This is a genomic window from Flavobacterium sp. HSC-61S13, from assembly GCF_024171535.1.
Classification (GTDB): Bacteria; Bacteroidota; Bacteroidia; order Flavobacteriales; family Flavobacteriaceae; genus Flavobacterium.
Genome location: NZ_JALJZV010000008.1, coordinates 57,672 through 115,342, shown reverse-complemented (window position 1 = coordinate 115,342; position 57,671 = coordinate 57,672). Strand labels below are relative to the sequence as shown.

Below are 57,671 nucleotides of genomic sequence, written 5' to 3'. Positions count from 1 at the left end.
GCTACATTACTAGCCTTTATGCTGATACCGCTCTCGGGCTTGGTCACCGATATCTATCTTCCCTCTTTTCCCGCTATGGCAAGAGATCTTGGTCTGTTAGAAAAGAACATCCAATTAACCCTTTCTTGTTTTTTATTGAGTTATGGTATTGGACAATTGTTTATCGGTAGTCTTTTAGACAGTATCGGACGGTATAAACCAAGTTTGATTGCGTTAATAATCTTAGTTATTTCGAGTGTTTTGATCGGAATTTCCAACGATTTATTTGTAATTTGCCTATTGCGGGTCATTCAAGGCTTTTCCATTGCTGCCATAGTTGTTTCAAAAAGGGCATTTTTTGTCGATTTATACAGTGGTGATCAACTAAAATACTATTTGAGTTACTTTACTATTGCTTGGTCTTGTGGCCCCATAGTTGCTCCTTTTTTGGGAGGTTATCTCGAGAAAGCCTTCGGATGGCAGTCCAATTTTTATTTCTTAGCCCTTTACGCTTTATTGATGTTTGTACTGGAATTGATCTACAGTGGAGAAACCCTAGCCGTTAAAAAACCATTTAAAGGTTTAGAAGTACTTCAAGTTTATAAGATGATGCTGAGTTCTGGAAATTTTGTTTTGGGCATCTTGATATTGGGATTGAGTTATTCCGTAGTTATGGTTTTTAGTATGGCGGGTCCATTTATCATCGAACACACCTTTAATTTCAATGCAGTCACCATCGGGTACTGTGCTCTAACCTTAGGTGTATCTTGGATGATTGGTGGATTACTGGGAAAACGATCCATACATTGGAATTTTAAAGCTAAAGTGATCGGTTTTGCCCTTTTTCAACTGCTTCTGATCGCTGTAATGATTGGTATTGGCCAATACTATCAAAACTTACCCGTATTGATGTTCTTTGCCTTTATCATTCATATTTGTTCTGGATTTATTTTTAATGTATACTTTACCCGAAGTATGATCGCTTTTCCAAATAATGCCGGAATAGCCGGCGGTCTTTTGGGTGGATTGATCTATGTTTTAACTTCAATTTTAAGTTATGTCGTTTCCTCTACCGGATCATTAAAAACGCAAAACGATATAGCTTGGCGTTATTTATGTATGTCTGGGTTACTATTTGTTGTTATCCTATTGTGGATGCGAATTCGAAATAAAAAAGTAGTCGATTAAAACCTTGTCCCCTTTTTTGCACTAATTTATACAAACACAGCTCCTTATTTTTAGGGAGCTGTGCTTTTATAAATGACTTTCAATCTCTTTTGCTTTATCGAAGTTGTTGATTGATCAATTTTTTTTAATTAGTAGAAGAACCTAAATCAAAACACCATCAATCTACTTAGTTCCAACCACTAAATATCACTAAAAAATTGTAATACAAATAATTTTCAAACACAATACATCAATCAGATACCTAAACGAGAAAACAAACCAATTTGTGCCCGAATCCAACTTTGAAGGCCTTAGATCTGCCTGATAAATTCATCAAAATATTGTAGTAGAATTTTAAAAGACAAGAGTTGGTGTATAAACGCTTTAAAGTAGATTTTTATTGATTAACTTTGCTCTTTAAACAGGTTTATGGAAGAAGAAATAAAAAATCCCTTACACGGAAAAACGCTGGTTTTTATACTCGAATACTTGGTGAATTATTACGAAGGGTTCGAGGGATTGAGCAAGGAAGTCAACATCAATTGTTTTAAAAAAGATGCCAGTATCAATTCTTCTTTAAAATTTTTGCGCAAAATGCCCTGGGCACGCACAGAAGTTGAAAATTTGTTTGTCAAAATATATACTTACGAACTCAAAAAGGCTCAAAAGAACCTTTTAAAATAACATGATAAAAAAAACCGACTTAAAGTCGGTTTTTTTGTATGTAAGCTATTTATCTCGTTTTTAACCAACCGGTTATACTGTAGCGTTGTTGTTTGACTTTTTTCACTTCGTGTTCGATTGTTTTGCTGTCAAACAATGCCATACGCCCGGCCAAGGGTTGAATTTTTAATTCAGATTGCTGGCCGTTTTCACCCTCTAAAAACAAAGCGAGTTCACCACCATAATCTGCTTGCCAATTCTCATCGTTTAGGTAAAAAACCAGGGACAAGGTCCTCCTATTATCATTTTGAAAAACGTCTAAATGCCGTTGATAAAAAGTGCCCTCTGGATAAATGGCATAGTGAAATTCACTTTCGCAAATTCCCAAATAACAGGTGCGGTTTAAATAAGCAATTAAGTCGTTTATTTTTGCAAAAAACATGTGCTCCACCTCATCGGCTTTTTCTTCCTCCATCCACAATATAAAATCACCCCGAACTTCCTTGATCACTTGTTCGTTGAAAAGCTTACCTATAGCTGCTTTTTTAAAATTTTCTTGTTCTTGTTTTAAAAGGAGGTGGTTGCGAAGTATTCGTACTTCTTCATCCGAAAAAAAGTGATCGGATATCGCGTATTTACAATTGACTAAATCGTCAATTATTAACTCGTAAACTGGATTTAACTCAAATCCTACCATATATATGTATAAAAAACCTATACAAATATACTTTTTAGTAAAAAAAAACAATACGCCAAAAGGCTTTTTTTTTAATCGGAAATGTTAAATTTTTCGCCTTTGGCTACTAGTGTTAAATCGCTGTTCGATTGTTGCTTTTTAAGGTTTATTTCTTACATATTCATTAAAAAAAGCATAAAAAAAATATCTCAAAACCCCAAGCGTTCACCAACAACTTTTTGTTGGTGTTGACAAAGGTCCGGTTTTGAACAAGTTTGACCTTAAAAAGTGCTTAATTCATTGAAAATATCTATTTCCAAGGTCGTATTATGCTCTTTTTTTATAAGTCGAACGATAGGAAAGATAAACCAAACATAAAGCAATACAGCTCCACAACAACATCTGCCATGTAGCCATATCCCAATTTCCTATTTTCCAACTCCACAATCCGAAAAAAGTACCCACTGCCGCACCTATAAAATAAGTTGTCATATAAATGGTATTAAGTCGACTATGTGCCTGCTCATCAAGTGCATATATACGTGTAAAATTAATGATTTGGGTCGCTTGAACACCGATATCCAAAAAGAAAATACTTAGGATCAAAACTAAAATAGAATAAGGAAATATTTTAATCAACATGATACTTCCTACCAATAGGGATACCGTGATAAACAGGCCTTTAAAAACCTTGCCGTTATCGGCGATTCTGCCAAAAACAGGAGCTACTAATGCTCCCCCAATAGCAATTAATCCAAACAAACCTATGGTAGCTGTCGAATAACTTAAAGGTTCACTACTGAGATGAAAAGTCAAAGTAGTCCAAAAAGAACAAAACACTCCAAAGGTGAAAGATCCCAATAAGGCAGCTTGTCGCAAGGTTTTATACTGTTTGACCAATCTTAAGGTGGATTGTAACAACCTCAAATAACTGCCCTGAAACTTACTCGGTATTTCTGGTAAGTATTTATATAATAATACCATTACAAACAGAACCATCAATGCAGAAATAACAAAGACATAGCGCCATCCCAAATAGGTAGTAACCAAACCACTGAGTACCCGAGCTCCCAAAATGCCAATCAGTATACCACTAAACACCTTCCCGACATTTTTACCGCGATTCTCTTTCCCCAAAGTCGCAGCCATCGGAAGTATGATCTGAGCTGGTGTCGAAAACAAACCAACAAAAAAACTTAAAAACAGAATCTGAGTCGCATTCTGCGAACAGGCTGCTAATCCTAAAGTTACTACCAAGGCTGCTGTCAACATTAATATTAACTTTTTACGGTTGACCTTATCACCTAGTGGCAACAAAAAAAACATACCCAAACCATACCCCAGTTGAGCCAACATCGAAATTTTCCCAATAACACTTTCCGAGCTGTTTAAAGATCTTCCTATTTCACCTAAAATAGGTTGATTATAATAGACATTAGCAACGATTACGCCAGCTGCAACAGCCATGATCGGTATAATGGCTTTGTGATAGTGCTGAATATTTTGGGTTTCCATGAAAAATAATTTGATGCAAAACTACTTCCATGCAAATAGATAAAATGGTATTTTTACACCATTAAATTGTAAAAAACACTCATGAAACGTTTTATTCAATTCACGCCCATATTTATTCGTCATTTCAGTACCATGGAATGGCCGTTTCCCCTGCACAACCACAACCATCTTGAATTGATGTTTATACATCGAGGACACGGCATACATCATTTTAATAATCAGGATACCGTTTACCAAAACAAGTGTTTGTTTTTTTTAGCACCCAATGACGCCCATCTCTTTGATATAAAAAGTGAAACCGAATTTAGCGTACTTAAATTCTCCTATGAATATTTATATGCGTCAGATAAGAATCCAAGCAAGTGGAATAAAATTATTGATGAATTAGGTATAGCTAAAGAAAAGCACAATCCGATTTTGCTCAGTGAAAGTGCCCTCTTAAAATTGGAAATTTTATTTAAATTGATTGTTGAGGAGTGGGAAGAGAATGAAGCAAAACCTACTGAAACTATGCTCCCATTATTGCATTCGATCTTGATATTACTACAAAAAAACTGCAGTGTCATTCCCAATGCGCTACCACATTATAATGATCCCCTTTTTATACGAGTGGTTCGTCATATACACGATAATATACAGCAACCAGACAAAATTAGCCTAGGTTATTTGGCATTGCATTTTAAAATTTCCATTTCTCAATTAAGTCGGATATTTAAAACTGAAATGGGCCTTTCAATCAAACACTATATTGATACTTACCGATTTCGAATTTTGGAGAATCGCTTACAATACAGTAGCGATTTAATAAAAGAAATCAGCGCAGAATTTGGATTTACCGATGTCAGTCATTTTAATAAATTTATAAAAATACAATCCCAAGGCTTAACCCCAAAGGAATTGCGCAGTAGAAAAGAAACATTGCACAAAATTACAACTCCTTCCACAGCGTAATGCTTTAAAATTATACATCAACAGCATACCGACAATGAGTAACGATCCTTTTCAGTTTTTATAGTAAAAAAAGTATAGCTTTAATTGGAATCAATAGGACGATTTACCCGCATAGCTCAAATCAAATCGACCTCTGGTAACTTTGTAAACTTTACCGTCATCTGTGGCTACGTTAAACCAGAAAAAACCCGAAATAATTTTATTAGTTTTATCCAATTTGGTGATGGTCCACTCGCCCGTTTGATCACCGCCTGTAGTATATCCATTTCTAGAGTAGTCAAATCTTATTTCGGCATAGGCCTGACCCGATTTCGGTTCATCTAGTCGGTAGGTTTTTCCCTCTTCCAGATCGATGTTTTTTGCCGTAAGAGAAATATTGATTTCAGTTTTTAAAAATCCTTCTATATAACTATTTCCAGAAACTCTAGTTGAGTCAGCACTATAATAACTACTCACCTCATCACCGTTATCATATATGCCACATTTAAACAGCTCGCCATCGACAACGCACCCAAAAGTATTGTATCCCAATGAGGTTGCCGGAGGTAATATATTTTCATTCTCACATCCTAGATAGGTAAAGGATAAAATGACCAGACAAAACCAAAACCAATTTTTCATAATACAGTACTTATTTTTAAATTCATTTTACTTGATAATTATTCAAATTTAAACGCGTTTTCACTAATCAAATCTATAATATATCGACTAATTCTCATAAGGTCTGTGCCACCCCATCCCTATAACCATTCCCACTCCTACATAATTCTGCTGTGAAATAGACCCGTGGAATTTGAATCCAAAACTAGTCCCAAATGCTGTGGGTTTACTCATTGACAATAACCTAGCTGGCAGCAAAGGCCTTTTAACGCTTTTAAACCACTTGATATTGAGCTCATAGGGAATTCCCCAATAGTTATCATTTTTGATATAAGGAGCGTCATGTGCATAGTTTTCAGTAATCTTTCGAATAATATTCGAATAAGAAACACCTGCCGAAAAACTTAGAGATAGTGTTCCAAAAATAAAGCGTTGTCCATACAGAATATTATGATCGTGAATAGTCATACTTTCAAGCGGAATATATGCATAAGCCTGATCTTTTACGGAGCTTGCAATATATTGAATTGAAAAAAGGTGAGATTTCACTTGATAATTCAGTCCTCCACCCAAACTCTCCTTTTCAAAATCCTTGCCCATTACTGATCCAAATATTTCTCCATAAAATACCGGATTCACTTCCCATTTTGCTACATTGTCATTACTGACTACCTGGTCTATTGTTAAATTTTGTGCAATTTCTTGAGAAAACCCAATTCCTAAATGCAAGAAAAAGCAAAACATTACTAGTGTATTCTTCATAAAACTTACTTCTTTTAAACCAATTAAAAAATATATTAACTTGATTCACAAAGAATTAACCCACCAAAAAAGCATTAACACATTTGCGAATCCATTTTTCATTACAAACAAACAATATTTTTACAAAAAAAACAACTCCACAGCGTCAAAAACAATTAAATTATCAAAATATAAGGCTTAATTAAAAGAAATAATTATATTTAAACCGTTTTTGATAATCTAAAAAATAAAATTTGAGCATCAAAGCTTACAAATACTATTAATTAACATTTAAAATCAGAAAACATGAAAACAAACATTGATTTAGGTCTTTTATTAATCCGAATGGTCATTGGTTTTACCATGCTATTACACGGAATTAACAAAATTGTACACGGTCTTGATTATATTAAAAGCGTGGTGAGTGACCATGGATTACCAACCTTTCTTGGTTATGGTATTTACATTGGTGAAATTATAGCCCCATTACTGATCATTATCGGATTTAGAACCCGTTTGGCCAGCTTGGCATTGGCTGTAACTTGCATCTTAATTGTTTTATTTGCTCATGTGAATGAGGTCTTTTCTCTTAATTCCAACGGGGGCTTGGCTATTGAACTCGTATGTATATACTTGTTTGTTAGTCTTGGTTTATTTTTTACCGGTGGTGGAAAGATGTCGGTCTGTACAAAAAACAAATGGGATTAAACGAAACCGGTATAAAAAGGCTGGGAAATGTTATCCGACATTTCCCAGCCTTTTTCATTTCCATCGAATCACATACTGTTTGCGCCCCTCTTCCATACTGACCAAAGCATAATTAGAAGCAGGTGGCTGATATATGGTTAAGTCGTACCATCCTAAAGTTCCGTGTCTGTATAAGTCTAATTGGTCTTTTTTAAAGCTTACTTTCAGTTCATTTAAAGTCATTTCACAATAAGCTGTACCAGTCCAATGTTCCGGTTTTTGACCGTTTACCGCAAAACTGATATTCCAGAAGCTATTTCCATACCAATACTCTTTATCAAAATAGTTCAGAACTACCGCTTGTTGTTGGTCGATTAACCCAAAATCGATAGTTTCTGGTGAAATAAATACTTGCGGATCGGCGTAACTCGGCAAGAAATCACGATAAGTAGTTTTTACCGTATACCATTGTCTGTCTTTAAAAACGACTACAGTTCGCAGCGATTTATTTACATCAGCCGGATCAGAGGTATAGCGATCTGTTGCGTAGGTAGCCCCCTCTAATAATTCCCTCGTAGCTGCTTCATTCAAAACGGCTCCTTCACCAATAGAAACAAAAGGTTGACGAATGGTATCGCCCGTTGATAACCAAGTTAAATAATAACCCGCGTCTATATTGTACAGATAGGAATCAAAAGTTTGCATCAATTGATCTTGGATCACTAAAGAATCTACAGCACGCCCCAAACTATCAATTTTAAACCACTTTGATATAGACCCAGCTGAAGAGTCTTCGGACAAATGATTGGTACTGATCACTAAAGAACCGGTATCCGTCATAAAAGCATATTGCGGAACATTACTTTCAAAATGCTGTATATCATAATGCGAATTGGATTTGAGATCATCAAAAAATGGAACTGCTTTATACTTCTCAGGCAATCGCTCACCTAACATTTTCATTTGTTGATAGTATGAACCTATATCCGGAACTACAATTACCGCAGCCAAAACAGCCATTACTCCTCCTATAATCTTATTTTTTTTATTCAATATATTGTATTAAAATATTTTTATACTACAACTAATCTCGACAAGCTAGAAACGGAGCTTAAACGATCCTCTTTGGCAAATTTGTGCGGAGTCTATACTGTTGCTACCTTTTTGAGTATCACCACAAACTCACTCCCGACACCATATTCACTCTGAACCCGTATCGTTCCTCCTTGTGCCTCGATAAACTCTTTGCTTATAGCCAAGCCCAGTCCTGTTCCCTCACGATGTGTACCCGGAACTCTAAAATATCGATCAAAAACTTTGGATAGATATTCGGGTGGAATACCGATACCAAAGTCTTTAACACTAAAAACAACCGTATCACCTTGTTGATAAACATGTATTTCAATCACGGATTGTTCATGCGAATAGTTAATGGCATTGGTTAGTAGATTAGTCATTACCCAAGCTGTTTTTTCGGCATCGGCCTGCACCAATGTAGCGGAAAGTTCAATCATACTTTTAAGGGTAATTTCTTTTGTATCTGCCTGATTTTGATTGGCCATAATGGCGTAATCAACAATTTTTTCCACAGGAGTATTTAAGATATTGAGCTGGATGTTTCCACTTTCCACCTGAGTCATATTGAGCAATTCTGAGGTAATTCTCAACAGCCGATCCGCATCGTCTTTAAGCCCAGCAACCAAATTTTGTTGTTCCAAATTTAAGTCTCCGATACGTTTGTTTTCCAGTAATTGCAAACTCAATTTCATCGATGCAATAGGTGTCTTAAATTCGTGTGATACCGTTGCGATAAAACGAGTTTTAGCAAAATCCAATTCTTTGTATTCCGTGATGTTTCTCAAAATTAAAACATGCCCTACCAATTCCTTAAGTTGTTCTCCCGTCGGTATTACTTCAATGTGAATCACCTCCTGCGAATAATAACCCTCTTTGCCGTTAGCCATGATTTTCAGGGTATCTTCTGGTCTGATCTCCTCCGAATCAAGATTCAATAACAACAGTCTAATTAAATCGTTATCCAAAGCCAAATCCTTACTACTATAACCAATCATTTGCTGGGATTCCATCCCGGTAACCTTACAAGCTTCCTCGTTGACAAAAATCACTTTCCAATTTTCATCCAAACCAATTACCGGATCTTTCATATTATTGATCAACGCTTCAATTCTGGTCTTTTGTCGCATCAATTGTGCCAGATTGCTGCTGTTGTACTCCTCTAATTTTTGCGCCATCGTATTGAACGATTTTGCCAAATCTCCAAATTCATTGTTGTCTTCAAAATGTACCCGTTCATCATATTTATTAGCGGCAATTTTTTGAATGCTGTCCGTTAACTCACTAATCGGATTCGAGATATTTGACGGTAAATTGATCAACAAGGTAAAGGCTATGATAAAACAAGCCGTACCGGTTACGGCAATCCACACCGTAGCCCGATTGGCCGTATCTTGTGCCAACTGACTCTTTTGCTCGATCGCCTGCATATTCATCGTCATCAACTCCAAGAGCGACTCTCTGATATGACTTAAATCAGCTGGTGATTGACCGTTATTTCTATACGCTTCGAAATGCTCGCGCAATTCCCTATTGATTTTCTGCTCTCCCGCTTCGGTAGCATTGAGCTCCTGCAGTCTTAATTCTTCTTCAAAATGGGCGAAATTTGTGTGACTTTCAGTTTCCTGTAACATCTGCTTGGAATAAATGACAGAATTGTAATTGTCTAACAATATATTTTCGGTGTCATTTTTTAGGAAATGGATGTAAACCGCCCCTACCATACCCAATAAAACGATCAAAATAAACAACAATCCCACTCCTAGGGTTAACTTGGTTTTAATTCTCATATATCTTTTACTAAGGTGTTTTTCTACTGCCCCAATTCTTTTTACCGCCAATGAGATTCGCAAAACCACGGTCTTACTAACTCATTTGTACTAAGACATAATCATAACATCTACAGCCGATGAAGATAACTTTTTTAACAACTGATTGAACACATTGGTAGCTAAAATAATTTGATACAAGTGCAACCTCGGTTTCCCTATACAAATAGTGGTGATTTTACGCTCTTCGACTTGTTGTAAAATAGCCTGAGCGACACTGTTGTTTTCAACTTTAATAATTTCTGCTCCCAATTCCGTGGCCAATTTTAGGTTGTTAATCAAATGCCTTTGTTTGGATAGCGATATTTTATTAGGACTTTCCTTAGCTGTTTGTACATACAACACATACCATCTCGAATGAAAATAGTTGGCCAATCGAGCTGATTTTCTAATTACCGCCTTGGCTGTCTTCTCATTACTACTGATACAAGCCAAAAAACGCGTCGGACGCGCGTGTATGGATGAACTTATTTCAGTCTCCACCTTTTTCTCTACATGTGAAGCGACTTCCTTTAAAGCCAACTCTCGAAGTTGTAAGATATTTGACGTGGTAAAGAAATTCTTTAGAGCCGCAGCAATTTTATCATTTTTATAAATTTTTCCTTGAATTAAGCGTTCCATCAAATCGGAAACCGTCAAATCGATATTGACTATCTCATCTGCCTGAGCCAAGACCTGATCGGGAATGCGCTCCTGTATATCAATTCCTGTAATCTCCTTTACCTCGGCGTTTAAACTTTCAATATGTTGAATATTAACCGCCGAAATCACACTGATTCCGGCGTCTAATATATCCATAACATCTTGCCATCGCTTGTCGTTTTTACTTCCAGCAATATTGGAATGAGCCAACTCATCAACGATCACCACCTCCGGTCTTATTGCTAATATGGCATCCAAATCCATATCTTCCACTTGTTTCCCCTTATAAAAAAACTGCTTTCTCGGAATCACGATCAAACCCTCAATCAAAGCTTCGGTTTCCTCGCGTTGATGCGTCTCTACAAAGCCAACTTTTACCTTGACCCCACTTTTCATCAAACCGTGCGCCTCTTGCAACATGCGGTAAGTTTTTCCCACTCCAGCACTCATTCCGATATAAACCTTGAATTTACCGCGTTTAGAACGGCGAATTAATTTTAAAAACTCCTCGGCAGATTGGCGTTCTTCTTGCATAGTGTTGTTTTAAAATTTTATGGACAAACTGGTACTCGCAAACGCATTGCTCGACACAGCACGTTCGTTTCTAGTAAAAATAGCGTCTTTACTGTCAAAATTACGCAGTTCAATGCGCCACAATACTTCATTTGTTATCCTATAATCCAAATTGGCCGAGTATCCCCAAGTTTGAAATCCGTTTTCAGTATCTGTTACTAGGATGACTTGCTTTTTATCTGCATAGTATTCTGCGCGAGCGCTAATACTCCATTTGTCGTTAAAGGTATATTTCCCGATTAAACTCGGGCTGTACCATACATTATACGATTTACTGTGTTTGTACTGCTGTTGAACACCGATGTCAAATCCCGCAATCATCCGCATTTTAGGACTAAGCTTTATTTCGGCATACAAATCGTGAAAATACCGCATTTGTCTCAAGCTATCGGGTGTATCACTACCGATAAAGGAACTGCTGTTAATCAAGAATTTTTCATTGGGTTGATAGGTCAATTGATGTCCAAAAGCCAACGTACGATTGCCATCGACGCGTTGCATACGTTGCCATCCATTTAAGACTAAACCGCTTAAAAACCACTTTTGATTCGGTGATTTGTAGGAAATCTTAACTCCCGACGAAAAATAAGGCGAGTTTTCAGCTGGTATACTTCGAGTCAACGTCCAAACATCCGCTCCGATAGCACTTTCATAACCGATATGTGAACTAAAAATACCCGCATCCAACCACAAATTCTTGGTTTCTGATAGTTTTAATCCCACATTGGCCTCATAGATATTTTTTAATCCATCGGGTTCTGCCACTAAGTTAGACGTGACATAACTGCCGGCCATCAAAGCTATTTTTCCTCGAACTCGATTTTTTTCATAAGTCGCTCGGATCATTCCGAAATTAAGACTAACCTCATTATGTCGATTAAACGAATACAAATACCCGGGTAGTTGGTTGTTCTTGGGCTGATTAAAGCTATAACTATAATACAATTCGGCATAACCGTCAATAGTCAATGCCGGTTTGGATATCGTATCGTGTTGTGCCACAGCAATAGCTACTCCACCGAGGAGTAGCACTGTACTAAATAAGTTTTTCATACTTGTTATTTGATTTGGTCTAAGGCAATATTCAAACGCAATACATTAACTTTCTCTGGGCCAAAAATCCCCAGTAAGGGACTTTCGATTTGGTTGTGAATTAATTGCGTAATCACACTCTCCGAAAGATTTCTACTTGCGGCAATTCGAGCCACTTGAACCACAGCTGCTTGTACGGAATAGTTAGGATCCAACCCGCTACCGCTTGCCGTAACTAAATCAACGGGAATATCTTCTTTTTTAACCGTTGGGTTCTTGGTCATAAATTCGTCGATACGCTGTGATACCTCCGCTAAATATTCGGGATTCGTAACGGCTTTATTACTGGCACCAGAACCCGCAGCATTATAGTCTACAGCTGAGGGTCGCGATGAAAAATACTTATCGGAAACAAAGTCCTGTCCGATGTTTACATAATAGGCCTTGCCGTTGTGTCTCACCAATTCGCCCTTACCGGAGTTCGGTGAAAACTGTGCAAAACCCCAGACGATTAGTGGATATACCACAACTAATAACAACATGGTTCCGCCTGTAAGCAATATGGCAGAAAGTATATTTTTTTTCATTTTTTTTATATTTTAATTGCTGTTTTATAAATTATTAAAACACATTACTTAAAGTTTAAATTTAATACTAAAACTAAACAAACAGTGCAACAAACAAATCGATTAGCTTGATACCGACGAAGGGAACCAAGATACCGCCCAGACCGTAAATCAATAAATTCCGTCTCAATAAAGCACTGGCACCAATTGGTTTATACGCAACGCCTTTTAGCGCTAATGGAATTAAAATCGGGATGATGATGGCATTGAATATGACCGCCGATAGTATCGCGCTTTCCGGACTGTGCAGTTGCATGATATTCAAACTGCTTAATGCGGGTATGGCCGTGATAAAAAGTGCTGGAATCAGTGCGAAATACTTGGCAACATCGTTGGCAATACTGAAGGTAGTCAAGGTACCACGGGTCATTAGCAACTGTTTACCAATCTCAACGATTTCGATCAGTTTGGTCGGATCGTTATCCAAGTCGACCATATTACCCGCTTCTTTAGCTGCTTGAGTCCCGCTGTTCATCGCTACCCCAACATTGGCCTGAGCCAAAGCCGGTGCGTCATTGGTACCATCACCCATCATCGCAACTAGTCGACCTTCGCTTTGTTCCTTTTTGATATAGTTCATCTTATCTTCGGGTTTGGCTTCCGCGATATAATCGTCTACCCCTGCTTTTTCAGCTATAAAGCGCGCCGTTAAAGGATTATCTCCCGTAACCATAACCGTTTTAATACCCATCATTCTCAGTCGCTCAAAACGCTCCTGAATGCCCGGTTTCACGATATCCTGCAATTCTACCACGCCGATGATTTTTTCGTTTTCCGAAACCACCAGTGGTGTTCCTCCATTATTGGCGATTCTCTCGACGATCTCCTGAATTTCCATTGGATAGCTATTACCTTTTTCCTCACACAGTTTTCGAATAGCATCAGCGGCACCTTTGCGGATGCGCAGCCCATCAAAATCAATTCCAGAACTCCGTGTTTCAGCGGTAAAAGGAATAAAAATAGGATTGCTAATCCCGTAGCACTTCGGGTCTTTACCCGCTAATTCTATAATGGATTTCCCCTCTGGAGTTTCATCACTCATCGAACTCAAGACCACCGATTTCTGAAAGTGCTGCGGTTCAACGCCTTCAGCCGTATAAAATTCAGTCGCCTTTCGATTTCCAATCGTGATGGTTCCCGTTTTATCCAATAGTAAAACGTCAATATCACCTGCTACTTCCACTGCTCTCCCACTTTTGGTAATCACATTAGCACGCAAGGCTCTATCCATACCCGCTATTCCAATTGCAGACAATAAACCTCCTATAGTCGTTGGAATCAAACATACAAATAGTGAAATAAAGGCGGCTATAGTAATCGAAACACCCGCATAATCCGCAAAGGGTTTTAAAGTCACCGTAACAATAATAAAAATCATCGTAAAACCAGCTAACAGTATCGTCAGCGCAATTTCATTGGGTGTTTTTTGTCTGCTAGCACCTTCTACCAAAGCGATCATTTTATCCAAAAAACTGTCGCCCGGTTGCGTAGTTACCACTACTTTAATCTGGTCGGACAGTACTTTAGTGCCGCCGGTAACCGAACTTTTATCACCGCCTGATTCCCGAATAACCGGGGCACTCTCACCGGTAATAGCACTTTCATCTATAGTCGCTAATCCTTCTATAATCTCACCATCTGCGGGAATAATATCACCTGCCTTACAGATAAATACACTGCCTTTGACTAGAGATGCTGACGAAACTACACTTCCATCTTCCAGGGTCGCAGGGGTTTCTTCACGGGTTTTACGCAAACTATCGGCCTGTGCCTTGCCACGCGCTTCAGCAATAGCTTCGGCAAAATTGGCGAACAGTAGAGTGAATAAAAGCAAAATAAAAACCGTCAGGTTGTATCCAAAACTACCCTGATCTTTCTCACCCATTAAAATCCAAATACAGACTAAAAACAGTACAAAAGCACCTATTTCCACCGTAAACATGACAGGATTTTTGTATAACGTTCTTGGATCTAATTTTACAAACGATTGTTTGACAGCATCAGAGAGTACTCTTTTATCAAAAAGAGTCGTGTTATTTGTGTTCATATATAATTATTTTTAAAATAAAGCTTAGCGCTAATCGCAATGAATAATTCGAATTCTGATTTAAACCCGATATGGATTGCGATCACTCCAACAGCTTATTGATGTAGTGTAAAATATTCCGCGATAGGTCCAAGGGTTAATGCCGGAAAAAAGGCCAAAGCGGCAATGATCAAAATAATGGTCAATATCAAAACCCCAAAAGTCGCTGTGTCGGTTTTTAAAGTACCAGAACCTTCGGGTATATAAGCCTTTTGTGCCAATAAACCCGCAATAGCCACCGGTCCAATAATCGGTATAAATCGCGCTAATAGCAGCACGATACCCGTACTGATATTCCACCACGGTGTATTGTCTCCCAAACCTTCAAAGCCACTTCCGTTATTAGCAGAAGCCGAGGTATATTCATAAAGTATTTCTGAAAAACCGTGGAAAGAAGGATTGTTTAAAGTACTCTCGGTCAATCCAGGCATAGAAACGGCTAAGGCGGTTCCCACTAAAATTAAAAATGGATGAACCAAGGCGATTATCAGTGCTATTTTAATCTCTCGAGCTTCGATTTTCTTTCCAAAAAATTCAGGTGTACGTCCAACCATTAACCCGCTGATAAACACCGCTAATATCACAAATATGAAAAAGTTTAAAATACCGACTCCGACACCACCATAAAAACTGTTGATCATCATGGCTAACAATTCATTCATACCCGAAAGCGGCATCGAACTATCGTGCATCGAATTGACCGATCCCGTAGAAATCACCGTAGTGGCAATACTCCAAAAGCCCGAAGCCGCCGCTCCAATACGGCTTTCCTTACCTTCCATTGCTCCGGCATCCATATTGATTCCCATACGCTCAATTGCAGGATTACCAGCACTTTCCATCACAACATTTGGAATTACCAGACATAAAAACCCGACTGTCATAACTCCAAAAATCATATAGGAGAAACGTTTTCTGTTGATGTATATACCAAAGGCAAAAATCATCGCAAAAGGAATGATTAATTGCGCAATCATTTCGACCATATTGGTCGTGTAATTGGGATTTTCAAAAGGATGGGCACCATTGGTTCCAAAAAAACCACCCCCGTTGGTCCCCAAGTGTTTTATCGCTACAAAAGCCGCCACCGGTCCACGAGAAACTTCTACGTTTTGTCCTTCCATAGCACTCATTGTATCTTTACCTTCAAAGGTCATCGGTGTCCCGTTAAAAACCAAAATAAGCGCTACAAGCACGCTTAGCGGTAATAAGATACGAGTAATCGATTTGACAAAAAACACATAAAAATTGCCCAGATGTTGTGCTGTTTTATGTTTAAAAGCCTCAAAAACCACTACAGCCGCCGCCATACCACTTGCCGCACTGACAAATTGCAAAAACATCAATACCATTTGAGAGAGATAACTCACTCCGGTCTCACCGGAATAATGCTGTAAATTGCAATTAACTACAAAAGAAATGACCGTATTAAAAGCAAGGTCCGCAGACATATTGGGGTTATTATCTGGATTTAACGGTAAGTACTGCTGGGTCATCAGCAACACAAATACCATCACAAACCACACGAGATTAATAGTTAATAAGGCCTGAAGATGTTGCTTCCAATTCATCGGCGCTGTTTCGTCTATGCAACTGATTTTGTATAAACGTATTTCTATCGGATTAAACAGCATATCCAAAAATGTACGCTCACCTGCATACACCTTCGCTATATATTTACCCAGCGGAATTGCTATTGCGATCGCCAACACAAACATCGCAATAACTCCTAGTATTTCTGTATTCATTTTAATTGTATTAAGTATTTATATAACAACACATAAATTGCTATATAAAAGTTATTTATAAAAAAATAGTTTATTAAAATTTCTCTGGATTGATCAATACATAACACATATATCCAAAGACGGCCACAGCCAACAACAGTAGAAAAATCATAGTAAAAAGGTTTAAGATTTAAAGGGTATCAAAATATTCAATGGCTTTGTAACACAGTACAAAACCAAGCAGTCCTATAACGAATAACAAAAGGGCTACCATCGGTTACCTGTTTTTAAACTGTTATTAAAATCACCACTTTGGATCAAATGGTCCTTAAGCGGTACTAAAATTTTAATTGTCGACCATAAGAGGTTGTCGTGATCCGATTTCTTTTGTATCATCAAGTTTGATGAAAAAACGGTGAGCGGTACCGTAAGTAGGTTGTGCATGTTCCTTGTTTTTTAAGTTTGATAGGAAGCATATAGCCAATTCCCATACCATTAAAACAAATACACATACAATCGACTGATAATCCAACTGTTGATTAAAATACCAGAATGCTCTAAAACAAAAAACCCTTTCATTTTGAAAGGGTTTTTAATAGCGTTATGATAGGGTATTTTACACCAAATGGTATTCTTCTATTTTTCTGTAAAGCGTAGTCAACGCAATTCCGAGCAATTCAGCGGTTTTTGTTTTATTTCCATTGGTGTATTTCAACACCATTTGTATGTGATTTTTCTCGGCAAATGCCAGTTCAAACGAAGTCATTTCTTTAAACTGTTGACCGCTTTTTCTCTGAAATTCAATCGGCAGATCCATCAATTCCAACACTGTAGAATTACTCATGATTAAACCGCGCTCTAAGGCGTTTTTCATTTCACGGATATTACCAGGCCACGAATGTGTTTTTAAGGCCTCTAAGGCCTCCTTAGATGGCTTTAGAGCCTTTTTTCCGCTCTGCGGAGCCATTACCGTTAAAAAATGGTTGATTAAATCGGGGATATCGGCAGTGCGGTTGCGCAAGGCTGGCAATTCGATTGGAAAAACCGACAAACGGTAATACAAATCTTCCCTGAAAGTTCCCTGTTCTATTTCCTTCGACAAATCGCGATTGGTTGCGGCAATGATTCGAATATCTACCGTAGTCGGTTTGGAGTCTCCAATTTTTAAAAAGGTGCCCGTTTCCAAAACCCTCAACAATTTGGCTTGCAAGTCTAAAGGCAATTCTCCTATTTCGTCTAAAAAGAAAGTTCCCAAATGTGCCTCTTCAAACAAACCTTTTTGATCTTTAATCGCATTGGTAAAAGCGCCTGCTTTATGACCAAACATCTCACTTTCCAATAAATCCTTGCTAAAAGCCGCGCAGTTAATGGCTACAAATGCCTGTTTTTTGCGAGAGCTCTCCTGATGAATAGCCTGTGCAAAGACCTCTTTGCCCGTTCCGGTTTCTCCAGTCAACAAAACGGTAGTTCCCGTGGTTGCCACGCGTCTGGCTAATTGTATTGCTTGTACGATAGCGGTAGATTTACCGACAATTTTTTCAAAGGAATATTTTTGATCCAGTCGACGCTCTAATTTTTCAACGCGCTGATTGAGTTGCACTTTCTCTAACGCTTTATAGATTAGCGGTATAATTTTATTGTTATCCTCTCCTTTAGTGATGTAGTCGTATGCTCCATTTTTAATCGCTTGTACGCCATCGGGAATATTTCCATAAGCCGTCATTAAAATCAATTCTAACATCGGAAAATGCTCTTTTACTTTAGCTGTAAAATCCACACCACTGCCATCGGGTAATTTCACATCGCACAACACCAAGTCAAAGGCTTGCTGTTCCAACTTTTTAAATCCCGACTTTAAATCCGAAGCTTGAATCACTTCAAATCCTTCTAATTCGATAATTCGTGCCAATAAGTTTCGGAGTTTTACCTCGTCATCAATAATTAAAATGGAGTTCATGTTTTTAGTTTAAAATCGAATGCTAAACTTTAGTGAATTTCGGGGTTATACAACCCAAAGTTATTGTACTTCGGCGAATTATTTCTTCCAACTGATTTTTACGTAATCACGTTGGTATTCGCTTTGTTTGTCCGTTTCTTCGTCAAAGCCCGTAGAAACCAATACTAAATACAAGGGTGTTTTGGCTTTAGAAACCGAAACTAATTTGTCTTTATAAACGTAATTAAAATTATCGATAGTACGGGTACACACCCATATATCATTTTTTTGAACACAATCGTCAAAACGATGTTCTTCCGTATTGTCAAAAAACCAATAACTCGGCGCACTGTCTTCCACGATCACGCTTTCAGAGGGGTTATACAGCTCTTCCGCCATACCCGTTTCCATTCCTTTAATTTCAAAAAATGGCGTTCCTCCAGCAATTTCTTTATAGACCTGATCTTTAAAAGAAGCATGGACTAGAACCCCCATCGGATCGTCAAATAAAAATTTTATCTGAAAAGTAGTTCGTTCCAATTCCACGGCATGGTTCTTTACAACAACCTCTCTTCCGTTTTGATAAATCTTAAATCTAAATTTATTTTCCCCAATTTTTGGCACAGCCATCATCGAGAAAGATGTAGCAAGCACACTTAATACAATAATTAGCACGCCAAAAAAATGTCCTTTGTTTTTCATCGCTTTTTTATTCAAAAGTAAATCAAAAAACGATGACTTTTCAAAATAAAACGAGCATAATCGCGATTTTATAACAACTTTCGGTTAAGAAAAACTAACCTATTCAGACTCAATTAAGAATCGTTGAAAATTTTGATCATTAGAAGTTCTGTACCGAAGACAGACTTAAAAAAAAGGTTTCGCTTAGTTACAATAGGGTTATTCTGGGCTAATGAATTACTATTTATTTTACACCAGCTGTTTTTAAATGGATGTTATATACCGTATAGGGATAAATTTTGGAGGAGATCCATTTGGTCAGCGGTGCTAAGATTAATAAAGGCATCCACAAAGCATAATCTCCAAACAGTCCACAAACCAAAAACACAGCTGTAAATGGTGCGTGCAGACTGGCACTTAGAACCAAAGCAATCCCCAAAACCATAAAATTGATTGGAATCAATGAAGCTCCCGCAAAGGTGTTGGCTAGATTCGCTATCAATAAACCGAGAAATGCTCCGGCAAAAATACTCGGCGCAAAAACACCACCATCTCCACCTCCTCTAAGGGTAATTGCCGCCATAATTGGTTTTAGAAATAGCAATAACACCAAGTTTAGCAACATCCATCCGTTTGTATGAATGCTAAAATTCATATGATTTTTAATAGCGTGATAACCGTCGCCATACAATTCTGGGAAAAGCCAAATAAACAGACTAAGAAATGCCGCGCAGCACACTACATTTAAGTAGGCATGTTTTTTAAGCAAGAAACGCGTTTTAATCAACAATACTGAACGGGTCAAATACACCCCATAAACCGATGCTACAAGAGATAATATAAGGAAATACGGAATCGCCTCATATTTCCATTCCTGTAATTGGGTCTGAAACAAAGGGGGTTCATCGGCAATTATCAACATGGCCCATGCTACGGTTACCGAAATCAAATGCGTAGCAATTATAATTTTGGAGCGTCTTTTTAAAATATTTTCATACGAAAAGAACAGTCCCGCCAACGGGCTGTGAAAAAGCACCGTTATTCCAGCTGCAATCGCGGCACCCATCCATTCGTTTTTATACTTTTTAAGAAAATGCCTTTTCCTTGCAACCACCCCTCCTATAGCCGCCGTACTGACCACAGTAGATACTTCTATTCCCGTTGATCCACCAAAAATAACCGTTATAAACCCGTTGATAAAATGAGATGGAATTTTATATAAGGGCAATTTTTTAGCCGAAGAAGTAGCGTCGAGTACTTCGCGAATCCCCTTGTTCTCTTTGTTTTTAAACAAAAACTTTCGCAGTATAAAAATAACGCTTAACCCCAAAATTGGAAAAAGGGCGATTAGATAATTATTATCTTGTGTTTTTAGAAAAAACCGATCTTCGAAATTCTCTGTCAAATGTTTTAAAATCAACCCGGTAAAACCGGATAGAAAACCAACTAAGGCCGATGTGAATAAAATAGTTGCCCATTTGGACGAGTAATATTTGTTTTTAGAGGTCATTGGAACTAAAACTAAGGAGATTTATCGCGATACTTCGCGTTAGGGATTGAAACGGCATCTTTTCTTGAGCGTTTTTTTGCTCAAGAAAAATAAAGTGGAAAGCCCGCCCGATAGGGAACGCCCAAATAATACGCCTATTGCTTTTTCTTTTTTCGATATTCAAAAATCTTCATATACAGTATGGTCTGCATTTTGCGAGATTTATCTTTGAGTATTTCGGCATTGGGACCTTCAAAATGCGTATTAATTGTTTGCAACCAATAGAACAACCAAGTACCGAAATGATGAGGGGTAATGCTCTCCTGCTGTTGCTGATCTACCAGTTGATGAGCTAATACGGGATTTCCAGTATAAGCCTTTGTACCAAATAGATGCATGGCCCAAAAATCGGTGATTTTCTCCAAATGCTCGTCCCATTCTGTGATAATATCATTAAATATAGGGCCGAGTTCGGCATCCTGACGTACAGCATCATAAAAAGTACTGACGATAAAGAACAATTGATTTCGGTCAGTTACGTCGGGTAACTGTTTTTCTATAGGAGTCATTTTAATTACATTTTCAACAAAGGTAGTGCTTAATACAAGCTTGATTTTATGATTGTAATCATAAAACTACCTATATATTTTTCGTTGAATGATCTGAAGTTTACCCTCCTTTTCCAATTGCTTGATCGTTCTAATCACGGTTTCGACGCGTAATCCAGTGAGGTCAGCCAATTGCTGTCGGGTCATCGGTATTAAAAAAGGCGTGTCGTCCAATGGATTTTCACTGTGATTTTTGATATAATCCATCAGTGCCAGAAGTTTTTTCTCGGGTTCTTTAGCGGATATTTCAGGTGCCATAACCGCTTTAAAAAACAAACGTCGCGCTAAACTCCTATTCACGGCTATAGATACTTCCGGATGTTGATACAACATCACAAAAAATTGTTCCTTGGGTATCTGAAACAAGGTAATCGCCGTTAGGGCAATTGCATTAGCAGGATAGGGTTCATCGATAAATAACGGTGGTTCCCCAAAACTTTGTCCAGCTGTAAAAATATTCTGTATAAACTCTTTGCCACTTTCCGAATAATTATTCATTTTGACTTTCCCTACAACGATCTGATAGTAAAACTTTGGATAGGTTTTGGCTTCAAAAATCACAGCCCCCTTAGGATAGTTTTTTTGTTCAGCCCCCGACTGGATTAGCGTTGCAACATCAATCATTGTTTTGGATGAATTTTATACTGAAAATAATTCTGACAACTATACTTCTACTGTTGGTTTCAAGCGAGTATTTTGACCCGCTAGAAAGATTTTGATTTTAACGCGATACCTCCAATACAGCAATACAGAGGAAGTTAATAAACCAAGACTAAGTCCATACCAGATACCGATAACGCCCCATTTGAATACAATTCCCATCACATAAGCCGCTGGCATACCAACGATCCAATACGCGAAGAAAGTAATAAATGTCGGAACATTAACATCACCAATCCCTCTTAATACACCAAGTCCCACCACCTGTACACCGTCAAACAATTGAAATAGACCAGCAATGATCAACAATTGTGCAGCTATGGTAACTACGGCTATATCTTGAGTGAATATATAGGGTAAATACTGATTAAATACCGCAAATAGCGTTGCCGTACAACACATAAACAAAATCACGAGATGGTAAGACGAAATCGCATAGCGTTGCAAACGCACAAAGTTTCCATTTCCAAAACTGTTTCCGGTTTTTATCGTCGCTGCAGTAGCTATACCACTTGCCATCATATAGGTTAGAGACGCCAATTGAATACCTACTTGATGAGAGGCTTGCTCTGTGGCTCCGATGGTTCCTGCGATTAATGCCGCTCCAGCAAAGGCGCCTATTTCAAAAACGTATTGCATGGCAACCGGTGCTCCAATTTTTAATATTCGAACGCACTTATCCCATTCTACTTTAAACAATTGAAAATATTGTATATAGACACTAAACACTTTTCCTCTAAAAACGTAGATTCCCATGGCGATCATCATCATAACACGGTCGATTAAAGTACTGTAACCAACCCCGCTAATTCCCATGGATTCAATACCAAACATTCCTTTAACAAATACAATTGCCAAAATGATGTTCAATACATTTCCCCATATCGAAATATTCATAGCTTGTTTGGTGAAGCCCAAACCTTCTGCAAACTGCTTGAATGCATTAAAAATCATCAACGGAATAATGGATAAACTCAAAATAAACAAATAGGGTTTTGCTACCTCTACTACTTGAGGATCTTGATCGAGATGCTCAACAGCAAATACCGATCCGTAGTATACGAGCAAAAAAAGTAAAATACTCGTAATAAGATTTAGCCAAAGGCTATTTGCTAATAGGGTTGCGCATTCTTGTTTATCCCCTCTACCGTTAGCTTGAGCTATTAATGGGGTAATTCCATAAGCGATTCCCAATCCAATGACCAATACCACCATAAAAACGGAATGGACTAAAGATACAGCAGCCAAGGGTATGGTGCCTAAAAAATGTCCAACCACCACACTATCTGCCATGTGCACTAAGGTATATCCCAATTGAGATATGATTACTGGACCAGCCAATAAAAAGGTGCTTTTATAATAAGGTTTTAGCCTTTTGAATTTAGATAATATCATCAGATAAGGATTCTATAGTGAAAAAAGACTGCAAATTTACGCTTAATAAATTGCTTAATCGATTTTATTCCTTGAAAGCATTTTTTAATAGGTAATTGATGACTACGGCGATTGTGCAACCAGCAAAAAATCCACCGATTGACAAAGCTACTAGAAGCCCTGCAACTTGTGCTTATAGTACCGTTGAATTACAGATTTTGAGCTATAGTCCACAACACTCCACTCGGATCAAATACGTGAAATTCTTTCATCCCCCACGGTTTTTCTTCTATTGGAGTCATTCGAACAGAAAAGACCTCCGCCAATTTGATGTGATTAAGATGGGAATACCAAGCGTCAATATCCTCTACTAAGAGGTGCTGTACCAAATTCTCCGCCAGATCTTTTTCATAAAAATTCTGCAATAAGAACGATACTTGATCTCCATAAGCGAAATAAGCAATTTGTTCATCTTCATACCTTTTCTCAAATCCGAAAACCTGATAAAAACCCAAAGAAGTTTTAAAATCCTTAGCGGGTATTAGCGTTTTTAATTCAATTGCTTTTAAATTCATAAATCATAACTTAACTATCGGTTAATTCCTTTATAGTTCCTCAAATTTATAAAAAAAATGCCTTAATCACACTTATTTAATCGTATTTATAATACAATAATCACAAATCGATACTTATCTGATAAAATCTTATAATATCAGATCCTCTTTAGAACAAATTCCAAACAAAAAAGCCTTAAAATCAGACTTTTAAGGCTTTTATCATTTTAAAAAAATTTTAAGGATATGCTAAATCATTAAACTTCGCAAAGCGGTAAACACTATTAATCAGCGTATCAGCCGGAACAACACCCTGTTCCTGTTTCCAAAACTGTTTAATCGCTAAATTGCCCGCTTGTTTTTCAAACTCAATTCTACCTATAAATTCGCTACCGAAAATTACAGGCAATACATAATGTCCATAAGTCCGCTTTTCCTTGGGTGTATAAATTTCCCATTTATAATCAAAATCAAAGAGTGCCGCAATGAACTTCCTATCCCAAAGCAAGGGATCTAAGGGTGCGATAAATTCTAGTCGCCCGGAATCCACTATGTTTTTTGCCTTGTAAAGCGCAGTGATATCTTCGGTTTTTATATAAAAATCTTTATGGATTCCGTCAATTTTTACCTTTTGAATACGGTCACTGTCCAAAAGACGTTTAAAAGAGGCTATTCTACTTTTTGCGTTAAAGTTGGCAATACCGAGAAAGGCATCCGAATTTTGATTCCACAACAGTCCTACTGCAGCGATTCGCCTTAATACATGCCAATCCATTTGCTGATCGTCGGAGTCGAAGACCTGTTGATCGGGTTCTAAAAACCGAGAACGCGGCGCATAAAAACGACGCGACCGCTCTTTGTGATGAACTACAATTTTACCTTGGTAAAAAAGCAAATCCAAAACAGCACGCGATTTTTTTGCGGAGCCATAACCCCATAAGATATGCTCATCCGATTCGATTTCGATAGAGGATACAAACGGTTGCGTTTCCATATAATTCAAAGCTTCTTCTGCAAGTGAGGAAAGTTCTTTAAATCGAACGTCCTCTCGATTGAGATACCCCGAGCGGATCGCCTGTAAATGATGCCAATCAGAAATATTGTAAATCGACATCATTTTATCATGCCCATCCACCAACAAACGATCTTGATACAACAATTCATACAAATCGTTTTTATCATAGTTTTCTATGCGCGATTGTAAAGTAAGATCGGCATTTCGTCCGACCACATCTACTGGGTCAAATTGTATACAACCACTTTGTGCTATAAAATCTAAAATGCCCTGTTTGCCTTGATACTGATAGTCACCAAAGAGACCGTGTTTATACAATACATATTTTTTTGCTTCCTCTTTAGTGATCACCAGATCAGTCATTCGCGTCATTTTTTGATTTACTTGATATTTCCTACGCAAATATATTTTAATTCAACATAATCATCAATACCATAATGCGATCCTTCTCTACCCGATCCAGAGTATTTAACCCCACCAAAAGGTACGCTTTCAGACGAAATGATTCCTTCATTGATGCCTACAATTCCATATTCTAACGCCTCACTCACTTTCCAACTGCGCGTTAAATCATTGGTATAAAAATAGGATGCTAAACCGTAAATGGTGTCGTTTGCCATTTGAATCGCTTCTTCATCGGTTTTAAATTTAAACAAGGGCGCAATAGGTCCAAATATCTCTTCTTTAGCAAATTCCATATCAGCTGTTGCATCACCGATTACAGTGGGTAGAAAAAAATACTCATTTTGTTTTTTCCCTCCCAACAAAACCTTTCCGCCTTTTGACAGTGCATCAGCGACGAATTTCTCATTGCGTTCAATGGCTTTTTTATTGATTAGCGGACCAAAGTTAACTCCGACATCGAGTCCATTTCCGACTTTTAATTCAGACACAGCCTGAACAAATCGTTCGACAAAAGTATCGTAGATCTTCTCGTGTATCAGTATTCGATTTACACACACACAGGTTTGCCCAGAAAATCTAAATTTTCCTGCAACAGCCCCTTTAACGGCTGCATCGATATCGGCATCCTCAAAAACGATAAATGGGGCATTACCACCTAATTCCAAACTCAATTTCTTTAAAGTCGATACGCTTTGATTAGTCAAGATTTGCCCGACGCGTGTAGATCCCGTAAACGAAATCTTTGAAACCAGTGGGCTTTCACATAGAATTTTACCGGTTTCTGCGGCATGAGTTCCCACAACCACATTGATTACTCCCGCTGGAAACCCAGCTTGATCAGCTAAAGCAACCATGGCCAATGCGGAAAGTGGTGTTTCTTCACTCGGTCTAACAACCACAGTACATCCCACCGCTAAAGCCGGTCCTAATTTACGCGTAATCATCGCCAATGGGAAATTCCAAGGCGTTATCACTCCGACTACGCCGATAGGTTGTTTGATAACCATAACCCGACGATCTGCTGTAAATCCGGGTATAATATCTCCATCGGCGCGTTTCGCTTCCTCGGCAAACCACTGTATAAAAGAAGCGCCATATTCAACCTCTCCACGACTTTCACTCAGTGGCTTACCACATTCCAAAGTCATTAAAATAGCCAAAGGTTCCTTGTTTTTTATCAGCAATTCGTACCAGCGATACATAATGGTGGAGCGCTCTTTTGCCGACAAGGCTTTCCATGCGCCCAAAGCTTGATGGGCACTATCAATAGCATCGTTGACCAAAAGGGTATCCCCATCATAAACCGTAGACACCAAAGTTCCGTCGGCAGGATTCATTACTTTAAATTTGTCAGTTCCCCCAGCAACCCATTGTCCGTTGATGTAAGATTGATCAAATATTAATTCTTTAAAATTTTTCATCGTTTCCTATTGTATTTTCAGGTGAGCAATGACTCCCCTTTTTTATCCGTTTCCGTTTATATGAAAATCCGTATTCAAATCTGGAATCTCGTGGTATTAGTCAAAAACAATTACTTGACGAATGCCTTCACCCTTGGCTAAACGCTCAAAACCTTCATTGATGTTTTCCAATTTTATTCTATGTGTAATCAGCTTATCTACAGCCAATCGTCCTGTTTTATACAATTCGAGATAGGCTGGAATATCCCTCAAGGGAACACAGCTACCGAGATAACATCCCTTTAAACTCTTTTCCTGTCCGACTAAAGTCAGCGGATTTAAACTCAATCTAGCATCGGGATGTGGCAATGCTCCGGTTACGGTAGTTCCTCCTCTTTTGGTCGCATTAAAGGCATAATCCAAGGCTGGCATGGCTCCGGCAAATTCCACCGATATATCAACACCACCAGCTGTTAGTTTTTGCAATTGTTCTAAAGCATCTGAATCGGCGGAATTAATTACCTCTTGTGCTCCAAATTCTTTAGCCATCTCCAATTTATACGGACTGATGTCTGCCGCAATTACTTGTGAAGCACCGGCCGCTTTAGCTCCCAAAATTGCAGATAAGCCTACACCACCTAATCCGACTACCAAAACCGAATCACCCATTTTTAACTGAGCCGTATTGACAACCGCTCCAACGCCCGTCATCACAGCACATCCAAAAAGTGCTGCTATCTCAAATGGAATAGTCGGGTCGATTTTAACCAACGAATGTATCGATGCAACGGCATATTCTGCAAATCCTGAAACACCTAAGTGATGATATAGGTCTTGACCGTTTTGATGCAAGCGGTGATGTCCACCCAAAAGCGTACCATCGCCATTTGCCTTTGCTCCCGGTTCACAAAGCGCTGTTCGTCCCGTTTGACAATAGATACAATGTCCACAGGATGGCAAAAATGCAAACACCACATGATCACCGACTTTAAAGTTCTTTACCTTAGGTCCTACTTCAACGATAACTCCTGCAGCCTCATGCCCTAAAGCCATCGGTAACGGACGCGGTCGATTTCCATCAATAACCGATAAATCGGAATGACACAATCCCGCCGCTTTTATTTGTACACACACCTCTTCTTCTCCAGGTGCGTCTAATTCTACTTCTTCTATCGTTAGGGGCTTGGATTGCGTATACGGTCTTTCCGCACCCATTTTTCTCAGTACTGCTGCTTTTATTTTCATTTATTTGGCGTCTTAATTATAAAATTCGGGTGCGTGTTTAAAAGTTCCCCATTTCACTGGATCATGTCCTGTAACGACCATAGCATCGTTTTGATCGGCTATGAATCGCATTTTCGCGACAGAACGCACCGAATCAACAGCTGAGGCTAAGAAACCTGGCAACACCTTATCATCCCAATGTTCCGTTGTATAAGCGGCATCAATAGCTAATAAAATTGAACCCGAATTAGGCAAAGTCACTAGAAAACTCGAATGTCCTGGCGAATGTCCCGGGGTGAATATAATCTTAAGCGTACCATCTCCATAAAAATCGTAAATATCGGTTTTCTGTCCGTCGAGAAACTGCCATTTTAGATTGGGCTTATTAAAGTCTTTCTTAATATACCCTCCCGCGGCAAACCAATCTGCCGTAAAAGCATATTCATATTCAACGCGCTGAACAACATGAGTTGCGTTTGGAAAACGCCCAATCGCCCCCGTGTGATCCAAATGCAAATGGCTTTGAATCACATATTTTATACTTGCCGGATCAACTCCGAGCTTTTTAATCGCATTATAACAACCTTCCTCTTCCGTCATAACAGGCCAGTACACCTGTGTGATACCGCCCCAATGTCCAACAGGATCCGTTGCGCACTCTACTGCATTTCCTCCATCGATGATGATATTCCCTTTTGGATGTATGATTAAATACCAAGGCACGGGAATTTCATAAGGGTCGTTGGACGCATTCATTTTAATGTTGTTTTCCTTACATTTCAAAACTCCGGTCTGAAACATATACAAGCGAATTTCATCAGTCATAATTGTGGTTTTTTTGTGGTTTTTCAAAAATTAAAAACAGACGATTAACAAGTTAAAAAGCCGTCTTTAATCGAATAACAATTTAATGAGAAAAAACTAAAAAAACTAAAAAATCGCATTTCAAAAATGTTAATCCTTTCATAATTAAGAACTTTCAATGCGTCATTGATATTCATAAACGGTATTTGAACACCATTCATTAATTGACTGTTGCAAATTTTCAGCACCACTTAATATATATTCGACTGTGTTTTGAATTGACCTCGGTCCACTTGACTTACAATCCTTTTCATCTGCACTGAGGCTAGGTATCAAACAAAAATCCCGACTTGAATTCAAATCGGGATTTTTGCCTTAGTTATACTTTTAGTAATAAGATGTTATTTTCTTTTAGAAACCGGAGGTAATTCCATGTTTTTATAAGCTACGAATTTGGTTTTTTTAGTCCATTTATAACCAAACCAAATAATCAAAAAGATCGGTAATCCGACATAAGTTGCCACAACCCCAACCCAATCGATTTTATCGTTTAAAAAAGCTTGATAGTTTTGACCTAAAGTAATGACCAAACACACAAAAAAGGCAAAGAATGGTCCGAATGGAAACAGTTTCGCTCTATAGGGTAAGTCTGCAATATCTCGTCCTTGAGACACATATCCCCTTCTAAATCGGTAATGGCTAATCGCTATGCCCAACCAAGCGATAAATCCGGTCATACCTGAGGTATTTAACAACCACAAATAGATTTGTTGATTGGGAAATAACGAGGTCAAGAAACACAGTGCCGCCATTAAAGTCGTTGCGATTAAAGCATTTCTAGGCACCCCTCCAGCGGTGATTTTTGAAAATATTTTTGGCGCTTTTCCTTCCCTAGCCAGCGAGAAAAGCATTCTAGTAGACGCATACATACCCGAATTTCCTGCAGAAAGCACCGATGTTAAAATCACGGCGTTCATCACTGAGGCCACAGCCAGTAATCCGGCATTTTCGAAGATCAGTGTAAACGGACTAATACTGATGTTTCTGATGTCTTCGTTTAACAAACGCACATCGGTATAAGGAATAATACTTCCTATTATAATGATTGAGAAAACATAAAAAAGTAGAATTCTCCAAAAGATTTGCTTGGTAGCCTTAGGTATATTTTTCTCTGGGTTTTCAGATTCTCCTGCGGCTATCCCGATAAGCTCCGTTCCCTGAAACGAGAAGCCAACGATCATGGCAACACCGATCAGTGAAGCAAATCCACCGGAAAAAGGCGCGCCATTAGACGTCCAATTTTCTTTTACATGCCCAGCTCCTTCGAGTATGCCGACAATCATCAGCAACCCTATTCCTATAAATAAAACAACCGTAACGACTTTGATCAATGAAAACCAAAATTCCATCTCTCCAAAATTTTTCGTAGAGATCACGTTAATTGCAAAGAGTAAGGCAAGGAAAATGGCACTCCATATCCACGGGTCAATATCGGGTAACCAATAACTCATAACCAATTGAGCGGCTACCAAGTCTACCGCAATGGTGATTGCCCAGTTATACCAATAATTCCATCCCAAGGCAAAACCAAATCCCTCTTCGACATATTTCGCTCCATAGGTTGAAAACGACCCTGACGTTGGCATATAAGCCGCCAATTCACCCAAACTCGTCATCAGAAAATATACCATGACTCCGATAAAAAGGTAGGACAATAACGCCCCACCAGGTCCTGCCTGGGCAATAGTAGCACCGGAAGCGACAAACAGCCCCGTACCTATCGAGCCCCCAATCGCTATCATCGACAGGTGTCTTGCTTTTAAAACTCTTTTTAATCCTTGTGAATTTTCGTCTTGAACCATGTTTATTTTGTTGTATTTAATGGTATTTGTCTTTTAAAACCATCCAATTAATCGATATTCTTAATTTATAGTTCGCTCAAAAACAAACCCAATGCAAGCAGTAGTGCGGGAACACTAATCCATAAAAAGGATTGAGTCGTTTTGGTTTGCCTCGCCTTAGACTTTAAATATAAAGTAGCTATCGCTAAAAACAAATTAAAAAAGACTAAAAATAGAATTACCGCCATTAGATAATACAAATAAGCTAAATCATACCCTCCTCCACCGATTGAGGAATTCGAGGTATTCCATTGATCGCTAAAGAAAATTATAAAAATAAAAAGGTTGGATCCCAAAAAAAGCAACAATAATTTTATAAAAGATTTCATATTCTATTTTTAATTATATCTTAAAATCAATGCCGATAAAAGTAAGTTAATAATCTCAAACTGCCCGTAGATTGGAGGTTTTTTCTTTATTTAAAATTAAAAAAACCAAAAAATAATGCGATTTGTATGGTATGTCCGATACTTTATAGTAGTTTTAAAACTTTTAATACAAAAACATCTGTATGGATTTTACCAACCCCTTAGTATATGGTACACCTTGTTTTTTAGCATTGATTTTACTGGAGCTCAGTTATAGCAAACACACCGAAAAGAAAGATTTATACCACTGGAAAGATTTGTTTTCCAGTTTATCCATAGGATTGGGATCTGCAATTCTAGCAGCCTTACTCAAAACAGTAACCGCCATATTGGTCTTCACAACTGTTTACGAGCTTTTTAATCCAATAGTCGATGGTGTACGCACCAATATCATGGGATGGCAATCATTTAGTTATGCTTGGTATGTTTGGATACTATGTCAGCTCGCAGACGATTTTAGCTATTATTGGTTTCACCGCCAAAATCATATGGTGCGCTTTTTTTGGGCAGCACATATAGTACATCATTCTTCGGACAACTTTAACCTGGGTACTGCTGTGCGTAACGGTTGGTTTACGCTGTTTTACAAACCCCTGTTTTATTTATGGATACCGGCCATAGGTTTTCCACCAGAAATGCTGATGGTTTGCCTGGGAATTGAATCCCTTTGGCAATTTCAATTGCACACCAAATACGTACCAAAACTCGGTTTTTTAGAAAAAATCTTTAATACCCACACCATGCACCAAGTTCATCACTCCAAAAACTTGGAATATATGGACAAAAATCACGGTGGTTTTTTAAACTGTTTTGATAAGATGTTTGGAACTTGGAAGGAATTGGATGAAGATATCGAGATAGAGTTCGGTGTAACCACTCCTCCGGATTCTTACAACGTATGGAATATTCTAATGCACGAATACGTCAATATATGGGAAGACACTAAAAAGTCGCCAAAATTTAAGGATAAATTTATGTATGTCTTTGGTCCTCCGGGATGGAGTCACGACGGCAGTAGCAAAACAGTCAAACAGATTCGCAAAGAAATGCGAGAGCAAGCGATAGTTGTTACCGATAAAAGAGAAGAATAAAAAAATGCGATTCGAACAAACCGAATCGCATTTTTTTATTGGTTTTCTAGCGCGATTTTTAATTGAACAACGAGCTACTAAATCAAAGGTATGTCCTCTTTATTTTCAGGTAATAACAACTTCCCCCATTCGTTTAATTCCCACAATACTTTGACCAAACCCTGACCCAATTCGGTCAAACTGTATTCAACTCTTGGAGGCAATTCATTAAAGCTCTCTTTGGTAATTAAACCCGCTTCCATCATCTCTTTGAGTTGCTGGTTCAGGACACGGCGATCTACTTTAGCAATTCCACGCAGAAATTCACTCGGTCTTTTCTCGCCCAAATGCATTTGCCAGATGATTGGAATTTTCCACTTTCCACTGATTGCCTTTACCGCAAATTCCAACGGACATTGTTTTTCTATAAGCTCGTAATCCTTAGTCTTCATAATAGTGACTTTTTTATCCCTTAGGGTTGTAATTATGCGGTATTGTGAGGAATTAATTAAGCGATTAAGTTTGCCAAAAATAACCTTTATTAATACTGCAAAAAGATGTCAAATTTAGCGAAACAAATAGAAATTCTAAACAAAGAATTATCCAAACAATTGCCTGAGGAAATCAACGAGCTGTTTGCGCAATCCATCAAAGATTTAAAAGATCAAAAAATAGAAGAAAAAGCGATAACGGTCGGAATGAGTTTACCGTCATTTTCATTGGTGAACAGTCAAAATCAACTGCTCGATTCACAGCAATTACTCGGGCAATACGATCGTGTGGTCTTATTTTTCTTTCGCGGATCTTGGTGTCCTTATTGCAACTTGGAATTGCGAGCCATTCAGGATTTTATAACACAAAATCAACTCGACCGCGTACGAATACTGGCGATCAGCCCACAAATCACTACATACAGCAAACAATTAATCGCCGAAAACAACTTGGAGTTTGATCTGCTGTACGATCAAAACAATGAACTGGCAAAAAAACTCGGAATTGCTTTTACCTTACAAGACTATGCTCAGGTCGCATACAGCGGATTGGGTATTGATCTCACCTCGTTTAACGGGAATGACAGTTATGAACTCCCTATACCAGCGGTTTTTGTTGTTGATAACAACTCGATCATCACCTATTCCTATGTTGACAGCAACTATACCAACAGAATAGACCTCGGAAATTTAGTGTCGATATTAAAAGCATAATTACTAGATATAAACCCTACTCTTTTCTCAGTAGGGTTTATAATCTAATCTCTAAATAAATTCTGCATCGATCAAACTTGCATTGACCATCGAACCCGCTAAGGATCCGGTAAAAACTGCCGAGGCAACAGATCGGTGTGACGAATTGTCTCCGCAAGCATACAAATTAGGCACGGTGGTCAAACGCGATTCAGCAACCTTTAAAAGGCCCTGAGCTGTGAATTCCGCACCTAAACGCAAGGGAATATCCGAATGTTGTTCGACCGGAGGTCGCATATACACTGCCCGACAATCTTTAGAACTGCCATCACTTAGAAGTACCCGACTAATCATACCATTTTGATGTTCCAATGCCTGAATTTTAGTTTCGACGATTTCAATTCGTTTCCGTTGTAACAATACCATTTCATCTGCAGTTAACGTACTCGGCCCGTCGGTAAACAAAGTGATTTGTTTAGACCAATTAGAAATCAACTTAACCAATCCGACTCCAGTAGAACCGTTAGCGATAATACTCGTCGCTTGGTCATTAAACTCATAGCCGTGACAATACGGACAATGTATGACGGAAATACCCCAACTCTCCTTTAATCCCGGTATCGCAGGTAAAAGATCTCGCAATCCCGTTGCCATAATTAATTTTTTGGTATAAAAGATTTTACCTGTTTGGGTTTTCACTTCGAAACCATAATCAGTGACCGTAGCCGAATCAGCAACATCATCTTTAAATTGAACCGTGTCGTATTTTTCCAATTGAGTCTTTGCTATTGACGCAATTTCTGCAGGTTTTGTTCCATCCTGTGTTAAAAAATTATGCGAATATGGAGTTTGACGATTACAAGGCTGATTGCTGTCGATGATTAAAACCTTGCGCCTAGCTCTCGCAAGAGCTAAACCAGCGGATAGTCCTGAATAACTACCACCGATAATAAGTACCTCGAATAAATCCTTTTCTTTCATATTTAAATCTTTTGTTAGGGAGAACAAGAAGTTTGGAATAGCCAGCACCGACAGTGCCGCGCTACTTTTGACAATAAATTGTTTTCTTGTAAACATCGTTTTTGATTTTTGATAAATGTATGATTTTTTCACTAATGCAACAATATTGCATTAATATTTTTTTGTTATAAAAAACACAAGCCACATTATGTCCAATAACATGAAGTTGCCTAAACGAAATCAAAATATATTCTACGCTGAAATAATAGGGAAAATCCAATATAAATTAAAAAAATCTATTGGTATCACGGAAAAAAATCTCTTTTTTTAGGAGTGTATTGCAGCTTTTCAAAAGCTGTAAAAGAAGATCGTTTTAATCAATATCCAATCGGACGATCGCAGTATTCGGTAAGTAAATCGAAACTAAAATCGTATGATGCAGTATATTGATTGCAGTATCATCGACTAAATTAAAGGATACAATTGTTTTAGCAATTCGGATTTATATGCCGCAGAAATGGAATTTGCTGTCGGTATGGCTTTACCGACAGTACTATACTAAACTCTAAGTAAATTTAAGGAATTGGAGCATCCAGCACTTTCATGTGCAACCCAATTCTATTGCCTTCCAAATCTTGAAATTCAGCGACATAACCCCAAATTCCATTGGAGGTTTTGGGATATAAAATTTTAGCTCCTTGCTCCACAACCAGTTGAAGGGTGGCCTCGATATCGTCTGTATTAAAATAAATCAAGGTCCCATTTAAAGACGGGATATAGATTTCTCCTTTTACTAAGGCTCCTGAAATACCTCTTAATTTATCACAAAATGGAAAAATAGCCATTTCATTATGATCGATATAATCAATTTCAAAGTCAAAGTCAAAAACCGCTTTGTAAAAAGTAATAGCTCGTTTGAGGTCCGTTACGGGAATTTCAAAATACACTACCGCGTTGGAATTGAAATTCATAAGTGTGAGTTTAGCATTTATTTGATGAACTAACTGTTTTATTTTGACTGTAATTTTTTATAAAATTACTAAAAATCAAGCATTCCCAAGCCAACTGTTTGCATTGACCGTATTCATTGGTTTTTAAAGAAATAACGTTTCCTGACAAATCCCCGTCTACGATATAATCAAAACTCGCATAATACGGATTGTCATATTGCCCATCGGGATATAGAGCTATTCTCGCTAGTTTTAAGTTTTGAGCCAGTTGTTGTTTGGTAGCAGTTTCAGAAATTAAAAATTTGTTTCTAATAGCCAAGTCACAGTCAGCCGATTGACTCAAACTAAAATCGATATAAGATTGCACCGCTCCACCGTTGATAAAATCATTGAATAAAACTTCCTTGGTATTGCTTTCAAATTGATCGAGATTATCTACAAAATCTTTTAAAATACTGCGCTTGCACGCTTCAATACTACTATTTTGAAAGTTCAATTCCAATTGAAAATGTTGGCCTTCTGACTCCATCAGTACCCGATAATAATCGTCTACCTCATTTCCTTTAACCACTCCAACGTTAAGAAGTTTGAACTCTTTCATACTGCGCGTTTTACCTAACTATTTTTAAATAATACAGTGCATTCCTGTTAATTATCTTATTAAAAAAATAACTTTTTTAACTAAGATAAACTGTTTTTTAAATTTCAATGCTTTATCAAAAGTAACAATTTTGTTAAACATTATATATGATTTGAAATAATATTTAACAAATATGTAAAATAAATTACTTATATAATTACACAAAACACAAAGAAAAACCTGTAAGTATTAAATTATTTACATATTTTAGATAAAAATTTTGAATTATAAACATCTTCATTAGGAAGCCAATTTCTGATTTACTTAAGGAATCGGAACAAGAGGGTACAGGAAATTTAAAAAAAACACTATCCGCATGGAGTTTGATTGCTTTGGGAGTAGGTGTAATCATTGGTGCTGGGCTTTTTTCTATAACTGGTATAGCCGCTGCTAACTATGCAGGCCCCGGGGTGACCTTATCCTTTGTTATCGCCGGCGTCGGTTGTCTATTCGCAGGTTTATGTTATGCCGAGTTTGCTTCGATGATTCCGATTGCAGGAAGTGCTTATACGTATTCCTATGCTACTATGGGTGAATACATCGCTTGGATTATCGGATGGGATTTGGTTTTAGAGTACGCAGTTGGAGCGGCAACAGTTGCTTCGAGTTGGTCGGGCTATTTGGAACAGTTATTATCAACTATGGGCTTATCGTTTCCGCGAAAGTTGATGATGACTCCTTTTGATTCGGCTGTACTAGAAAATGGAGAGGTTATTCACGGAATTATGAATCTTCCGGCTGTCTTTATCATCACATTGATGTCCTTATTATTAATTAAGGGTACTAAGGAATCATCCTTTCTCAATGCCATTTTAGTGGTTCTAAAATTGGGTATCGTACTAGCTTTTATTATTTTGGGATATAAATATATACAACCGCAGAATCACATTCCCTTTATCCCACAAAACACAGGCACATTTGGCGAATTTGGATTTTCTGGTATCATTCGAGCCGCCGCTGTTGTTTTCTTTGCTTATATCGGTTTTGATGCCGTTAGTACAGCTGCCCAAGAAACCAAGAACCCAAAAAGAGCAATGCCTATTGGAATTCTAGGTTCCTTAATTATTTGTACGCTTTTATATATCGCTTTTGCCTATGTCATGACTGGATTAGTCAATTATAAGGAATTTGCAAATGACGCAGCCAGTAGCCATTTGGCTCCTGTAGCTATCGCGATTCAAAATATCGGTGAAATGGGCGCAGATGGACATGTCGTTCCCGCCTACCCTTGGTTAAATAGCTCGATTATCTTGGCTATTTTATTTGGATATTCTTCGGTTATCCTAGTATTATTATGGGGACAAAGTCGCGTTTTCTACTCGATGAGCAAAGACGGATTAATACCTAAGAGCTTTTCAAATATTCATAAAAAATTTCAAACTCCTTATAAATCAAACCTCTTCTTTTTATTGGTAGTCAGTCTATTTGCCGCTTTTATACCGGGTAGAATCGTTGGTGAAATGACGAGTATCGGAACCCTATTTGCATTTATATTGGTTTGTGTGGGTGTATTAGTCATGCGAAAAAAGATGCCCGATGCTCCAAGAGCATTCCGAACACCGTTAGTGCCCCTAGTGCCTATTTTAGGAATACTAACCTGCTTTTTTATGATGGTATTTTTACCTTTAGATACTTGGATCCGACTCGTTGTGTGGATGTTAATCGGTTTGGATGTATACCTATTCTATAGTATTATAAACAGTGTACTCGAAGAAAACAACAATACAAATAAATCAGCCAATAAAATTGTAGCTCTTTCCGCCTTGGCTTTAATCGTAGTTTTATTCGTCATCGCCCAATTGCATCATCAAATCTCCGAAGAAAAAGATTTTATATTATATTATTTTTCACTGGTATTTGCTGTTGCGCATTTGATTATCTATAGCTATCGTTACTATAAATATGTAATAACTGCAAAATAAACCATAGGGTTCTTCACAGATCAATACTGTTAAAAAATCAGTTAGCCTTTATACTAATTATAAAAAAACATAAATTACAGCTTTAAATAAGAAACTATGAAGTTTATTTATATCGGTATATTTACCCTGCTTATCGTTAGTTGTCAACCATCTAAACCCACGGAGCCCACAGTAAAAATGGTCGCGTATGAGGAATTGGAAAAAGTGTTTAAACAACAAGACGATATATTGTATGTTGTCAATTTCTGGGCTACCTGGTGCAAACCTTGTATAGAAGAATTACCGGACTTTATGGCTGTCAATAAAAAGTATCAAGACCAAAAAAACTTTAAGATGGTATTGGTCAGTTTAGACCGAGCCAAAGATTTTGAAACGGTTATGAAACCCTTCTTACAAAAGAATCAAATCACTACGGATGTATATTTACTAGATGACAATAAGAGAATGAATACTTGGATTCCAGCCTTTGACACGAACTGGTCTGGAGCCATACCAGCAACATTTCTTTATAAAAACGGTAAAAAACTGGAGTTTAAAGAGCAATCTTTATCCAAAGACGATTTGGAACAACTGATTAAAACGCATTTATAATATTTGTCGTTAAAACCAATCATCCTAAACTATTCAAAAACATTTTTAATCTAAATCAATAAAATACGTAAATATGAAACAAATTGCCCTATTAGCATTCGCCCTACTTGGTTTAACCGCTTGTAAAAAAGAGGCCACAACTACAGAAACTCCTATTGCTACAACAACGACAGAAACTACAAGTCCCGCAACAGACGAAACAGCGGTTAGCGGATACACCATCGGCTCGGAAGCTATGGATTTTTCCTTAAAGAATATCGACAACAAAATGGTATCCTTAGCCGATTATCCCGAAGCAAAAGGTTTTATAGTGATTTTCACTTGTAACCATTGCCCTTATGCGAAAGCCTATGAAAGCCGAATTATCGCCTTAAATAACAAGTACGCCTCCAAAGGTTATCCTGTTATTGCCATTAATCCTAATGATCCTTCGGTACAACCTGAGGACAGTTTTGAGAAAATGCAGGAACGCGCTAAGGAAAAAGGCTTTAATTTCCCATATCTCCTAGACGAAGGTCAAAAAATTTATCCGGTTTACGGGGCAACCAAAACGCCGCATGTTTATATCTTAAACAAAGAAAACGGTAAAAACATCGTCAAATACATCGGAGCAATTGACAACAATTACGAAAATGAAAAAGATGTTAGCGAACGCTATGTCGAAGATGCGGTAAATGCATTATTGGCTGGGACGCCAATTAAAACCACAACAACCGTTGCAATTGGATGTACCATCAAAGTTAAATAGATTTCAAAATACCCTGATAACTGGAGCTAAAGGCTCCAGTTATTTTTTTATATAAACTAGCATCCCTCCCCAAAAATAAAACAGCCATAAAAATCCCGTAGGGTTGGCACAATTATAAAATAAAATGAAACAAAAACAAAACATCACGATTTCAAACAATCCCGTAGGGATGGAACAATTATAAAAAATCATACGGACATTTACATAACAAAAACAATCCCGTAGGGATGGCACAATTATAGAATGAAATAATTATCGAATGAAATGGTTATAAAATGAAAAAAAAACAAAACATCACGATTTCAAACAATCCCGTAGGGATGGAACAATTATAAAAAATCATACGGACATTTACATAACAAAAACAATCCCGTAGGGATGGCACAATTATAGAATGAAATGGTTTTCGAATGAAATGGTTATAAAATGAAAAAAAAACAAAACATCACGATTTCAAACAATCCCGTAGGGATGGAACAATTATAAAAAATCATACGGACATTTACATAACAAAAACAATCCCGTAGGGATGGCACAATTATAGAATGAAATGGTTTTCGAATGAAATGATTATAAAATGAAACAAAAACAAAACATCACGATTTCAAACAATCCCGTAGGGATGGAACAATTATAAAAAATCATACAAAAATTTACATAACAAAAACAATCCCGTAGGGATGAAACAATTATATCTAAAAACATAAAACAATGGCAAACACCTATTCCCGAATTTATATTCAGTACGTCTTTGCAGTAAAAAGAAGACAAAAGCTTTTAAACAAGTTGTGGCGCGAAGAAGTTTTCAAATACATCGCAGGTATCATTAGCTCCAAAGGTCAAAAACCAATCATCATAAACGGTACTGAAGATCATGTTCACATTTTTGTAGGAATAAAACCTTCCATGTGTATTTCAGATTTGGTGCGAGATATTAAAAACAACTCTTCTAAATTCATCAATGAACAAGGGTGGATGAATCAAAAATTTTATTGGCAAGAAGGCTATGGTGCTTTCTCGTACGCTCATTCGCAAATTGACAGCGTATACCAATATATATTAAATCAAGAAAAACATCATCGCAAAAAAACATTTGAAGAAGAATATATCGAATTTTTACAAAAATTCCAGGTTGAACATAACGACACCTATTTATTTGATGAAAAAACCTAATCGTGATGGTAATGATGACGTTGGTCATGGCGTTGGTCGTGGCGTTGATTATGATGTTGTTAATCGCGATATTAATCTATAATTATGTCAGCCCTACGGGCTTGTGTTTTGATAAATATGGAACGATTATACCTAAACAATCATGATGATAATGATGACGTTGATTATGATGTTGTTAATCGCGATGTTAATCTATAATTATGTCAGCCCTACGGGCTTGTGTTTTGAAAAATGATAAATATGGAATGATTATACCTAAACAATCGTGATGTTTATATTGACGTTAATCATGCGGTTAATCATGGCGTTAATCCCGGGTTATAATTATGTCAGCCCTACGGGCTTGTGTTTTGATAAATTTGGAATGATTATACCTAAACAATCGTGATGGTAATGATGACGTTAATAATAGCGTTGATTATGATGTTGTTAATCACCATGTTAATCTATAATTATGTCAGCCCTACGGGCTTGTGTTTTGATAAATGTGGAATGATTATACCTAATCAATTGCAATTGCTTCTACACAATAAATCCTTATAATCGTTAAATCCTTATAATGGTTCGCTTGTAAATCCGTAATCTTACGCAAGTTTTCCATATCTAATTTCCTTAGGCTTTCTTAGATTTGTACTTTTAAATAAAAATAATATTTATTATAATTTCCTTTTGTAATTCTTGGTATATCGATTTTTTTAAATAATAATTTTGCCAAATTATATAAAATACTTATTTTTACTATAAAAATTATGAGATTACTTAGCTTATTTTTATGCTTATTCAGCTTAGTTAACCTGAGCTATGGGCAAGAGGTGGTTTATGAATTACAGCATAAAACCGAGAAAGCACGCATTAATCAATCGGCTTTTAAAAAATTGAAATCGGGTCTATTGCAGACGCAATACGATGTTATCGATACCTTTACCAAACCGACAAAAGGGAAATCTGACGTATACTGCTTTATCGCAACCTATGAAGGAAATTCATTTGACGGAACCACAAAAACCTTTCACGATTACTTGGTTCTTGAAGTAGATCCAAAGACGCAACTGATCAAAGACGGTTATCAATACACTTTAGAATGGGCCGATTCACCCTATGTTGATTTGTACCGCATCAATAACAAATCAACCGTATTGCAAGATGGTTTGAATATCAACACCCTCGATTTTCGTTGTTTTTCTATAGAACCTACCGATTCTCGCTATTTGCTTAAAGAAAACGGTCGACTAAAATCGCAATAATTCACTACAACTTCTTCAACTCCCCGAAGAATTTTTGCTGTTAGATACAGCTCATCGAAAAATCAATATTCTTACTCTTACATACGCACTTAAACAACAAATTGACGATTTTAAAACAGTAGACCGTATAAAACGATTATTGCACAGCAAAATCCGACAACTGCAAAAGGACTACTACACTCTTCAATAAAACCAAAAAATCACTTAAGGTTGTTTTTTGAATTTTTTACCCTTGTAAACGCGTTTACCAGAAAGTGCATTTCCATCTTCTCTTTTGAGGTTTAGGAATATCAACGACGATATGATCGTCATGATTCCCATCACCAAAAAGGTATATCGAAATACAGTGATATCTTGACTGTGATCCACCCATTCACTGTTTTTAAACAATACCAGTATCATCGCCGCAATCGATATCCCCAAACTCAACGACAATTGCTGAGTAACCGACAGCAAACTATTCCCCTCACTTGAAGTTTCCTTGTCCAAATCAGCTAATGAAATGGTATTTAAGGATGTAAACTGAATCGCACTGACACAGCCGTGCGCCATTAACATCGGTATTAAGATATATAAAGGGGTATCTTGCTGTAAAAAGAAAAAAACCGCAATAAGCACTCCCAAAATAGCGGTATTACACATTAAAGTAGTTTTATAACCATACTTTCTGACAATGGGTACTACAAAAGATCGGGCCGTTAGATTTGATAAGGCGGATGGAATCATCATAATACCCGCATAAAACGCAGAATACCCATACCCCACTTGCAGCATTAAAGGAATCATCAGCGGCATACCCCCAATCCCAAATCGGGTAACCAGATTACCAATTAATCCAACCCTTAAAGTTCTAATCTTAAAGAGGTTTAAATTGATTAATGGATTGTCAACCCTTTTCGCATGGTAGATATATAAACTGATCAAAACAACAGAAATCACAAACAGTACACCTAAGTGCCACAACTTTACGGCGTCCGAATTCCAGCGTTCAATAATTAAGGTCAAGGTCGTCAAACCACCACTAAAGCAAATCCATCCCCAAATATCAAATCGCTTGACCGTATTTTTAAAATCAGGTATGGCAAAACTCGCCATCCATATCGCAAAAATTCCAAATGGAATATTGACGAGAAAAATCCAATGCCATGACAGTGTTTGCACCAGAAATCCACCAACCGTAGGCCCTAACATCGGACCAATCAGAGCGGGAATCGTAATGAAATTAATCACTTTTAACAACTGATCTTTAGGATAGGCATAAATCAACGTCAATCGCGCGACAGGTACCATCATCGATCCCCCTACCGCTTGAACCACACGTGACATCACCAATTGATCTAAGGTGATGGACAAACTACAACACAAGGACCCCAAGGCAAAAATCCCCACTGCGGTCATAAATATTTTTTTTGTTCCATATTTATCGGCCAACCAACCGCTCAATGGAATCAATAAAGCTACGGTCAAGGTATAAGCGACGATAACCGATTGCAATTTTAATGGAGATTCGTTTAGGTTTTTCGCAATCGATGGTAAGGCGGTATTTAAAATAGTCGCATCTAAAGCTTGCATAAAAATAGCCATGGCTCCAAGCCATGGCAAATATTTTTGGGTCGTTGCATTTACCAATGATTCTGAACTCATTTTATCTGTTTGTCGTGTTAATTAACTGGAGAAAGAAAATCTGACTTTCACAAATTTACAATTTTAAACACGCTTATCCGTTGAAATTCCCCTTAAAAATTCCCCAAAATAAGTTTATATACCCAGTCTATTAAAGGCTATAACCGTGGACTGCTGGGAGTATCCGTTGCTGATAAGTCCTAAAAGTACTACAATTGGTCTTTTAATTTTTTTTCTCAGGGTAGGATATTATTCTTATTTGGTTTAAATTAGCGCATTATAATTTCTATCTTTTCTCCCATTGAAAAAAGGTATAGAAACAGTGAAGTTTATTAATAAATACACATATTATGAGTAATAATCATGGTAATCCAGCAGAATTAGACCACAGCAAAGTACAACCGAAAGCACCTAAAGTTCAAGAGTTGATCGAAAGTTCAAAATCGTTGATTTTAGCAACCATCGACACAGATGGTATTCCAAACTCTAGTTATGCTCCGTTTGTAAATTTAGACGGAAGTTTTCAAATTTTAGTTTCTTATATGGCACGCCATACCAAAAACCTAAGAGACGGTAAAAAAGTTTCCTTTATGTTTATTGATGATGAGTCGGCATCTCGTCAAATCTATGCGCGTAATCGTCTAACTATTGATAGCGAAGCGGTTTTGGTAGAAAAAGGCGGTGATTTGTGGAACAGAGCTTTAGAAGCTTTGAAAACAAGACACGGAAAAGTGGTTGATGTTATTTCTGAAATGGACGACTTTATCATGTTTGATTTAAAACCGATCAAAGGCGCTTATGTAAACGGATTTGGAAGTGCTTATTTCGTAAATGCAGACTTAGAAGTACAAGACCATAGAACGGGTAACCACGGTGCTCATAATGTAGATTCTGAGCAAAACTAAGTACCTTAGTTCCTTATAAAAAAGGCGAAACAGCAGCAGCTTGTTTCGCCTTTTTTATTGCGTTTATGCAAAACTCCTCCTATGATTCCTATGCGGTTTGTACGCCAAAAATATAACCTACCAAAGCAGATACGATCATGGCTACCGTTCCCCAAAGGCAGATGCGCAGGATTGATTTCCCCTTGTTGAACCCACCGGCTTTTGCTGCCAAACTACCCGACAGTGCCAAAAACACTATAGCAAAAGCATATTGGTAATACAGCATATAGGGCATGGGCGCCACTATAGCCACCACTAAAGGCAATATACCTCCCGCGATAAACGCCACCGCAGATGATATAGCCGCCTGAAAGGGTTTCGCCTGAGTGAGCTCGCTTATACCCAATTCATCGTGTGCATGTGCTTTTAAGGCATTGTACTCGGTTAATTGCACCGCTACCTCCCGAGCCAAGTCCGACGACAGTCCCTTTGCTTTATAGATTTGCGTCAACTCCTCCAACTCCGCCTCTGGCCATTCATTCAATTCTAACTGCTCTCTTATTAAATCGGCTTTTTCAATATCACTCTGAGAACTGACCGATACATATTCACCTGCGGCCATCGAAAGCGCACCGGCAACTATACCTGCAACTGCGGCCAGTACCACCGGATCTCTCGAATCACTTGCAGCAGCTATACCAATCACTAAACTCGTGGTCGATATAATGCCGTCGTTAGCTCCCAACACAGCCGCTCGGAGCCATCCACTTCTCGTTATATAATGCATTTCCCGATTCGCTTCCATAATTAAAAGGATTTAAAAATACTGTACTAAAGTTAAAGAATAATTTGGAGCAGCAGTGCATTAATATGCTTTTCGATTCCACTCAACAGCTAAACCTTAGAATAGCTACCCTATTTATCGAATAAGTAAAACATCACAAAATGCTATTATACAGCTATTTAACATAAAACACACTCAAATAAAAATAAATATTTAAAATACCAATCCGACGTATTAAAAATTAATGTACTTTTGCCTAACGTTGTTAGATAATTTAATATGGCAAGTAAAGATCGAATATTGAGACAAAAGGAAGAGACTAGAAATAGTATTCTCGATGCCGCTTATGCGATTGTTAAGGAAGAGGGTTGGGAAGGTTTAAACATGCGTAAGATAGCCGATCGCATCGAATACACCGCTCCCATTATCTATGAATACTTCTCTAACAAACAAGCCATACTCGAAGAGTTAACCTGCAAAGGTTTTCTAAGATTGATGAAAAACATCAAAGAGGCCCAACTTTCCCAAACCGATCCAGCCCTACAGTTGGAGGCCATGTGGATTGCCTTTTGGAATTTTGCCTTTGAAAACAAAGAGTTGTATCAAGTGATGTACGGCGTGGAAATGAAGTGTTGCACACAACCCATAGTTCCCGATACCGAAACCACCTATCAACTGTTTTTCAATACCATTGCCGCAGTGATGGAAAACCAACATCCTTCAGACGCCGATGTCAAATTAAAATATTTTACATTTTTTTCTGTGATTCACGGCTTGATCTCTGTCAATATGATTGGAAACGGTTTGGCTGCCACTACCAACGACCAGATTTTTAAAGATGCTGTTAGTGCCATTATCAAATCGTTGTATCAAGTAGAAATTCCTTCATAAAACAAGGTTATATAAATAAATCATTTTTAAGCCCTTGTACTTAACAGTGTTAAACAACTTAACATCATTAAATACAGATTAATTAAAATTACCTCAATAAAAAAACTATGTACTACGCTATTAAATTAGTCCTGATTCACCTCTTTTTTCTTCCGTTTACTTAACGCCGTTAGTGAATTTAACACGATTAATTATTGGCGATTTCTAACTATTACTGTTAGTTTATTGAGTAGTGTATACCATCAAAACCCACCTCCTCTTTAATCTAAATCATCCAATTTTGCCCTTTTTTTATATTCATTTGGCACTAAACTTAACGATGTTAAATAAAATAACCTGATTAAAAATAATTATATCTAATTCAAAACTACCCTATTCAAAAATGAAAAAAATACTATTTACTAGTGTCCTTTTAGCTTTTTTCTTGCAGTCTTGTTCAGAAAAAGCTGCTACACAGGAAGCTGTTATACCACAATTGCCCGTTTACACCTTGCAAAATACAGAAACCACCACAATTTCTGAATATCCTGCAGCGATACGCGGTATTGTAGACATCGAAATACGCCCTCAGGTTGGCGGAGTACTCGACAAAATATACATAGACGAAGGTGCTTATGTCACTCAAGGTCAATTGTTGTTTAAAATAAACGAACGCCCGTTTAGAGAACAACTCAACATGGCCACGGGAAACCTCAACGCAGCCAAAGCAGCCTTGATCAACACCCAATTGGAAATAGACAAATTGACGCCATTAGTACAAAACAAAGTGGTTTCAGACTACCAATTAAAAACGGCTCAAGCCGCTCATAAAATAGCGCTTTCAACCTTAGAACAGGCCAAAGCCATGGTGGAAAACGCCAAAATTGATCTCAACTATACCAGCATACACGCACCGGTAAACGGATACATCGGCAGATTGCCCAAACGTCAGGGTAGCTTACTCGCTCCAACCGACGTGGAAGCTTTGACGAGTTTGTCCAATATACAACAGGTTTACGCCTACTTCTCCTTGGGAGAAATGGATTTCATTCAGTTTAAAAACCAATACGAAGGCAGTACTTTGGGTGATAAAGTCAAAAATCTCGCACCGGTTTCCTTGCTCTTAGCAGATAAAACAGCTTATAAAGAACTCGGTAAAATCGATGTCATCGACGGACAATTTGACAAAAACACCGGAGCTATTATGTTGCGCGCTACATTTCCAAATCCCGATGGGGCTTTGCGTTCGGGCAATACCGGAAAAATTCAATTAAAAATGCAGCACAGCCAAGCGCTATTGATTCCGCAAGAGGCCACCGTAGAAATCCAAGACAAAGTTTTTGTATTTGCTGTGGATGCTTCCAACAAAGTATTTAAAACACCGGTACAAATCATCGGCCGCAGTGGTAATGACTACCTGATTGATCAGCAGTTAAAATCAGGCGATCGCATCGTACTCAAAGGTTTTGAAAGACTACAAGACGGCATGACCATACAACCGGAAACCCCTAGCCCAGCCACCGCTGCCCTCACTAATTCTAAAATATAAGTAAACCTCCATGTTTAAAAAATTCATAAACAGACCCGTACTGGCTACTGTAATCTCTATTATCCTCGTTATTTTGGGGGTATTGGGATTGTACAAACTGCCTTTACAGCAATTCCCAGATATTGCTCCTCCCTCTGTACTCGTAACCGCCTTATATCCCGGTGCCAATGCAGAAACCGTTTTGCGGGCCGTGGCCCCTTCTTTGGAAGAATCGATTAACGGTGTGGAGAACATGACCTATATGACTTCTACGGCCAGTAACGACGGTTCGCTTTCGATTATGGTGTACTTTAAGTTGGGAACAGATCCCGATCAAGCAGCGGTAAACGTTCAAAACCGCGTGGCACAGGCCACGAATCAAATGCCGGCAGAGGTTATCAGAGCCGGAATCACCACCAACAAACAACAAAACAGTTTGTTGATGGTAGTATCTCTATACGCCGAAGACGATAAAGCTTTTGACGAAACCTTTTTAGCCAATTACGCTCAAATCAACATCATACCCGAAATAAAAAGGATTTCTGGTGTCGGTCAATCCACCATATTTGGAGGTAATAAAGACTACGCCATGCGCGTTTGGTTAAATCCAACCCAAATGGCCACCTACAACCTGACTCCCGCCGAAGTTACCGCAGCCATCCAAGACAAAAACTTGGAAGCAGCTCCGGGTAAATTTGGTGAGAGCAGCACGGAATCTTTTGAATACGTCATCAAATACAAGGGAAAACTCAACGAAGCATCTCAATACGAAAACATCATCATCCGCTCCAATGCAGACGGCTCTGTTTTGCGTTTAAAAGATGTAGCCAAAGTAGAATTGGGTTCCTATACCTACGGAAGTTCCACCAAAGTAAACGCCAAACCCGGAATCAACATCGGTACCATGCAGTTAGCGGGTTCCAATGCCAGCGAAATTCAAGTAGCCATAGATGAATTGATGCAACGGGTTTCAAAAGATTTTCCAAAAGGGGTTAAATACCTGATTTTGTACAATACCAAAGACGCCTTAGACCAATCGATCAATCAGGTAATTACCACCTTGATTGAAGCTTTTATCTTGGTGTTTTTAGTGGTGTTTATCTTTTTACAAGACATCCGTTCCACCTTAATTCCGGCCATAGCGGTTCCAGTTGCCATCTTGGGAACCTTCTTCTTTATGATGTTGTTTGGTTTTTCCATCAACTTATTGACGCTGTTTGCCTTGATTCTGGCCATTGGTATCGTCGTCGATGACGCGATTGTCGTCGTCGAGGCAGTACACTCCAAGATGGAGTTGTCCCATTTATCCCCTAAAGCAGCGACCAAATCGGCTATGAGTGAGATTACTGGTGCCATTATCTCGATTACCTTAGTGATGGCTGCCGTGTTTTTACCGGTGGGCTTTATGGAAGGCTCTACCGGGGTTTTCTACCGACAATTTGCCCTTACCCTAGCCATTGCCATCATCATATCGGCTGTGAACGCCCTAACCTTGAGTCCGGCTTTAGCTGCCTTATTCCTCAAGAGTACCCACCACGGTACGGAAACAGAACCCGAACGTAAAAAGACCTTTAAGGAAAAATTCTTTATCGGATTCAATCGCGGCTTCGACAACCTTGCCAATAAGTATTTGGGCAGTATTCGTACCATGATACGCTACAAATGGTTGAGCTTGGGTGGTTTGGCCTTGGTGATGTTGGCCACTGTACTACTAGTAAACAAAACCAAAACCGGGTTTATCCCTTCAGAAGATCAAGGTTTTATGGCTATTTCCGTATCCCTTCCGGGTGGAACATCTTTGGAGCGCACTAAAAAAGTCATGGATGAGGCAGAGGCTATTATATCCCAATTGCCTTCGGCAAAGATTGTCAATGCCATGTCGGGCTTTAACATCATGACCCAATCGACCAACCCGTCTACCGGTGTTATCTTTTTACTGTTGAAACCGAACAAAGAACGCGGAGCTGTCAGCGACATCAATCAAATTATGGGCGAAGTAAATCAGAAGTTATCGGTAGTTAAAGGCGCTAATTTCTTTGTGTTTACCTTTCCAACAGTACCGGGATTCAGCAATGTCGACGGATTGGATATGGTTTTACAAGACAAAACTGGCGGTAGTTTAAACCAGTTTAGCGAAATTGGAAATCAATTTATCGGCGCACTGATGCAACGTCCGGAAATTGCCGTGGCCTTTACCACTTTTAAAGCAGATTATCCGCAGTACGACCTCGAAGTAGACGAGATCAAAGCGGCGCAATTGCAAGTAGATGTCAAAGAAATTTTACAAACGATGCAGGCGTATTTCGGTTCGTCTCAGGCGTCGGATTTCAACCGTTTTGGAAAGTATTACCGCGTGATGATTCAAGCGCAAAAAGACGACCGTTCCAACCTCAATGCCATGGAAGGAGTGTTTGTTAAAAACAAACGCAACGAAGCGGTTCCTATCAATACCTTGGTTACTTTGAAACGCGTTTACGGACCGGAAACGGCCTCGAGATACAACTTGTTCAATTCCATCAGCATCAACGCCATTGCCAATCCGGGCTTTAGTTCGGGAGATGCGATTAAAGCTGTAGAAGAAGTAGCTGCACAGCAATTGCCTACGGGATACAGTTATCAGTTTTCTGGTATGACCAAGGAGGAGTTATCCTCTGGCGGACAATCGTTAATCATCTTTACGCTGTCGCTGTTGTTTATCTATTTCTTATTGGCCGCTCAATACGAGAGTTATATCTTGCCTTTTGCGGTGATTTTATCAATACCAACGGGTATCATCGGAGTATTTGTTGCCATTGGACTGGCGGGAATTGAAAACAACATCTACGTACAAGTAGCATTGGTGATGCTGATCGGTTTGCTGGCCAAAAACGCCATCTTGATTATCGAATTCGCCTTACAGCGCCGTCGCGCAGGAAAGAGTTTGGTTTTCTCTGTAATGGAAGCGTCAAAATTGCGTTTAAGACCGATTATCATGACCTCCGTTGCTTTTATTGCCGGATTGATTCCGATGATGAATGTCAAAGGACCTTCTGCTATGGGTAACCACTCCATCAGTATCGGAGCTGCCGGAGGAATGCTGTCGGGAGTGGTATTGGGATTGTTTATAATTCCGGTATTATTCATCGTATTCCAAATCTTACACGAAAAAATTTCCGGTCCCATCTCCGCTGAAGAGGAGGATGAAATTTAATTATATCCCTGATGAAATATCCTATGAAAAAAAATAATATATATACTGTTGCGGCCTTGATTTTGGTCGCAACACTTCACTCCTGTGGCGTATCCAAAGACGTGACATATCCGGCTGCAGCCCTACCCGAAAGCTTTCGAGGCGCTGAAGTTCTCGCCGACGACAGCAGTATCGCCAGCCTGCCGTGGAGTGACTTCTTTGTCGAAGAAGCATTACGACCATTAATCGAAAACGCTTTACAGAAAAACAATCAGATGCAATTGGCGTTAAAAAACATTGAAATCGCGCAATTGCAATGGACCAAATCCAAATGGGGAAATATACCCGAATTGCAACTGGGTATTCAAGCCAACAGCAGCAGGCCTTCTGAAAACAGTCTGACTGGAACGAATTTGAACATGGCTTTATCGCGCAATCACATCGAAGATTATTCCGTCAATCTCGGTTTGTCTTGGGAAGCGGATATCTGGGGCAAAATCAAGAATCAGAAAAAAGGAGCTTTGGCGCAATTCCTGCAAACGGAAGAGGCACAAAAGACCATCCAAACCACACTGATTGCTGAAGTAGCCAAAGGATATTACAATTTGCTGATGCTCGACTACCAATTGGAAACCGCTAAGAAAAACGCGGCGCTTAACGACAGTACGCGCTCGATTATTCAATGGCAGTTTGAAGCCGGTCAAGTGACCTCGTTGGCCGTGGCGCAAATCGAATCGCAAAAATTAAATGCTGAAAAATTGATTCCGCTTTTTGAACAACAAATCGCGATACAGGAAAATGCTTTAAGCCTTTTAACGGGGACTTTTCCAACAGCCATTGAAAGAAGTGCCGGTTTACCCCTGTTGCCTTACAACTCCCAATTAAAAACGGGTTTACCGACGGCTTTGGTATCTAACAGACCCGACGTAAAACAAGCAGAGTTGGCCTTAAGCCTTAGCAATGCTCAGGTGGGCATGGCCAAAGCAGATTTTTATCCGAGCTTAAAAATCGGAGCCAGCACGGGATTAAACAGTTTTGAAACCAGCAATTGGTTTACCATACCCGCTTCCCTATTCGGTACTATAGCCGGCGGTATTACCCAACCCTTATTGCAAGGCAAAACCATTAAAACCAAGTACAAAATAGCCTTGGTCGAACGCGAAAAGGCCGTGATTAACTTTAGAGAGTCGGTATTAATTGCCGTGTCGGAAGTGTCCAACGCCCTAGTATCCATAGAAAAATTAAACGAACAACAACAACTGCTGCAAAATCAGGTTCAAACGCTCGAAAAAGCCATTGGAAAAGCCAATTTGTTATACCAAAGCGGCCTGGTTAATTATCTGGAAGTAATCACTTCACAAGCGCAACTTTTGAACAGTGAATTGGAATTGGCTACCAGCAAAAGAGATTTACTCGCAGCTCGTGTAGAACTATACCGCTCCTTAGGTGGAGGCTGGCAATAATACTTTTTTTATTTATTTAGTTAATTATTTTTTCTTTAGTTTTTTTACTCTTGTAACCCGATGTTTAGGCATCGGGTTTTTAAATATACCTATCTAAATTGCTCTTAAAAAAGCTTTCTTACTCCTAATTACTAGCTATACACTTTTAAATTCTCACAAAACTTTCGGATATTTGTAATCAAACCTTACTATCTCAATTACAGTATCATGACGGACAAGGCAGCACAATTAATCAGCGATTTTAAAACAAGCGGTTGGCAAACAACAAACCTTTATGAGCGACTGTTTAACTTGGCATCAAACTCGAATGATGCCTTTGCATTTGCATCGAAATTCCTAAATACCTTCGACAAAAACGCCACGATTTTCAATGATATTCTGAGCTATATAGACCAACCTCAATTTGATGAACTCATCACTATTGCCGTGGAAATTCTTACAAAACACAAGAATGAGAATGCCGAAAGCGTCATTGAATATGCCAGCTTGCAGTTCCCTGAATTATTGCATCAACACCTCAGGCTAATCTTTGAACTAAAACCCAATGAATATACCTATTTTGAAGCATACCCCTGGAGGAATTTAGCCATGGATGTTATTCCCATTTTTAAAAACCTATTTATCAGCGCTGAAACCAGTAATACAGATAAACAAGCGCTTTTTGAGCGTTTATTGGAGACTAGAAATTTGGAGGTTATCATTTTTGCGCATGATTATGCCCTAACGAACAAGCTTTTTGACGAGGATGATTTAGAATATTATCTACTCGCGTATTTAGAGCTCGTTGGATTTACAAAACGACACGGCCGCATAGAACCTTATTGCCCCAATGTACTTAGGCATTTTAGTTTTCCCAAAAATTATTTCGTCAATGATAGACCCAGTCACCTTAACAAACAACAGCATCCGACTTGGAATTTAAAAGCGGACGAAAAGAGCTATAAATTTGGGGGTGTGATTGACCATCATACAAATAATCCATTCATGCACCTGATTACATTTGATCAAATTCCCGATGGACTCCAGATATCGGATTTATCTACTCTAACCTTAGGTATGCATATTCGAGAACTCAATGAATATGGCGCGGTGTTTTACCAACACGACGAAAATGGGCAACCTTCAAAAATAGGAGAACTCAAAAACATAGAAATTTATTCCGATCTACCGATACAAGAAACCTTTGTTTCGTTTTCAGCATCGCCCGATAGATGGTTTTATCAAAGTTGGGGAAGTGCAAACAGTAGAGAAAACTTATTTAGGCTCGGTGGTGAGCCTAGCTGGATTCAAAGTGCAGAAGTCCTGATTTGTCCAATTAGCGGAGAAAAAATGGACTTTTTAATGCAACTGGACGCAGACTTACCTGATATAGAAAATGGCGAAGTCTATTTTGGAAGCGGCGGCATTTGTTATGTGTTTTGGTGCGATAAAACAAAAGTAAGCGGCTATATTATGCAATGTACCTAAACCGCATTGCCACAAAATACGTTTACTTTATAAAAATTCGCTTTGGCGAAATACCGACTTAAGGAGAAATCTAAAATTTCTCCTTTTTTTTATTGCAAAATCCGTATAAATTTTCTTTTTTTATGTTTTACAAAACAATAAGACACTGTTGTTTAGACTAGTGCGAAATTAATCGTTTCGTATTCCCAATCCCCCACTATAGCCAATACGAAACCAGTTAACTGTAATTGTTAAACAGCATGATTTAAAAAAAATAGACTTAATTGCATTTATAATAAAAATATATGGCTTTATTTCAATTTTCTTGGTTTCCTGATTTCACAAAAAGTATTGAAGAATTAAAAACACTTGCAATGTCTGAAAATTGGGATTATAACAAACATCCGAATGGTAGAAATCAAATTCTAGCAAATTATATACATCATACTTTCGACAAGATTCAAAGTGAAAACAAAATAGAAACGGAAGGCGAATTCGCTTGCTTTAATACCGGTTTAGTTACTGAAAATCAAGAGGAAATTTTCGCCTATTTTCAAGACAACAAAAAACCTAGTGCAACAATACCCTATTATTTTATTGCTTGGAGAAAATCCAGTCATAGAGATTTGTCAAAATTTGCCAAATTAGCTGATACAGCATTTTATATCTCTGACCCAGCTGATTTGATATATGATGTTAAACTTGAGTTACGGACAAATATTGATCATATAATACAAGATAACAAGTCTCGTTTCCCTTCTCCTTTCAATTCAATGGAGAATCATTTATTATCTAACATCATAAATGGAACGATTGAAGATGCGAAAAAAAGAGTCAAACGAAATTATAAAACCGCTATACCGCAATATTACAAAGGTAAACTTCAATTACTATTGCCACTTTGTTTACAAACAAAAGCGAATGCTGATTTAGCATTAGTAATTGAAAAAGAAAATGGCGTCTATAGAGCTTCAACCTGTTTGACTCTCGATATGGCAATCAACAACGCCAGACCTATAGCTAAACCTGACGACGAATGGTTAAAAGTGTAAAAAAACACGTAAATATTTGGATTATAAAAATTATTTGTCGTATTTTTGTTATATATAGAACAAGATATTGAGATTAGCAAGTATATTTTACATACAATTAAAAGAACATCAAGATAGATTTACAAGAAAGATTTTAAAACTTCAAGATAGCGCCCTCCATCAACAATGGAGGGTTTTTTATTATAAGAGCTTATCCATAGATAACCTGAATTTCACAAAAAACTGGGCATAAATCAAATTCCTAACTAAGGTTGTTGCTAGGTTATAAAAAAACGCTTTCATACTGCCATGTATTTTTCATTTATTCTCTTTTAAATAAAAAACACGTAACAGGAAACGGTGACCATCAGAAAGTGCCTTGAGAAGTCACCACGGAAAATGGTCACGACTTGCCGTTCACAATTTTATGCGGTAGCAAAAGTGTATTATGAAAAAACCGCTTTACTTTAAATGCTCAAAGCGCTGTTCCTTAGCCAAGGTAAGCACCACCGAGCCGGTATTGCTATAAATAACATCAATCACATGACCGGGTTTAAAACCAATCTCTTCAAACCATTTTCCACTGAGTACTACCATCGGAAAAGTGCTGCCTCCTCCATATTTTTTAGGAGTGTATTTCCCGCAAATGGTTAACTGTCTTGTCTTTATTTCATTTTTTGTCTTGTTTTTCATCATCACGCCATTTAAAAGTGAGTGATAAAAAAAGGTATTTTAAATGCGGTAAAAAACAGTCTCAAAATGTAAATTACAAACGAATAGCCGTTTTTTACAGCAATTTAATTATCTTTAACTCAGAGTTTATTTTAATTTTGACGCCATGACACAAAACAGCAGCAACCACAAAATCCACCAAGGCAGAAACATCAAACGTTTTCGAGAAATGCTAGGTATCAAACAAGACGCCTTGGCTTTTGAATTGGGAGAAGACTGGAATCAGCAAAAAATATCCCTACTCGAGCAAAAAGAAGCCATAGAAAGCAGTTTACTGCAACAAGTGGCGCAAATACTAAAAATACCCGCAGAAGCCATTGAAAATTTTGATGAGGAACAGGCTGTAAACATTATTGCAAATACTTTTACAAATAGTGACCATGCTACAGGATTTGTTTATAACAACTATCCTACATTCAATCCCGTTGATACCATCCTACAAATACACAACGAAAAAATCGCCCTCTACGAGCGTATGCTTAAAGAAAAAGACGAGATGATGCTGCGCTTAGAAAAGCTGCTTCAAACCAAGTAATCCCTCATCAACCGTATATAAAGCTTAACCTTGGGTTAGGCTTTTTTTGTGCTTATTACCCAGTCCACTTGGACTCCTTATTTAAAATACTCCGTGTTTTAGTTAATAATTATCTTGGTTCTTTTATTTTCATATGCTATTTGCAATTTTTCATACATATGTTAACAAAATATAGAATATGTTTGCATTAATTTTATGAAAATTTTATCTAGCTTTTGGTAAAGGGTTAAGTCGAGGTTTCTTAAAAAACAATTTATGGCTAATTTTTAGTCAAAGGACAATTTAATGTTAAGTACTATGAATGATAATAAAACACATATAGAAAAAACAGCTGCTGAATCAAAATCGATCGGTTTCGATTATCAGTACTACTTCTTCTTATGGAAAGTACTTATGTTGCAACCTAATGAATCTGTTGGGTTAGAAGTTAAAGATGATGTACATACTGATTTAAGGAACAATCATCAGATGCTTTATCAATTAAAGCATACTATTAAAAAAAATACTGTGGGCAATCCAATAAATTTGACTACCTCAGATTTAGATATGTGGAAAACATTCTCAAACTGGTCTAAGGTAATAAGCGATAAAAATGACTCACGAGAAACAATTCAAGCTCAGCTAAGTTTTATACAGAAAACAAGTTTTGTTTTAGCAAGCAATAAATCATCTAATAAATCTAATAAAGTAGTAGGTATAATTAACGAACTTCAAAGTGGTTCTAAGAACAAAAACGATGTCATCAGTTATTTCCAAAGCTTATGTAGCAATACAACCAATATAGAATTAAAAGATTATATTAATGATGTAATAAATTTAGATGAAGAGGTTATTGAACATTTTTTATTAAATACATTCTTTCACCTAGATGATAGCGATATACTTACAAAATGTGAACAAGCTATTAAATCTAAAATGGTTCCGCAAAACAAAATCGATCAAGCATTTACTACTATTGATTCTAAATTACGTAAAGATAATTTTATACAAGTCAAGAATGGTTTGAAAATTGAAATTACTTTTGATGAGTTTTATAGAAAATATAGAGGGTACTTTGATATTTACAGAAATAATACATTAGTTGTTCAAGAATATAAGGGCTTACTTCCAGATAAATTAGAAAATCAGATTTTTATTAAACAGTTAATGGAAATTGGGTATGTTGAAAAAACTGATATTGAATACATTAGTAGATTAACTCTATTCAAACTCAAATTATTAAATAACATTGAGAACTGGAAAAGGGAAGGAGAAATTACTGATTTAGAGTTAAAAACTTTAAAAGATAACGCATATAACTTATGGGATAGTGAATTTCGTTTACAACATGTGGGTCATTATTCAGATGAACAATATAATAGTAAAGGTATTGAAGTACTTAAAACTATGCTTAAACATTCTCTCAAACTAACAGGACAAGAGTTTGATGTTGATATGAGTAATGGAAAGTTTTATGCGCTTTCGGACGAACCAATTATAGGTTGGAGAAAAGATTGGGAAAAACATAAATAATGAAAATAGATTATAATAACATCGGTATCGGCATTGTCACAATTAGCTCTGTATTAAATTTAGATACTCAACTATCAATTGCTAAAATCACTTTAATATTGCCACTTGTCACTCATAATGAGTGTTTAAATTATTTGGCCAGATCAACTACTCAGGTAACTAGTATAGAAAAACTAATTGCAGAAAAGACTAATTATTTTTCAAATATAAACCTTAGATATTACGATTCTTTGAGTTTAACATTTTCATCACTCCAATACTTGATAGAAATGGGATATATTGAGATTAAAGATGGCATAATATATAAGATTAAAACCTTAGAATATAATTCTAAAATGGGTAAAAGAGCAAAAAAAATATTTCAAGCTGCTAACAATATCGTATCGCTACTTTCAGCAAATGAAGACAAACTATACTTAAACTTAAGAATTCAATTATGAAATTCAATATAAATAAAATCATTTTATGGTTAAAAAATGGTAGAATTAGAGAAATAGAATTTAAACGAAATAAAGTCAATTTAATCACTGGTGGAAGTCATACAGGTAAAAGTGCTATTCTTGAAATTATTGATTATTGTTTCTTTGCCAGCAAAAGCAGAATATCGGAAAGTATGATTAATGAG

At 37.7% G+C, this 57,671-nt stretch carries 57 protein-coding genes (2 of these 57 cut by a window edge); 24 read left to right on the top strand and 33 right to left on the bottom strand.

The features are described from left to right. Together L1275_RS09835 and L1275_RS09830 are read left to right on the top strand one after the other, a co-directional pair. Positions 1-1,167, top strand: partial view of an MFS transporter gene (locus L1275_RS09835; protein WP_253472274.1) — the 3' portion only. 36 nt of this gene lie to the left of the window's left edge; the window shows 1,167 of its 1,203 coding nt (coding positions 37-1,203); the start codon falls outside the window, past its left edge; the stop codon is at positions 1,165-1,167. A 408-nt stretch (positions 1,168-1,575) separates the two neighbouring features. After that, a complete protein-coding gene (locus L1275_RS09830; protein ID WP_253472272.1) occupies positions 1,576-1,830 on the top strand; it encodes a VF530 family DNA-binding protein in 255 nt (84 codons plus the stop codon). 49 nt (positions 1,831-1,879) lie between these two features. Here the strand turns inward: L1275_RS09830 and L1275_RS09825 are convergent, their stop codons facing one another. Beyond that, entirely contained in the window at positions 1,880-2,506 is a 627-nt protein-coding gene (locus L1275_RS09825; protein WP_253472270.1) for a 2OG-Fe(II) oxygenase, read from the bottom strand. Between the two features lie 306 nt (positions 2,507-2,812). Then, a complete protein-coding gene (locus L1275_RS09820; protein WP_253472268.1) occupies positions 2,813-4,000 on the bottom strand; it encodes an MFS transporter in 1,188 nt (395 codons plus the stop codon). An 81-nt stretch (positions 4,001-4,081) separates the two neighbouring features. Between L1275_RS09820 and L1275_RS09815 the strand changes: the two genes are divergently transcribed. After that, complete coding sequence (locus L1275_RS09815; protein ID WP_253472266.1) at positions 4,082-4,951, top strand: AraC family transcriptional regulator; 870 nt, start codon at positions 4,082-4,084, stop codon at positions 4,949-4,951. A 90-nt stretch (positions 4,952-5,041) separates the two neighbouring features. Here L1275_RS09815 and L1275_RS09810 read toward each other — a convergent pair whose 3' ends face one another. Together L1275_RS09810 and L1275_RS09805 are read right to left on the bottom strand one after the other, a co-directional pair. After that, positions 5,042-5,572 (bottom strand): DUF6252 family protein, encoded by a 531-nt coding sequence (locus L1275_RS09810; RefSeq protein WP_253472264.1) that lies wholly within the window; start codon positions 5,570-5,572, stop codon positions 5,042-5,044. An 87-nt stretch (positions 5,573-5,659) separates the two neighbouring features. Beyond that, entirely contained in the window at positions 5,660-6,313 is a 654-nt protein-coding gene (locus tag L1275_RS09805; RefSeq protein WP_253472262.1) for a hypothetical protein, read from the bottom strand. Between the two features lie 285 nt (positions 6,314-6,598). Here L1275_RS09805 and L1275_RS09800 point away from each other — a divergent pair, with 285 nt between their 5' ends. After that, complete coding sequence (locus L1275_RS09800) at positions 6,599-7,000, top strand: DoxX family protein (protein ID WP_253472260.1); 402 nt, start codon at positions 6,599-6,601, stop codon at positions 6,998-7,000. Between the two features lie 54 nt (positions 7,001-7,054). Here L1275_RS09800 and L1275_RS09795 read toward each other — a convergent pair whose 3' ends face one another. From L1275_RS09795 to L1275_RS09695, 22 genes are all read right to left on the bottom strand, one after another. Continuing rightward, positions 7,055-8,032 (bottom strand): hypothetical protein, encoded by a 978-nt coding sequence (locus tag L1275_RS09795; protein WP_253472258.1) that lies wholly within the window; start codon positions 8,030-8,032, stop codon positions 7,055-7,057. A gap of 92 nt (positions 8,033-8,124) precedes the next feature. Beyond that, a complete protein-coding gene (locus L1275_RS09790) occupies positions 8,125-9,843 on the bottom strand; it encodes an ATP-binding protein (RefSeq protein ID WP_253472256.1) in 1,719 nt (572 codons plus the stop codon). 90 nt (positions 9,844-9,933) lie between these two features. Beyond that, positions 9,934-11,058 (bottom strand): sensor protein KdpD, encoded by a 1,125-nt coding sequence (locus tag L1275_RS09785; protein WP_253472255.1) that lies wholly within the window; start codon positions 11,056-11,058, stop codon positions 9,934-9,936. Positions 11,059-11,067: 9 nt separating this feature from the next. Then, positions 11,068-12,150 carry a porin gene (locus L1275_RS09780; protein WP_253472253.1) on the bottom strand — a complete coding sequence of 361 codons (1,083 nt, stop codon included), beginning with the start codon at positions 12,148-12,150 and terminating at the stop codon, positions 11,068-11,070. Between the two features lie 5 nt (positions 12,151-12,155). After that, on the bottom strand, positions 12,156-12,716 hold the full coding sequence (locus L1275_RS09775; RefSeq protein WP_253472251.1) for a K(+)-transporting ATPase subunit C: 561 nt from the start codon (positions 12,714-12,716) through the stop codon (positions 12,156-12,158). Positions 12,717-12,789: 73 nt separating this feature from the next. After that, positions 12,790-14,802 (bottom strand): potassium-transporting ATPase subunit KdpB, encoded by a 2,013-nt coding sequence (gene kdpB / locus L1275_RS09770; protein WP_253472248.1) that lies wholly within the window; start codon positions 14,800-14,802, stop codon positions 12,790-12,792. A 95-nt stretch (positions 14,803-14,897) separates the two neighbouring features. Next, a complete protein-coding gene (kdpA, locus tag L1275_RS09765; protein ID WP_253472246.1) occupies positions 14,898-16,589 on the bottom strand; it encodes a potassium-transporting ATPase subunit KdpA in 1,692 nt (563 codons plus the stop codon). A 73-nt stretch (positions 16,590-16,662) separates the two neighbouring features. Beyond that, a complete protein-coding gene (kdpF, locus tag L1275_RS16580) occupies positions 16,663-16,740 on the bottom strand; it encodes a K(+)-transporting ATPase subunit F (protein ID WP_371923461.1) in 78 nt (25 codons plus the stop codon). 95 nt (positions 16,741-16,835) lie between these two features. Further along, on the bottom strand, positions 16,836-17,012 hold the full coding sequence (locus L1275_RS09760) for a hypothetical protein (protein WP_253472244.1): 177 nt from the start codon (positions 17,010-17,012) through the stop codon (positions 16,836-16,838). 172 nt (positions 17,013-17,184) lie between these two features. Further along, positions 17,185-18,525, bottom strand: a complete 1,341-nt coding sequence (locus L1275_RS09755) for a sigma-54 dependent transcriptional regulator (RefSeq protein ID WP_253472242.1) — start codon at positions 18,523-18,525, stop codon at positions 17,185-17,187. Positions 18,526-18,603: 78 nt separating this feature from the next. After that, positions 18,604-19,206, bottom strand: a complete 603-nt coding sequence (locus L1275_RS09750) for a hypothetical protein (RefSeq protein WP_253472241.1) — start codon at positions 19,204-19,206, stop codon at positions 18,604-18,606. 223 nt (positions 19,207-19,429) lie between these two features. After that, entirely contained in the window at positions 19,430-20,695 is a 1,266-nt protein-coding gene (locus L1275_RS09745) for a chloride channel protein (protein ID WP_253472238.1), read from the bottom strand. Positions 20,696-20,829: 134 nt separating this feature from the next. Beyond that, on the bottom strand, positions 20,830-21,243 hold the full coding sequence (locus tag L1275_RS09740) for a group III truncated hemoglobin (RefSeq protein WP_253472236.1): 414 nt from the start codon (positions 21,241-21,243) through the stop codon (positions 20,830-20,832). A 66-nt stretch (positions 21,244-21,309) separates the two neighbouring features. Next, a complete protein-coding gene (locus L1275_RS09735) occupies positions 21,310-21,906 on the bottom strand; it encodes a Crp/Fnr family transcriptional regulator (protein WP_253472235.1) in 597 nt (198 codons plus the stop codon). A gap of 39 nt (positions 21,907-21,945) precedes the next feature. Beyond that, a complete protein-coding gene (locus L1275_RS09730) occupies positions 21,946-23,337 on the bottom strand; it encodes an MATE family efflux transporter (RefSeq protein WP_253472233.1) in 1,392 nt (463 codons plus the stop codon). A gap of 188 nt (positions 23,338-23,525) precedes the next feature. Then, the gene (locus L1275_RS09725; RefSeq protein ID WP_253472231.1) at positions 23,526-23,891 is read right to left on the bottom strand and encodes a VOC family protein; all 366 of its coding nucleotides are present in this window, start codon (positions 23,889-23,891) and stop codon (positions 23,526-23,528) included. Between the two features lie 217 nt (positions 23,892-24,108). Further along, on the bottom strand, positions 24,109-25,248 hold the full coding sequence (locus L1275_RS09720) for a DNA glycosylase AlkZ-like family protein (protein ID WP_253472229.1): 1,140 nt from the start codon (positions 25,246-25,248) through the stop codon (positions 24,109-24,111). A 17-nt stretch (positions 25,249-25,265) separates the two neighbouring features. Further along, positions 25,266-26,711 carry an NAD-dependent succinate-semialdehyde dehydrogenase gene (locus L1275_RS09715; RefSeq protein WP_253472227.1) on the bottom strand — a complete coding sequence of 482 codons (1,446 nt, stop codon included), beginning with the start codon at positions 26,709-26,711 and terminating at the stop codon, positions 25,266-25,268. A 96-nt stretch (positions 26,712-26,807) separates the two neighbouring features. Next, entirely contained in the window at positions 26,808-27,935 is a 1,128-nt protein-coding gene (locus tag L1275_RS09710) for a zinc-dependent alcohol dehydrogenase family protein (protein WP_253472225.1), read from the bottom strand. 12 nt (positions 27,936-27,947) lie between these two features. Next, positions 27,948-28,739 carry an N-acyl homoserine lactonase AttM gene (gene attM / locus L1275_RS09705; RefSeq protein WP_253472223.1) on the bottom strand — a complete coding sequence of 264 codons (792 nt, stop codon included), beginning with the start codon at positions 28,737-28,739 and terminating at the stop codon, positions 27,948-27,950. A gap of 380 nt (positions 28,740-29,119) precedes the next feature. Continuing rightward, positions 29,120-30,580: an amino acid permease gene (locus L1275_RS09700; protein ID WP_219292826.1), complete on the bottom strand. Its 1,461-nt coding sequence runs from the start codon at positions 30,578-30,580 to the stop codon at positions 29,120-29,122. A gap of 65 nt (positions 30,581-30,645) precedes the next feature. Continuing rightward, positions 30,646-30,948 (bottom strand): hypothetical protein, encoded by a 303-nt coding sequence (locus tag L1275_RS09695; protein ID WP_253472221.1) that lies wholly within the window; start codon positions 30,946-30,948, stop codon positions 30,646-30,648. A gap of 182 nt (positions 30,949-31,130) precedes the next feature. On the opposite strand from L1275_RS09695, the gene L1275_RS09690 reads away from it, so the two are divergent. Next, positions 31,131-32,078: a sterol desaturase family protein gene (locus L1275_RS09690; protein WP_253472219.1), complete on the top strand. Its 948-nt coding sequence runs from the start codon at positions 31,131-31,133 to the stop codon at positions 32,076-32,078. A gap of 77 nt (positions 32,079-32,155) precedes the next feature. Here the strand turns inward: L1275_RS09690 and L1275_RS09685 are convergent, their stop codons facing one another. Then, complete coding sequence (locus L1275_RS09685) at positions 32,156-32,509, bottom strand: helix-turn-helix domain-containing protein (RefSeq protein WP_253472217.1); 354 nt, start codon at positions 32,507-32,509, stop codon at positions 32,156-32,158. 105 nt (positions 32,510-32,614) lie between these two features. Between L1275_RS09685 and L1275_RS09680 the strand changes: the two genes are divergently transcribed. Beyond that, positions 32,615-33,262: a peroxiredoxin-like family protein gene (locus L1275_RS09680; protein ID WP_253472215.1), complete on the top strand. Its 648-nt coding sequence runs from the start codon at positions 32,615-32,617 to the stop codon at positions 33,260-33,262. 51 nt (positions 33,263-33,313) lie between these two features. Here the strand turns inward: L1275_RS09680 and L1275_RS09675 are convergent, their stop codons facing one another. The 3 genes from L1275_RS09675 to L1275_RS09665 all read right to left on the bottom strand — a co-directional run bounded on the left by L1275_RS09675 (position 33,314) and on the right by L1275_RS09665 (position 35,752). After that, positions 33,314-34,318, bottom strand: coding sequence for an NAD(P)/FAD-dependent oxidoreductase (locus L1275_RS09675; protein WP_253472213.1), 1,005 nt, complete (start codon positions 34,316-34,318; stop codon positions 33,314-33,316). 458 nt (positions 34,319-34,776) lie between these two features. Continuing rightward, on the bottom strand, positions 34,777-35,172 hold the full coding sequence (locus L1275_RS09670) for a VOC family protein (protein ID WP_253472211.1): 396 nt from the start codon (positions 35,170-35,172) through the stop codon (positions 34,777-34,779). A gap of 10 nt (positions 35,173-35,182) precedes the next feature. Beyond that, a complete protein-coding gene (locus L1275_RS09665; protein WP_253472209.1) occupies positions 35,183-35,752 on the bottom strand; it encodes a DUF2004 domain-containing protein in 570 nt (189 codons plus the stop codon). A 266-nt stretch (positions 35,753-36,018) separates the two neighbouring features. Between L1275_RS09665 and L1275_RS09660 the strand changes: the two genes are divergently transcribed. The 7 genes from L1275_RS09660 to L1275_RS09630 all read left to right on the top strand — a co-directional run bounded on the left by L1275_RS09660 (position 36,019) and on the right by L1275_RS09630 (position 41,469). Continuing rightward, positions 36,019-37,713 (top strand): amino acid permease, encoded by a 1,695-nt coding sequence (locus tag L1275_RS09660; protein WP_253472327.1) that lies wholly within the window; start codon positions 36,019-36,021, stop codon positions 37,711-37,713. A 96-nt stretch (positions 37,714-37,809) separates the two neighbouring features. After that, positions 37,810-38,304: a TlpA family protein disulfide reductase gene (locus L1275_RS09655; RefSeq protein ID WP_253472207.1), complete on the top strand. Its 495-nt coding sequence runs from the start codon at positions 37,810-37,812 to the stop codon at positions 38,302-38,304. 73 nt (positions 38,305-38,377) lie between these two features. Further along, positions 38,378-39,052 (top strand): thioredoxin family protein, encoded by a 675-nt coding sequence (locus tag L1275_RS09650; RefSeq protein ID WP_253472205.1) that lies wholly within the window; start codon positions 38,378-38,380, stop codon positions 39,050-39,052. A gap of 711 nt (positions 39,053-39,763) precedes the next feature. Then, positions 39,764-40,225 (top strand): IS200/IS605 family transposase, encoded by a 462-nt coding sequence (tnpA, locus tag L1275_RS09645; RefSeq protein ID WP_253472203.1) that lies wholly within the window; start codon positions 39,764-39,766, stop codon positions 40,223-40,225. Between the two features lie 5 nt (positions 40,226-40,230). Then, on the top strand, positions 40,231-40,371 hold the full coding sequence (locus L1275_RS09640; RefSeq protein ID WP_253472201.1) for a hypothetical protein: 141 nt from the start codon (positions 40,231-40,233) through the stop codon (positions 40,369-40,371). 247 nt (positions 40,372-40,618) lie between these two features. Continuing rightward, the gene (locus L1275_RS09635; protein WP_253472199.1) at positions 40,619-40,768 is read left to right on the top strand and encodes a hypothetical protein; all 150 of its coding nucleotides are present in this window, start codon (positions 40,619-40,621) and stop codon (positions 40,766-40,768) included. A gap of 206 nt (positions 40,769-40,974) precedes the next feature. After that, entirely contained in the window at positions 40,975-41,469 is a 495-nt protein-coding gene (locus L1275_RS09630) for a hypothetical protein (RefSeq protein WP_253472197.1), read from the top strand. A 204-nt stretch (positions 41,470-41,673) separates the two neighbouring features. On the opposite strand, the gene mdtD is transcribed toward L1275_RS09630, so the two are convergent. Continuing rightward, positions 41,674-43,113 (bottom strand): multidrug transporter subunit MdtD, encoded by a 1,440-nt coding sequence (mdtD, locus tag L1275_RS09625; protein WP_253472195.1) that lies wholly within the window; start codon positions 43,111-43,113, stop codon positions 41,674-41,676. A gap of 329 nt (positions 43,114-43,442) precedes the next feature. Between mdtD and L1275_RS09620 the strand changes: the two genes are divergently transcribed. Beyond that, positions 43,443-43,997 (top strand): pyridoxamine 5'-phosphate oxidase family protein, encoded by a 555-nt coding sequence (locus L1275_RS09620; RefSeq protein WP_253472193.1) that lies wholly within the window; start codon positions 43,443-43,445, stop codon positions 43,995-43,997. 88 nt (positions 43,998-44,085) lie between these two features. Here L1275_RS09620 and L1275_RS09615 read toward each other — a convergent pair whose 3' ends face one another. After that, positions 44,086-44,781: a VIT family protein gene (locus L1275_RS09615; RefSeq protein ID WP_253472192.1), complete on the bottom strand. Its 696-nt coding sequence runs from the start codon at positions 44,779-44,781 to the stop codon at positions 44,086-44,088. A gap of 258 nt (positions 44,782-45,039) precedes the next feature. On the opposite strand from L1275_RS09615, the gene L1275_RS09610 reads away from it, so the two are divergent. The 6 genes from L1275_RS09610 (at position 45,040) to L1275_RS09585 (ending at position 54,288) form a co-directional block, all read left to right on the top strand. After that, positions 45,040-45,651 carry a TetR/AcrR family transcriptional regulator gene (locus L1275_RS09610; protein ID WP_253472191.1) on the top strand — a complete coding sequence of 204 codons (612 nt, stop codon included), beginning with the start codon at positions 45,040-45,042 and terminating at the stop codon, positions 45,649-45,651. 382 nt (positions 45,652-46,033) lie between these two features. Further along, the gene (locus L1275_RS09605; protein ID WP_253472190.1) at positions 46,034-47,179 is read left to right on the top strand and encodes an efflux RND transporter periplasmic adaptor subunit; all 1,146 of its coding nucleotides are present in this window, start codon (positions 46,034-46,036) and stop codon (positions 47,177-47,179) included. A gap of 10 nt (positions 47,180-47,189) precedes the next feature. After that, a complete protein-coding gene (locus tag L1275_RS09600; protein WP_253472189.1) occupies positions 47,190-50,348 on the top strand; it encodes an efflux RND transporter permease subunit in 3,159 nt (1,052 codons plus the stop codon). A 23-nt stretch (positions 50,349-50,371) separates the two neighbouring features. Then, positions 50,372-51,790, top strand: a complete 1,419-nt coding sequence (locus L1275_RS09595) for a TolC family protein (RefSeq protein ID WP_253472188.1) — start codon at positions 50,372-50,374, stop codon at positions 51,788-51,790. 207 nt (positions 51,791-51,997) lie between these two features. Continuing rightward, positions 51,998-53,257, top strand: coding sequence for a hypothetical protein (locus L1275_RS09590; protein ID WP_253472187.1), 1,260 nt, complete (start codon positions 51,998-52,000; stop codon positions 53,255-53,257). A gap of 284 nt (positions 53,258-53,541) precedes the next feature. Further along, a complete protein-coding gene (locus L1275_RS09585) occupies positions 53,542-54,288 on the top strand; it encodes a DUF3825 domain-containing protein (protein WP_253472186.1) in 747 nt (248 codons plus the stop codon). A 441-nt stretch (positions 54,289-54,729) separates the two neighbouring features. Here the strand turns inward: L1275_RS09585 and L1275_RS09580 are convergent, their stop codons facing one another. After that, positions 54,730-54,960 carry a hypothetical protein gene (locus L1275_RS09580; RefSeq protein WP_253472185.1) on the bottom strand — a complete coding sequence of 77 codons (231 nt, stop codon included), beginning with the start codon at positions 54,958-54,960 and terminating at the stop codon, positions 54,730-54,732. A 145-nt stretch (positions 54,961-55,105) separates the two neighbouring features. Here L1275_RS09580 and L1275_RS09575 point away from each other — a divergent pair, with 145 nt between their 5' ends. The 4 genes from L1275_RS09575 to L1275_RS09560 all read left to right on the top strand — a co-directional run. Continuing rightward, positions 55,106-55,534 carry a helix-turn-helix transcriptional regulator gene (locus L1275_RS09575; protein ID WP_253472184.1) on the top strand — a complete coding sequence of 143 codons (429 nt, stop codon included), beginning with the start codon at positions 55,106-55,108 and terminating at the stop codon, positions 55,532-55,534. Positions 55,535-55,831: 297 nt separating this feature from the next. Beyond that, positions 55,832-57,046 carry a hypothetical protein gene (locus L1275_RS09570; protein ID WP_253472182.1) on the top strand — a complete coding sequence of 405 codons (1,215 nt, stop codon included), beginning with the start codon at positions 55,832-55,834 and terminating at the stop codon, positions 57,044-57,046. Further along, a complete protein-coding gene (locus L1275_RS09565; protein ID WP_253472180.1) occupies positions 57,046-57,486 on the top strand; it encodes a three component ABC system middle component in 441 nt (146 codons plus the stop codon). The genes L1275_RS09570 and L1275_RS09565 overlap by 1 nt, the downstream gene beginning before the upstream one ends. Continuing rightward, on the top strand, positions 57,483-57,671 hold the beginning of the coding sequence (locus tag L1275_RS09560; RefSeq protein ID WP_253472179.1) for a DUF3732 domain-containing protein. Its footprint extends 1,659 nt past the window's final position; 189 of the gene's 1,848 nt are visible here — the first part of the coding sequence; it begins with the start codon at positions 57,483-57,485; its stop codon lies off the right edge, out of view. The genes L1275_RS09565 and L1275_RS09560 overlap by 4 nt, the downstream gene beginning before the upstream one ends.

Coding starts and splice junctions, on each gene's coding strand:
- L1275_RS09700 (WP_219292826.1), bottom strand. CDS start 30,580: ATGGTTCAAGACGAAAATTCACAAGGATTAAAAAGAGTTTTAAAAGCA.
- L1275_RS09620 (WP_253472193.1), top strand. CDS start 43,443: ATGAGTAATAATCATGGTAATCCAGCAGAATTAGACCACAGCAAAGTA.
- L1275_RS09750 (WP_253472241.1), bottom strand. CDS start 19,206: ATGAAAAACAAAGGACATTTTTTTGGCGTGCTAATTATTGTATTAAGT.
- L1275_RS09740 (WP_253472236.1), bottom strand. CDS start 21,243: ATGACTCCTATAGAAAAACAGTTACCCGACGTAACTGACCGAAATCAA.
- L1275_RS09800 (WP_253472260.1), top strand. CDS start 6,599: ATGAAAACAAACATTGATTTAGGTCTTTTATTAATCCGAATGGTCATT.
- kdpB (WP_253472248.1), bottom strand. CDS start 14,802: ATGAACACAAATAACACGACTCTTTTTGATAAAAGAGTACTCTCTGAT.
- L1275_RS09825 (WP_253472270.1), bottom strand. CDS start 2,506: ATGGTAGGATTTGAGTTAAATCCAGTTTACGAGTTAATAATTGACGAT.
- L1275_RS09680 (WP_253472215.1), top strand. CDS start 32,615: ATGTCAAATTTAGCGAAACAAATAGAAATTCTAAACAAAGAATTATCC.
- L1275_RS09580 (WP_253472185.1), bottom strand. CDS start 54,960: ATGAAAAACAAGACAAAAAATGAAATAAAGACAAGACAGTTAACCATT.
- L1275_RS09600 (WP_253472189.1), top strand. CDS start 47,190: ATGTTTAAAAAATTCATAAACAGACCCGTACTGGCTACTGTAATCTCT.
- L1275_RS09785 (WP_253472255.1), bottom strand. CDS start 11,058: ATGCAAGAAGAACGCCAATCTGCCGAGGAGTTTTTAAAATTAATTCGC.
- L1275_RS09685 (WP_253472217.1), bottom strand. CDS start 32,509: ATGAAGACTAAGGATTACGAGCTTATAGAAAAACAATGTCCGTTGGAA.
- L1275_RS09650 (WP_253472205.1), top strand. CDS start 38,378: ATGAAACAAATTGCCCTATTAGCATTCGCCCTACTTGGTTTAACCGCT.
- L1275_RS09720 (WP_253472229.1), bottom strand. CDS start 25,248: ATGACTGATCTGGTGATCACTAAAGAGGAAGCAAAAAAATATGTATTG.
- L1275_RS09760 (WP_253472244.1), bottom strand. CDS start 17,012: ATGCACAACCTACTTACGGTACCGCTCACCGTTTTTTCATCAAACTTG.
- L1275_RS09585 (WP_253472186.1), top strand. CDS start 53,542: ATGGCTTTATTTCAATTTTCTTGGTTTCCTGATTTCACAAAAAGTATT.
- L1275_RS09565 (WP_253472180.1), top strand. CDS start 57,046: ATGAAAATAGATTATAATAACATCGGTATCGGCATTGTCACAATTAGC.
- L1275_RS09675 (WP_253472213.1), bottom strand. CDS start 34,318: ATGTTTACAAGAAAACAATTTATTGTCAAAAGTAGCGCGGCACTGTCG.
- L1275_RS09725 (WP_253472231.1), bottom strand. CDS start 23,891: ATGAATTTAAAAGCAATTGAATTAAAAACGCTAATACCCGCTAAGGAT.
- L1275_RS09820 (WP_253472268.1), bottom strand. CDS start 4,000: ATGGAAACCCAAAATATTCAGCACTATCACAAAGCCATTATACCGATC.
- L1275_RS09755 (WP_253472242.1), bottom strand. CDS start 18,525: ATGAACTCCATTTTAATTATTGATGACGAGGTAAAACTCCGAAACTTA.
- L1275_RS09665 (WP_253472209.1), bottom strand. CDS start 35,752: ATGAAAGAGTTCAAACTTCTTAACGTTGGAGTGGTTAAAGGAAATGAG.
- L1275_RS09570 (WP_253472182.1), top strand. CDS start 55,832: ATGAATGATAATAAAACACATATAGAAAAAACAGCTGCTGAATCAAAA.
- L1275_RS09635 (WP_253472199.1), top strand. CDS start 40,619: ATGATGACGTTAATAATAGCGTTGATTATGATGTTGTTAATCACCATG.
- L1275_RS09575 (WP_253472184.1), top strand. CDS start 55,106: ATGACACAAAACAGCAGCAACCACAAAATCCACCAAGGCAGAAACATC.
- L1275_RS09830 (WP_253472272.1), top strand. CDS start 1,576: ATGGAAGAAGAAATAAAAAATCCCTTACACGGAAAAACGCTGGTTTTT.
- L1275_RS09690 (WP_253472219.1), top strand. CDS start 31,131: ATGGATTTTACCAACCCCTTAGTATATGGTACACCTTGTTTTTTAGCA.
- L1275_RS09715 (WP_253472227.1), bottom strand. CDS start 26,711: ATGAAAAATTTTAAAGAATTAATATTTGATCAATCTTACATCAACGGA.
- L1275_RS09790 (WP_253472256.1), bottom strand. CDS start 9,843: ATGAGAATTAAAACCAAGTTAACCCTAGGAGTGGGATTGTTGTTTATT.
- tnpA (WP_253472203.1), top strand. CDS start 39,764: ATGGCAAACACCTATTCCCGAATTTATATTCAGTACGTCTTTGCAGTA.
- L1275_RS09590 (WP_253472187.1), top strand. CDS start 51,998: ATGACGGACAAGGCAGCACAATTAATCAGCGATTTTAAAACAAGCGGT.
- L1275_RS09710 (WP_253472225.1), bottom strand. CDS start 27,935: ATGAAAATAAAAGCAGCAGTACTGAGAAAAATGGGTGCGGAAAGACCG.
- L1275_RS09775 (WP_253472251.1), bottom strand. CDS start 12,716: ATGAAAAAAAATATACTTTCTGCCATATTGCTTACAGGCGGAACCATG.
- L1275_RS09810 (WP_253472264.1), bottom strand. CDS start 5,572: ATGAAAAATTGGTTTTGGTTTTGTCTGGTCATTTTATCCTTTACCTAT.
- L1275_RS09605 (WP_253472190.1), top strand. CDS start 46,034: ATGAAAAAAATACTATTTACTAGTGTCCTTTTAGCTTTTTTCTTGCAG.
- kdpA (WP_253472246.1), bottom strand. CDS start 16,589: ATGAATACAGAAATACTAGGAGTTATTGCGATGTTTGTGTTGGCGATC.
- L1275_RS09695 (WP_253472221.1), bottom strand. CDS start 30,948: ATGAAATCTTTTATAAAATTATTGTTGCTTTTTTTGGGATCCAACCTT.
- L1275_RS09595 (WP_253472188.1), top strand. CDS start 50,372: ATGAAAAAAAATAATATATATACTGTTGCGGCCTTGATTTTGGTCGCA.
- L1275_RS09730 (WP_253472233.1), bottom strand. CDS start 23,337: ATGATATTATCTAAATTCAAAAGGCTAAAACCTTATTATAAAAGCACC.
- attM (WP_253472223.1), bottom strand. CDS start 28,739: ATGACTGATGAAATTCGCTTGTATATGTTTCAGACCGGAGTTTTGAAA.
- L1275_RS09735 (WP_253472235.1), bottom strand. CDS start 21,906: ATGATTGATGTTGCAACGCTAATCCAGTCGGGGGCTGAACAAAAAAAC.
- L1275_RS09630 (WP_253472197.1), top strand. CDS start 40,975: ATGAGATTACTTAGCTTATTTTTATGCTTATTCAGCTTAGTTAACCTG.
- L1275_RS09780 (WP_253472253.1), bottom strand. CDS start 12,150: ATGAAAAACTTATTTAGTACAGTGCTACTCCTCGGTGGAGTAGCTATT.
- L1275_RS09640 (WP_253472201.1), top strand. CDS start 40,231: ATGGTAATGATGACGTTGGTCATGGCGTTGGTCGTGGCGTTGATTATG.
- L1275_RS09655 (WP_253472207.1), top strand. CDS start 37,810: ATGAAGTTTATTTATATCGGTATATTTACCCTGCTTATCGTTAGTTGT.
- mdtD (WP_253472195.1), bottom strand. CDS start 43,113: ATGAGTTCAGAATCATTGGTAAATGCAACGACCCAAAAATATTTGCCA.
- L1275_RS09615 (WP_253472192.1), bottom strand. CDS start 44,781: ATGGAAGCGAATCGGGAAATGCATTATATAACGAGAAGTGGATGGCTC.
- L1275_RS09745 (WP_253472238.1), bottom strand. CDS start 20,695: ATGACCTCTAAAAACAAATATTACTCGTCCAAATGGGCAACTATTTTA.
- kdpF (WP_371923461.1), bottom strand. CDS start 16,740: ATGATTTTTCTACTGTTGTTGGCTGTGGCCGTCTTTGGATATATGTGT.
- L1275_RS09670 (WP_253472211.1), bottom strand. CDS start 35,172: ATGAATTTCAATTCCAACGCGGTAGTGTATTTTGAAATTCCCGTAACG.
- L1275_RS09815 (WP_253472266.1), top strand. CDS start 4,082: ATGAAACGTTTTATTCAATTCACGCCCATATTTATTCGTCATTTCAGT.
- L1275_RS09610 (WP_253472191.1), top strand. CDS start 45,040: ATGGCAAGTAAAGATCGAATATTGAGACAAAAGGAAGAGACTAGAAAT.
- L1275_RS09805 (WP_253472262.1), bottom strand. CDS start 6,313: ATGAAGAATACACTAGTAATGTTTTGCTTTTTCTTGCATTTAGGAATT.